The following is a 57,671-nucleotide window of genomic DNA, read 5'->3' as shown; positions in this document are numbered from 1 at the left end:
ACCAGAAGTATGATTATCCGCCGGAGACTATCTTAAGCCACACCTTTTTCTTGCGCCATCCGGAAGAGTTCTACCGTTTTTACCAGGATAAGATGCTGTGCGACACGGCAGAGCCCAATGCAGCCCACTTGAAGCTGGCAGAGCTGGAAAAAGCAGGAAAATTAAAGGCAGTCATTACCCAGAATATTGACAATCTGCACCAGATGGCCGGCAGCAAAAATGTTCTGGAGCTTCATGGAAGTGTATACCGCAATTACTGTATGAAATGCGGGAAATCTTATGATTTCAAATACATGAAGGCAGCAAAAGGGGTACCAAAATGTTCCTGCGGCGGAACGATCAAGCCGGATGTGGTTCTTTATGAGGAAGGGCTTGATAATGATACCATCAGTGGGGCGGTACGGGCGATTTCCCAGGCACAGGTACTTATTATAGGGGGAACTTCCCTGGCTGTTTATCCGGCAGCAGGACTGATCGACTATTTTTCCGGGGATCATCTGGTGGTGATCAACAAGTCCCCGACACCAAGAGACCGGTATGCGGATCTTCTGATCAAGGAACCTATTGGACAGGTGTTTTCCCAGATAAAAGTAAGAAAATAAGCAGAGCATACGGGCAGGTAAGCTGTAATGGCTTACCTGTCCGTGTCAAAGCAGAAATAAGGAGTTTATAGATATATGGCAGCGGTTGTTTATGAAGTTGGAGATATTGTTACATTAAAGAAAGGTCATCCCTGCGGGAGCAAAGAGTGGGAAATCTTAAGGGTAGGCGCAGATTTCCGCCTGAAATGCATGGGCTGCGGACACCAGATCATGGTGCCGCGTAAAATGGTGGAGAAAAATACAAAAAATCTTCAAAAAAAGGAAAAATAATGCTTTACAGCCCACAAAAAGTATGTTAGAATCAAAAATCGTGATATATAAAATATCCTTGCTCTTTGACAGGCAAAGGGCCAACAGACCATAAGGAGGTAAGACAAGCATGAACAAGTACGAGTTAGCATTAGTTGTTAGCGCAAAAGTTGAAGACGAAGTACGTGATGCAGTAGTTGAGAAAGCTAAAGGATACATCACTCGTTACAACGGCGTTATCACAGACGTTGAAGAATGGGGTAAGAAGAAATTAGCTTACGAGATTCAGAAAATGCATGAAGGCTTCTACTACTTTATTCAGTTTGAGGCAGACGCACAGTGTCCGGCAGAAGTAGAAAGACATGTACGTATCATGGACAACGTATTAAGATACTTAGTTGTCAGAAAAGACGCATAATCTTTTTGCATAATCGGATTTAGAAAGCACCATTAAGAGCCCGTTCACTTAGCATATTAAGAGAGGTAAGAAGAATGAACAAAGTAATTTTAATGGGACGCTTAACCAGAGATCCTGAGGTAAGATATTCCGCAGGAGAGAATGCACTGGCAATTGCCAGATACACATTAGCGGTAGACAGAAGATTCCGTCGTGACGGAGAGGCAAGTGCTGATTTCATTCAGTGTGTTTCTTTCGGACGTACAGCGGAGTTTGCTGAGAAGTATTTCCGCCAGGGACTGAAGATCGCCGTTTCAGGCCGTATTCAGACCGGAAGCTATACCAACCGCGATGGACAGAAAGTTTACACTACAGAGGTTGTGGTAGAGGATCAGGAGTTTGCTGAGAGCAAGGCTTCCAGCGACAGTTACGCTGCTTCCCATCCACGTACAAGTGCTCCGGAGGCATCCATGCCGAACCCGGGAACCGCTGCAGAGGGCTTTATGAACATTCCAGATGGCATTGACGAAGAACTGCCATTTAACTAGAGCCTGGCTCTAAAGACTGAATAAAACAGGAGGAAAACCAACATGGCTTACAATAATAGAAGCGAAAGACCAGATTCTCCAATGAAGAGAAGAGGCGGCCGCAGAAGAAAAAAAGTTTGCGTATTCTGTGGTAAAGAGAATAACGAAATCGATTACAAGGATGTAGCAAAATTAAGAAAATATGTTTCTGAGAGAGGAAAAATCCTTCCTAGAAGAATCACAGGAAACTGTGCAAAACATCAGAGAGCTCTGACTGTTGCTGTTAAGAGAGCACGTCATCTTGCTATGATGCCATACATCCAGGACTAATTTGAAAGTGCAAACCGTCATCCGCATGGGTGGCGGTTTTTCTATCTAATGGGTTGCTGTGAACGAAGTGAGCAGTAACATCTAATCTTCTATGGAAAATTCCTCAGAAATCTGTTATACTATAACGAAAAGGCGGATTTGGGGCCTGTGGTTATATAAATGTGCTGTCTGAGGTTTTGCAAGTGAGGATAAACTTATGAATAAAAAACTGAAATTCAAGGGATCCATGAAGCAGTTCATGAGGTGGCCGCTGTATCTGACCATACTTCTTGTATGGCTGGATATCCTTATTTTTATGATAAGTGTGAAAGCAGGAATCCTGGCTACATTGGGAATTGTGGTCTATGTTGTGGCAGCTCTTTTGCTCACACGTTGTCACAGACCGTTGATCCTCAATGATCTGATCGCATTTGCCAATCAATATGAATCTCTTGAGAAGCGTCTTCTGGATGATCTGGCTCTTCCATATGCCATTATGGATACCAACGGAAGAATGATCTGGTCCAATAAAGTATTTTCGGAGCTTACTGGGAAAGAGCAGCTTTATAACAAGCACATCAGCACAATTTTCCCGGAGATCACATCTGAGAGGCTTCCCGTTCCGGAGAAGCAGGAGATCGCAGAGATGAGCACCAGCTTTGGTGACCGGATCTATCGGGTTTCCATGCAGCTGATCACCATGAAGGATGTGGTAAACGAGGCACGTATTCTGGAAAATGTGGATACAGATATTAACCTTGTGGCAATGTTTTTTTATGATGAGACAGAGCTGCAGGAATACATTCAGAAGAATGAAGATGACAAGCTGGTAGTTGCACTGGCTTATCTGGATAACTATGAAGAGGCATTGGAAGGAGTAGAAGAGGTAAGACGATCCCTTCTGATCGCCCTGATCGACCGAAAGATCACCAAATATTTCTCCAATTTCGACGGACTTGTGCGTAAGCTGGAGAGAGACAAGTATTTCCTGATCATGAGACAGAGTTCTCTTGAAGCTCTGAAAGAACAGCGTTTTCACATTCTGGATGAGGTGAAAACAGTCAATATCGGAAACGAGATGGCAGTTACCTTAAGCATTGGTATCGGACTAAATGGTGCCAATTATCTTCAGAATTACGAATATTGCCGTATCGCCATTGAGATGGCGCTCGGCCGTGGCGGAGACCAGGTGGTGATCAAGAATGGAGATTCCATCACCTATTTTGGGGGAAAGTCCCAGCAGATGGAGAAGAATACCAGGGTAAAAGCCAGAGTAAAGGCGCAGGCATTGAAGGAGTTTATGAGCACCAAGGACCGAGTTGTGGTTATGGGACACAAGATCACAGACGTAGATGCCCTTGGAGCTGCAATCGGTATTTACCGGGCTGGCAAAACTCTTGGCAAGCCAGTGCACATTGTGGTGAATGATCCTACCACTTCCATCCGTCCGCTGATGGCTGGCTATATCAACAATCCGGATTATGAACCGTCTATGTTCGTGGATTGCAGCCAGGCCAAGGAGCTGGTAGACAACAATACCGTTGTGGTTGTCGTAGACACCAATAAACCAAGCTACACAGAGTGCCAGGATCTTCTGTATCTGACAAGGACCATTGTGGTTCTGGATCATCACAGAAGAGGAAGTGAGGTCATCCAGAATGCAGTTCTTTCTTATGTAGAGCCCTATGCGTCCTCTACATGTGAGATGGTTGCAGAGATCCTTCAGTATTTTGCTGAAGATCTCAGGCTTCGCAGTCTGGAGGCAGACTGTCTGTATGCAGGTATGGTGATCGATACCAATAACTTTACCACACGTTCTGGTGTGCGTACATTTGAGGCAGCTGCTTATCTTCGAAGAAATGGTGCGGATATTACAAGAGTCCGCAAAATGCTTCGGGATAACATTGATGCATATAAGGCGAGAGCGGAGGTTGTCCGCACTGCCCAGATTTACAGAAATTGTTTTGCAATCGGAAGATGCCCGAGTGAAGGCCTTGAGAGCCCTACTGTAGTAGGTGCGCAGGCGGCAAATGAGCTTCTGAACATTGCAGGCGTGAAGGCTTCTTTTGTTCTGACTCCATATAACAATGAAGTATATGTAAGTGCACGTGCCATTGATGAGGTCAATGTGCAGGTTATGATGGAGAGAATGGGCGGCGGCGGTCATCTGAACATTGCCGGAACCCAGGTAAAGGCTACAGAAGATGAGACAGAGCAGATGATCAAAGAAATCATAGATCAGTTATACCAGGAAGGAGAATTCAAAGAATGAAAGTAATTTTATTGGAAGATGTAAAATCCCTTGGAAAAAAAGGTGAAATCGTAAACGTCAGCGACGGATATGCAAGAAACATGATCCTGCCAAAGAAGCTGGGACTTGAGGCAACTCCAAAGAACTTAAATGATCTGAAGCTTCAGAAGGCAAATGAGGAGAAGGTAGCCCAGGAGAACTTAGAGGCTGCAAGAGCTTTTGCAAAGGATCTTGAGGATAAAGAAGTGATCCTTACCCTGAAAGTAGGAGAAGGCGGAAGAACATTCGGTTCCGTTTCCACAAAGGAGATTTCTGAAGCTGCCAGAAAACAGCTGAATCTTGACATTGAGAAGAAAAAACTGGTCCTTCCAAATCCAATCCGTAATCTTGGCGTGACAAATGTACCGGTTAAGCTTCATCCAAAGGTAACCGGAAGCCTGAAAGTATGGGTAAAAGAGGAAGCCTGAAGATCGTAAGCTACAAGAGAGGATGTTTGTCACTAAATGGAAGAAGCATTGATCAAGAGGATACTTCCTCACAGTATTGAGGCGGAGCAGTCCGTGATCGGTTCCATGATCCTGGACCGTGATGCGATTCTGGTAGCGTCAGAGATTCTTACAAGCGACGATTTCTATCAGAGCCAGTACGGTATCATTTTTGATGCCATGGTGGAATTGTGCAATGAAGGAAAACCGGTGGATCTGATCACTCTTCAGAACCGTCTGAAGGAGAAAGAGCTTCCGCCGGATATCAGCAGTATGGAATATGTGAGGGATCTGATCTCTGCAGTTCCGACCTCTGCAAATGTAAAATATTATGCCAATATTGTCAGCGAGAAGGCGGTCCTAAGACGTCTGATCAAGGTAAATGAGGAAGTGGAGAACGCCTGCTATCTGGAGAAAGAGGGCACCCAGATGATCCTGGAGGAAGCGGAGAAGAAGCTTTTTAATGTTCTTCAGCGCCGTTCCAGTGATGAGTTTGTGCCCATCCAGCAGGTTGTTTTAAACGCAGTCAATAATATTGAGAAGGCTTCCAAGATGAAGGGCACTGTAACGGGTATTCCTACTGGTTTTGTGGATCTGGATTACAAGACTTCCGGAATGCATGCTTCAGATCTTGTGCTGATCGCAGCACGTCCTTCCATGGGAAAAACCGCTTTTGTTCTGAACATTGCCCAGTATATGGCGTTCCGCAAGGATGTTACCGTCGCTATATTCAGTCTGGAGATGTCCAAGGAGCAGCTGGTAAACCGTCTCCTTGCAATGGAATCCCACGTAGACTCACAGAATATGCGAACCGGTAATCTGAAGGATGAGGACTGGACCAAGCTGGTTGAAGGCGCAGATATCATCGGCCGTTCCAATCTGATCATTGATGATACACCTGGTATTTCCATCTCTGAGCTTCGTTCCAAGTGCAGAAAATATAAGCTGGAGCACAATCTGGGAATCATTATGATCGACTATCTTCAGCTGATGAGTGGAAGCGGACATTCGGATTCCAGACAGCAGGAGATTTCTGATATTTCCCGTTCCTTAAAGGCACTTGCCCGTGAGATCAGCGTTCCGGTGATCGCTCTTTCCCAGCTTAGCCGAGCGGTTGAGCAGCGTCCGGATCACAGACCGATGCTTTCTGACCTTCGTGAGTCAGGAGCTATTGAGCAGGATGCGGATATGGTAATGTTCATTTATCGTGATGATTATTATCATAAGGATACAGAGAAGAAGGGAATTGCTGAGATCATTATCGCCAAACAGAGAAACGGCCCTATTGGTACCGTAGAACTTGTATGGCTGCCTCAGTATACACAGTTTGTAAATATGAAAAAATAGGAAAATGCTGAGAAATTCAGTCATTTCATGGAAAAGGCCGGCATGTTATGTCGACCTTTTTTTCTTGCATTTAAATGCCCCTTTGTTATAATAAAATCAGTGAATTTCATAAGGAGGGGTAGTATGGAAAAATGCTATACCGTGGCTGAGACGGTAAAGCTGACAGGGGTAAAGTCCTATGTTCTCCGTTACTGGGAGGACGAGCTTTCCATTCCTGTTGGCAGAAACGAGCTGGGGCACCGCTGCTACACTCAGGATGATATTCAATTGTTTTTGAACATTAAAGAACTGAAGAACAGAGGTCTGCAGCTGCGGGCCATACATGATCTGCTTCCCAAGCTTGTGAAAAAAGAAGCAGTGGAAGTGACTGCGCCAGGGGAACAGGACAAAATACAGCTGCTTGAATTGGAAAGGCTGGAAAAAGAGGAGAGGGAAAACAGGGGAGAGCTTCAGGAGGGAGTGCTGGAGCATGGGGAAACTGTGCAAGAAAAACCAGATCCGAAAATTCTGGAATTCCAGGAAATACTGGAGCGTCTCATCACCCAGGAGCTTCATGCGAAAAAAGAAGGGGAAGAGAGATGGCGGACGCTGGATGAAGCAATCCGGAGGCAGCAGATGGCAAGAAGAGAAGCGGCTGCAGCTTCGGAGAAGAAGAATAAGAAAAGAAAATAAGACAGGCTTTTGAGGGGCAAAATGAAGCGCGAAGAATGAGAGTCGTAAATTAGGAAAAGTATGGTAAAAAAAGGGGAGTCCCATAGGAACTCCCCTTCCATGCTATCAATCCCTTGTACGAGAAAATCAACCCTCGCTGATAGCGCCTGTAGGACAGGCATCAGCACAAGTTCCGCACTCCATGCAGGAATCTGCATCGATTACGTAATGCTCATCTCCCTGAGAAATAGCACCTGCTGGACACTCGCTCTCGCATGTTCCACAGCTTACACACTCATCAGAAATTACATATGCCATTGTTATATCCTCCTTTGATCTCTTTAATTCCCTAATGGGATATGACTCTATTCTAATATATATGACATAGGATATCAAGTACAAAATTATAAACAAAATTTTAGAATTGTGGTAGTTGCGTAAATGTGCATTTGGTATTATAATGGTGGAACGTGGAGAATCGTTTCTGTTTATAGAGAAAAACAGTTTAGATTTTTTCATGGATGTTCTAATTCAAAAAGGAGGAAACAGATCATGGCACAGGTGACAAAAGACATGCTGATCGGTCAGCTTCTTCAGTTAGATCCTAATATGGCTGGTATTCTTATGGCATCCGGTATGGGATGTGTAGGATGCCCATCCGCACAGATGGAATCTCTGGAGGAGGCTGCTATGGTACACGGAATTGATGCTGACGTTTTAATTCAGCAGCTGAACGATTATCTTGCAGGCCGTTAGTATATGAATACCCGTAAGGGGTTATATACGAAGTGATAAATAAAAGGGACTGGCAGTTTGCCAGTCCTTTTTATTTATCATGATAAGCGCGTCAAAATCCATGCCCTTATGAGAGCTTGGTAACTGCTGCGATAACGGGCAAAACTTGCAGAGCGTGTTTTGTCCTGCTTATTCCAATGTCAGATCTTCGCAAGCTGCTGCAGGGCTTTGCGTGAGATCAGTTCTCCGTGTTCTTTCAGATGTGCTTCGCCGGAAGACGTGAAAGCACGCCCATTTCCATATTCAGAGAGAATGTTGCAGACTTTATTGAATTCCTCTGCAGTGCAGGCAGACTGATGTACGATCAGCTGGTAAAGGGCATTTTCATCTTTATAAAGGGTATTGACACCATTATAGAAGCCGTCCAGTCCATGGGCTACTGCAATGACATCATCCAGAGCCTGGAAGGTATAAAGCCTTACCAGATCTACAGAAACCTTCCTTGTGTTGGAGGAAGAACTACTGGAAGCCTCTTCTTCGGAGCCTGCGGAAGAAACAGAAGCATCATCTCCGTCTTTCTTCTTCGCAGAATCCTTCTGACCGGATGCTTTCACAGTCTCTTCGTAGAGCTTCTGGAAAATATCAATAATATTGTCAGCTCCATCAAAATGGAGAGTCTCTGTTTTGGTTTTCTTATATGGTGAAAACTTGGAAAAACGGGTGTCAAGCTCTTCTGGATCTTCTACTTTCGTGACGATCAGGATCACACTTTCCCCGTTTACCGGAATTGCCTCGATCATCAGCGGGATGTTATCAGCTTCAAAGCCAAATTCAATCTGGGCCTGCTGCATCATTTCCCGGAAAAGCTTTTTCGCTTTATCTGTGCCATAGGCAAGCTCGCTGATGCGGATCTGGTGACTGTCGAGATCTTCTTTTGTAAGGGTACAGCGAATCTGGTTATCACTGATTTTTTCTATTTTCATATGATCACATCCTGTTCTTTGTGGAGTTATAATGTTATCTTATCTTGATTTCTCATTGTATAATATATGTTTCAAAAGTGCAATAGGAAAAAAACAGGTAATTTTCGCTCTAATTATTAAATTTTTCGAAACAGATTGGGAAAAAAGAATAAACTGGTCAAAAGCTCTTGCATAATGGAAAAGGAATCCGTATAATGAGGAGCAAGAAAAAGGAAACGGTCCTGTGACTCACAAGATTAAGAGCGCAACTGTTCACAAGTTCGTATTAAGTATTAACATTAACATCTGTTTTTTTCTAAAAACAGCGCTTATTTATCATACAGCGTATCAGCTGTGGCGTTGTTTATATTCCCTGAAGATGAAATGAATCCAAGCTCCGTCTCTTTTTTCTGTAAAATGATTCAGGTGTTTTCTGAATCCATAAAATGGGAAAGGAGGTTAGGACACGAAGCGTATATCACGATCAGGAAAGGAAGAATCCTGCAGATCGCTGGAAGGTGAACTCACCCAGTACGAAGAGCTTGGAATCACTCTTTATCTGGAGGGAAAGCCCAGTGATGCCAGAACCATTGCAAAAGCCTGTCAGATTGCAGATGGAGGAGGATATATGCGGGATTACACAGAAGATGGGCAGGGACATATTGCCCGTGTAGATTTCGATTTTGTGCTCGACGAGCAGTAAGAGGTAAGCCATGTAAAATGCCGGGAATGCTTCTGAAACAGCAGTTTCCCCCTACTCATGCTTTATAAGAAGACATTTCCGGCATTTACCAAAAGAAAGAAGGATTCAGCGGTGATATGCTGTGGCTGTTATAAATGGAGTGAACAGCGACAAAAATAGTAAAGAAGAATGTAAACAATTTGTAAAAAGTCGAATTATGTAATACAATCCCAAAATAAAGTGTGCTATAATAAATTGCGTCTGCGGTGAAAAGCCGGCAGGAAACTGTAGCGATGAAATTTGTACCGAGAGGATAAATTAATTTATGAAAAGAAGAATTAATCCGGTAGTGATAGTGGGCGTTCTGATTGCAGTAGTGGCATTGATCGGAATCATAACAACCCTGATCATGCGTCGTATCCCTACCAGGAAACAGATGGATTTAACGGAATATTATGGACAGACGGATGATTCCGAAGCTGTGATCATAATTGGAACACAGATTCTGGAAGAACGGGCAGTCATGTCTGGAGAACAGCCATACCTGCCTGTTGATGTGGTGGACAGCTATCTGAACCAGAGATATTACTGGGATGAAGAAGGTCAGCAGATTCTTTATGCCACACCTTCAGAACTGGTATATACGCCAGCTTCTTCTGAAGCAGGCGGGTATGTGTGGCTGAAGGACGGAACTGCATATCTGAGCCTTGATTTTATAAAGAAATATACAGATTTGGATACTTATGTGTACCAGCAGCCGAACCGTGTGGCAATTCAGAAAGATTTTTCTGATGTATCAGTTGTCACAGCAAATAAGGATACTTATGTACGTTACCGCGGTGGAATTAAGTCTGAAGTCCTTTCACGAGTAAATAAAGGAGACAATCTGATCCTTATGGAAGAACTTGAGAACTGGGATCAGGTGGCAACCTGGGATGGCTACATCGGTTATGTGGAGAAGAAGAGTGTAAGCGATGTCCAGACACTGAATATGGACCGGGCAGCAGTGGGAGAGTCTTATACGTACCTTACCATAGATGAGCCAGTGAATCTGGTATGGCACCAGGTAATGTCCACAGATGCCAATGCAGGACTTTCCGATTCTATCCAGAACATGACCGGAGTAAATGTGATTTCTCCTACCTGGTTCTATGTGACAGACAACAGCGGCAATATTATCAACAATGCCACTGCTGATTATGTAGCCACAGCCCATGACCGGGGCTTGAAGGTATGGGGACTGGTGGATAACTTTACTCAGGATATCAGCACCTATGAAGTATTGTCTAAGACAAGTTCCAGACAGAACCTGGTCACCCAGCTGGTGAATGCAGCGGTTGGGGCTGGAATTGATGGAATCAATGTGGACTTCGAGCAGCTCAGTGAAGATGTAGGCGTTCATTTCCTGGAGTTCCTCCGTGAGCTTTCGATAGAGTGCCATAAGAATAACCTGGTTCTTTCCGTAGACAATCCGGTTCCGGAAGATTTTACCAGTCATTATGACCGGGCAGAACAGGGAAAAGTGGTAGATTATGTAATTATTATGGGATATGATGAGCACTACGTAGGTTCCGAGGAGGCTGGTTCCGTGGCTTCTCTTCCATGGGTAGAGAAAGGAATCCAGGATACCATTGCAGAAGTTCCTGCAGAGCGTGTGATCAATGCAGTTCCATTTTATACAAGACTCTGGAAGACAGAGGCAGGCAGTCTTTCCAGTGAGGCCATTGGAATGGATACTGCACAGGAAGTGGTAACTACCAATAATGCCCAGGTATACTGGGACAGCGATGTAAGCCAGAATTATGGAAGCTTTGAGAAAGATGGATGTACCTATCAGATCTGGATCGAGGATTCCCAGTCCATTGCAGCCAAGGTACAGCTGGTGCAGAAGTATAATCTGGCAGGTGTTGCTGCATGGAAGCTTGGATTTGAGAACAGCGGTATCTGGCAGGTGATCACAGACAACCTGTCTGGCAGTACAGCAGAATAAAGAATGCTATTGTTTACAAAGTAAAGAATAGCCGAAAATTACGAATGATAAAAACACTCTTTGAAACATATATATGGTGTGAAGGGCGCTTGTTGATTCCTGTTTACTGAGGAGACAGGAACTAATAGGTTCAGGCAGTTTATATATGACAGGGGTGTTTTTTTCATTGAAAAGACATATAATGGAATTGCTGATGGGATGTCTTTTACTGGTATGCTTCTATTATCTTTCCAGAGAGGCAGCGGCCGTGTCTGTGGAGATGAACCAGAAGAAGGTAATTGTGGTGGATTGTGGACATGGCGGAATTGATCCAGGCATGATCGGCATAGACGGCCTGAAGGAGAAAGAGTTTAACCTTGCTATTGGTTTGAAGGTGAAGGAGGCTCTGGAGAAAAGAGACTTCCAGGTTGTGATGACAAGAGACACAGATACAGGTCTCTATGAGGAGGCTTCCAATAATAAAAAAGCCCAGGATATGCAGAAGAGGATCCTTCTGATACAGGAGGTGAAGCCGGTCCTCACAGTGAGTATTCATCAGAACAGCTATGAGGATTCCGGGGTAAAAGGTCCTCAGGTGTTTTATTACCGGGATTCTATGCAGGGAGAGGAACTGGCGAAGATCCTGCAGGAGAAATTAAATGAGTACCTTCAGGTAGAACGGCCAAGGGAAGCAAAAGGGAACACTACATATTATCTGTTGAGACGAAGTCCGGGAGTTTTGAATATTGTGGAATGTGGCTTTCTTACCAATCCGGAGGAGGCAGCCTTGTTATCTCAGGAGAAGTATCAGCAGAAAGTGGCCGAGGCTGTGGCTGACGGAGTGGCAGAATATGTAAATGGGATGAAATGAAATGCGGCAGCAAGGAAGAAAAAGAACAGCAGCTGGTAATGAGAAAACCTCTCATTTGATTAGAACTATATACTTTTCAGAAAGAACGGATTCTGCTATACTGGACTGGAAAAAATAAGTGAGGAAATACCATGTTAGGATATATTTATCTGATTTTAGCGGTGCTTTTGGGCAGGGAGATTACAAGACCGCTTTTACCAGAACAAAGAATAAAAGAAAAAGGAGTTACCCCCTGTTGGATCACATTTTTCGCTGCTTTCGGGTGCGGGATATTGGTTCTTACCTGGGCGGTATACATAGCTGCATGGCTGTTTAGCGTATGTGGAGGAATGGAGAAACCGCTTTTTGCAGCTAATCTTCTGGTGCTGGCGGCAGTGGGGCTTCTTCTGACCGGGATTTATTATAGAAGAAAATGTTCTTTTAAGAAAATAAAAGAGAATATTTCCCGAAATTTTCCGCCGCGGAAGGAAATCTTCTTTTTTCTGATCCTGTTTGCTGCGGTTATGTGGATCATGTTTTATGTATTTCACATCAGTGGGGGATATCTGTATTCCGGATTTACGGTATTTGGTGATTATGCGCCCCATACAGCCATGATGCGGTCTTTTTCACTGGGAAATAATTTCCCTACCCAGTATCCTCATTTTGGCGGTGCTGATGTGAAATATCATTTCATGTTCCAGTTTCTTACTGGAAATCTGGAATATCTGGGTATGCCAATTGATGTTGGATATAACCTTGTGAGCAGTCTGTCCCTCTGGGGCTTTTTCGCAATGCTGTATTCCCTGGCGAAGCGGTTTAGCAAAAGTATGGCAGCTGGTGTGTTGGCTGTGGTCTTTACGGTATTTCGAAGTGGAACGGCATTTTTCAGATTTGCCTTTGAGCATTTGGGGGCAGGTGATCTGTGGGAGACACTTTCACAGAATACCACTTTTATTGGCTATACCCCCAATGAGAACTGGGGACTTTGGAATTTTAATGTTTATCTGAACCAGAGGCATCTGGGCTTTGGGCTTCTGCTGGTGGCTGTTTTGCTGTGGATTTTTATGGAGTGGCTGGAAGAAGGCTGCGCACATGAAGAGAAGGGGATTTTGTGGTTGAGAAACCGCTTCTTTACCAGTGAAGCCTGGAAATGCAAAAGACCGGAGACTGCACTTCTGGCAGGGCTGCTTCTGGGACTCTGCTCCTTCTGGAATGGAGCGGCGGTAATTGCCGGCCTTTTGATCCTTGCAGGCTTTGCAGTGTTTTCAGATGGCAAGCTGGACTACCTGATTGTGGCGGTGGTAACGATCTTGTTCTCGGAAATCCAGTCGAAGATGTTCGTAAGTGGAAGCGTTGTTACCCCTTCTATTTATCTTGGGTTTCTGGCGGAAGAGAAGACTCTTTCGGGAGTGGCGTGGTATCTGTTTGAGATCAGCGGGCTGGTTTTCCTGGGCGTGCTGGTACTTGTATTTTTTATGAAGCGAATGGAAAGAGCAGCGGCAGTTAGTATGCTGTTTCCGACAATATTCGCGTTTCTCATTTCCCTTACACCAGATGTAAATGTAAATCATAAATATATTATGATCTCATATGCGTTTCTTACAATTTTCTGGGCGGATGCGGTGTGCAGACTGTTCAGAACCAGATATTTAATCGGAAAATTGATGGGAATCCTTCTGGCAATGAGCCTTACGGTTACAGGAATTTATGATTTTGTGGTAGTATTAAAGGACAATGATTCCGGACACAGAGTTGCTGTAAATCTGGAAAGCGGTCTTACAGCATGGCTTTCAGAGAATCTTGGAAAAAATGACCTTATCCTTACGCCGGAATATAGCATGAATGAGGTTACGATGTCTGGTGTAATGCTGTACCTTGGCTGGCCTTATTATGCATGGTCTGCCGGATATGATACGTATTACAGGGCAGAGCAGGCGGTGGTGATGTACACTACAGATAGTTCCCAGGTGCTGAAGGAAACAGTTGAGAAAGAACATATCACTTATATCCTTTATGAGGATGGGATGAAATTTGAGGAAAAAGAATGCCGTGAAGATGTGATCGCGGATACTTATCCTCTGGTTTATGAATCAGATGATGGGAGAATCAGAATTTATGGAACAGAACAATAAGAAAAAGCTGAACACGCAAATGATCATAAAAATCCTGTTAGCAGTGGTGCTGCTTGGATTGTCTGCTTTTCTGCTGAAAGGGGACGTCTGGACCTTTTGGACCTGGTGGCTGCTGGCAGGTGTGCTGGGATTTGCAGCTATGCCGGTTACAGGCAGGCTGTTCTGGCGTTTTGAGGACAAAGGCTGGATTTTTTCAAAGGTTCTGGCAATAGCAGCTACAGGATTTCTTACCTGGTTTCTGGTTTCTATTAAGCTGCTGCCATTTAATGCGCTCACATGTACAGCGGTATGTGTAATATGTGCGGTCATCTGTCTTTTCTTATTAAAAAAACAGTCCAGGGAGAAGATTGAGTGCTTTCCAGTAGAGCATATATCCTTGATCTACTGGGAGGAACTGCTGTTTTTTGCTGCCTTTCTAATGTGGACCTATCTGGCTGGCTTCCATCCGGCTGCATATGGCACTGAGAAATTTATGGATTATGGATTTATGGAGGCCATGATGAGAAGCACCACACTTCCGGCAAGGGATCTGTGGTATTCAGAAGGCCATATTAATTATTATTATGGCGGTCAGTATTTTGCGGTATTTCTTACCAAGCTTTCCCATACAAAGGTAGAGCTGACCTATAATCTTATGCGTACCTTTGTTGCCGGACTGGCTTTTGCCATGCCGTTTTCCCTGGTTTACCAGATGATGGCGGACCGCATGAAAGGGCAGGAAAAAGGTGAGAAAACAATCAGAAGGCTTCCATATGCAGCTGGTTTTACAGCTGGTCTTGCAGTCTCCATTGCTGGAAACATGCACTATGTAATTTATGCACAGATCATTCCATGGATCGAGAAGCTGACGGGGCAGGAGGTGAGCTCTTACTGGTTCCCTGATGCAACCCGTTATATCGGCTATAATCCATACCGTGAGGAAGATCGGACGATCCATGAATTTCCATGCTATTCTTTTGTACTTGGAGATCTCCATGCCCATGTAGTAAATATTATGTTTGTACTTCTTGTGATAGCACTTCTTTACGTGTGGCTAAGAGGCGTGCGCAAGAAGACGGTGCCAGTGGATGCATCCATGAAAGAGGGAAGCTTCTGGAAAGAGCAGCTTCTTATGCCCCATCTTTTGGTGGTAAGTGTGCTTCTTGGCATGTTCCAGTGGACAAACTTCTGGGATTTTGTAATTTATTATGTGGTAACTCTTGGAACGGTATTATTTGCCAACATTCTCAGATTCCAGGGAAAAATAAAGAAGACCATTGCCGTGACTTTTGTACAGATGGCAGAGATTTATCTGGTGGCATATCTTGTGATCCTGCCCTTTACCCTGCAGTTTGATACTATGGTGGACGGCGTTGGAATCGCAAAATATCATTCCTATTTTTATCAGCTGATGGTATTGTGGGGGCTTCCGGCAGTTCTTACGATCACCTTCATAATTGCCATTCTCTGTGAGAAATTAAGAGGGATGGAGCACAAGAGCCTGTATCGTCTTATGAAGGCAATCCGTACAGCGGATCTTTTTGCCATTATTACCGGGCTTTGTGCAATTGGGCTTGTAGCAATTCCAGAATTGGTCTATGTGCGCGATATTTACGAAAATGGAAATGCCAGGGCAAATACCATGTTCAAGCTTACCTATCAGGCCTATATTTTGTTTGCATTGACTATGGGATACGGAATTTACAGGCTATTGGTGGTATCCAGACAGAAGCTTGCTAAGATTATTTCTGCAATCTGTCTGTTTTTCCTGATCTGGACGGTAGGATATTTTGGAAAGAGTGTCACCTCCTGGTTTGGAAAAGTACTGGATCCGTCTGGCTATCAGGGACTTTATGCACTGGGCTATCTGGATACTGATTTTTCGGAGGATGCAAAGGCAATCCAGTGGCTGAAGGAGAATATAAAAGGTTCTCCTGTTGTTCTTGAGGCGAATGGGGACAGTTATACCGGCTTTGAGCGTGTGTCTGCATCCACCGGCCTGCCAACCATTCTTGGATGGTATGTTCATGAATGGCTGTGGAGAAATGACACAGATGATCTGAATCAGAAGAGTGGAGATATTACGGCAATCTATACTTCCCAGGATGAAGAACAGGTAAGAGCACTTTTAAAGGAATATGACGTTTCTTATATCTTTGTGGGTTCTAAGGAAATTGAGAAATATGAAGATTCTTTAAATAATACCCTGCTTCATAATCTTGGAGAAACCGTGTTTATGGATGAAGATTCCGGTACTTATATTGTAAAGGTGGATTGACATTAATTCAGAACTGGTGTTATAGTAAGGAATGCTGAAAAAAATAGAAATATACTGAAAATGAAAAGAAAAAGAAAGCTGGATTAAAATGAAAGCAGAAATTGTATCCATGACGGCAGAGGCCATTGATCAGGAAGCCCTTGCCCGAGGCGGAGAAATATTAAAAAAAGGAGGCCTGGTTGCATTTCCTACAGAGACTGTCTATGGTCTTGGCGGAAATGCGCTGGATCCTATGGCATCCAAAAAGATCTATGCTGCTAAGGGACGTCCTTCTGATAATCCGCTGATCGTGCACATTGCAGATATTAAGGCGCTTGCACCTATTGTAAAGAATGTGCCTGAGAAAGCGAAGATCCTGGCTGAGAAATTCTGGCCAGGTCCTCTTACCATGATCTTTGAAAAATCAGATTTAGTTCCATTAGAGACAACTGGCGGACTTAACAGTGTGGCGGTCCGTTTTCCAAGTGATCCCATTGCGGCGCAGCTGATCCTGGCAGCAGGCGGTTATGTGGCAGCACCAAGTGCCAACACTTCTGGAAGACCAAGCCCTACTACAGCACAGCATGTAGAGGAAGATTTAGGAGATGCCATTGATATGATCATTGATGGCGGCCCGGTTGGAATTGGCCTGGAATCTACCATTGTTGATTTTACAGAGGATGTTCCTGTGGTTTTAAGACCAGGATATATTTCCCTGGAAATGCTTCAGGAGGTCCTTGGAGATGTGCGTATGGACAAAGGCCTGATAAAGCCTGACAGTAAGGTACATCCTAAGGCTCCAGGAATGAAATACCGGCATTATGCACCGAAGGCCGACCTTGCGATCGTGGAAGGTCCGACGGAAGAGGTGATTCATGCCATCAACCAGTTTGTAAAGGAAGACCAGGCGAATGGTCTTCAGGCAGGTATTATTGCCACAGAAGAGACCATTTCCAAATATCCTCTTGGAACTGTGAAATGTATTGGAAGCAGGGAAGCTGAGGAGACCATTGCCCATAATCTTTATGAGGTACTGCGTGAATTTGACCAGTGCCAGGTAAGTAAGATTTATTCAGAAGCTTTTTATACACCTAAGATGGGACAGGCGATTATGAACCGGCTTTTAAAAGCAGCCGGACACAAAATCATTCAAGTAGGGAGAGAAGAAAAATGAGAGTAGCATTAGGTTGTGACCATGGCGGATTTGAACTGAAACAGGAGATTATCAAACATCTGGAAGAGAGAAATATTGAATACAAGGATTATGGCTGCCACAGCACCCAGTCAACCGATTATCCTATTTATGCCAAGAAGGTAGCACATGGTATTCTGGATGGAGAATGTGACCTTGGAATTCTGGTATGTGGAACCGGTATCGGTATCTCTATTACCGCAAATAAGATCAAAGGCATTCGTGCAGCAGTGTGCACCGACTGTTTTACTGCTGAGGCTACAAGACTTCACAATGATGCCAATATCCTGGCACTTGGCGGCCGTGTGGTAGGTCCTGGACTTGCCCTTAAGATTGTGGATACCTTCCTGGATACCCCATTTTCCAATGAGGAAAGACATATCCGCAGAATCGCTCAGATCGAGACCGAGTAGAAAGGAGTGCTTTCCTATGGAAAAAAATATGCAGATGGCGCCTGTAAGTGCAGCTGTAAATCTGAATCATAAAAGAGAGGGATATCTGACCTGGGATGAGTATTTTATGGGAGTTGCCATGCTTTCCGGAATGCGTTCCAAGGATCCCAATTCCCAGGTGGGGGCATGTATTGTCAGCGATGACAATAAAATCCTTTCCATGGGATATAATGGCTTTCCCAAGGGCTGTTCTGATGATGAGTTTCCCTGGGCAAGAGAAGGGGAGCCTCTGGACACCAAGTATCTGTATGTAACCCATAGTGAGCTGAATGCTATTTTGAATTATCGTGGAGGAAGCCTTGAAGGGGCGAAGATGTATGTAACGCTTTTCCCCTGCAATGAATGTGCCAAGGCGATCATCCAGGCTGGAATCAAGACTCTGGTCTATGATTGCGATAAATATGCAAGTACTCCGTCTGTTCTGGCATCCAAGAGAATGCTGGATTCAGCAGGCGTGCGTTACTATCAATATAAAAGAACCGGACGCGAGATTTCGCTGACAGTGTAAGAAGAGGTTAGTCGTGGAAAATACAAATGAAAATAAAGAAGGATTAATAAAACAGTCTGGCAATTGGAAGAAGACGCTTGGACTTGTTTTGAATATTGCATTATTAGTGCTGATTGATGGATTGATGATCTATACTTTTATCAGTGATGGAAATACTCTTTCCAGAAAAACCGCATTTAAGATATTACTGCTTCTCGTAGGCAATATCATGTTTCTTGTGCTTTTGTTCTGGGGAGAGAGAATAAGCAGCAAAATAAAAAATACAGCTGCTATGAGGATTGTGGATGTATTGCTTTTGCTGGCAACTCCTGTGATCGTATTCTGGTTTGTACAGATGATTACATGGCTGTCAGGTTACAAGAATAAAGCAGTAGAAACGATTCGTGGACTGTTTACCATGTCTTTGAATATGAATCAGCCGTATCTGGCTGTTAACCTGGCAGTTTATGCAGCATTTTTTGTTCTGCTGATTCTAATCTGCCGTAAGGTGAATCTTGCATCAGCTGCGCTGTGTTACTTGCTGGTGATCATGGCAATGGTAAACTATTTTGTAATGGAGTTTCGTGGGGAACCATTTTTACTTCTGGATGTTGTGGGAATGGGAACCGCTGCAGAAGTAGTTGGGGAATATAGTTTCAAAATCAAGCTTATGCTGGGAATCCCCCTGATTTATTCGTTGGTGTTCAGCCAGCTGGTTCTGAAATTCCAGAAGTTGGAGCTTGGTAAGAAGAGCAAAAAGAACACAGGGGTTCGTTTTGGTGTACTTGCAGCACTTATTTTAACACTTTGTGTTTCGATGAAGCCTCTTATGCAGGTTTTAGGACCAGTGCCGTTATGGAGGATTAACCGTATTTACAAACTGCAGGGGTATACATTGTCTCTGTTCAAGGAAATTCAGTATTTCTATATTGACCAGCCTGCGGGATATTCAGAAGAGAAAGTAGAAGAGTTAGCCCAGAAACTTGAAGCTGGGGAAAATATCGTGGCTGAAGTTATGGGAAATGATTCCAGTGATTCAGGTAAAGAAGCGGATACATCAGCAGATACTTCTTCAACGGTGACGCCTACTAATATCATTATGATTATGAACGAGAGTCTTGCGGACTTTGAAAATGTGGGAAAAATAAAGACGGATGTGGAGATTCTTCCATACATAAGAAGTCTTAATAAGAATGTAAAACATGGACAGCTTCATGTACCTACTTTTGGAGCTGGTACTGCCAGATCAGAATATGAGGCGCTTACTGGAAACAGTATGAGTTTCTTACCGTCAGGAAGTGTGCCATATCAGTTGTATGTGCGTGATCCGGAATACGGTATGGCTGATATTTTGAAAGACCAGGGCTACTATACAATTGCAATGCACCCCAATAAGGCTCATAACTGGAATCGTGCTGCAGTATACCCGGAAATGGAATTTGATGAATTTATCAGTCTTGAAAACTGGGGAGATGAGCATAGAGAGCTGCTTAGAAATTACGTCAGTGACAAGGCTACTTTTGAAAAGATCATCAGTCTCTATGAAGAAAAGAAACAGGATGAAAAGCTGTTTACGTTCTGTGTGACAATGCAGAATCATGGTGGATATACAGTGGGCGACAGAGCCGGCTTTGAACCTACTGTGAAGCTTAATTACGATAAGGAGTTCCCGCTGGCTGAAACATATTTATCATTAGCCAGAGAGTCTGATTCTGCCTTCAAAGAACTTTTGGAGTACTTTGAAAAAGTAGATGAACCTACTATGATCGTTATGTTTGGCGATCACTGGCCAAAGATTGAAGAAGAATTTATGGCCAAACTGTTAGGTGGTGACAGACAGGGACTTGATCTGGTTGCTGGTCAGCAGTCTTATACGACACCATATGTGATTTGGACCAACTATCCGTCTGAGACAGTAGAAGAGGATTTCAGTGCCAATTATCTTGGCAGCTATATGCTTCAGCTGGCTGGACTTGACATGCCGGAATACAATCAGTACCTTATGGATCTGAAGGAACAGCTTCCGATCATCGGAATTGGAGCTGTTTGCGATAAAGATGGAAACTGGTATGCAACGGATGATCTGCCAGCAGATTACAGTGAGCTGATGACGGACTACAATATCCTGGAATACAACAACCAGTTTGAGAAGAAAAATGTGCTGGAGAGTTTGTTCACACTGCACTAAACGGACATGTCGCCTACCGGCGACATCACCGTTTATGAAAGTCAGCTGTTCCGCGCCTGTGGCGCTCCCACAGCTGCCGACCGCATTCGTAATCGGTGAATGTTCCCTCCGCCAACAAACTAAGAACGCCAGAAGAAATTTTCCTTTAAAAGAATTTCTTCTGACGTTTTTTCTTCCCCTTTTTTGAATATCCATACTTGACATAAGAAAAATTTTCGCATAAAATAAACGAGTCAGACAGATAAATTCAGTAAATCAAATTTATATGGAAACGGCAATGAAGAGAATAGTACATGAGGAGCAATCTCAGAGAGAAATCCAGGCTGGAAGGCAATGCTGTGAGGATTTTGTGCGCGAGTCATGGAACCGGCCTCGGAGCTCCGTATGATTGAAGTACGGCGTATGTCCTACGTTATCGGGATAATTGAGTGAGCAGTGGAATAGAAATTTGAGGATAGATTTCCCTTGATCCGGTGCTAATCAGGGTGGTACCGCCGAAGCCTTTCGGTCCCTTTTTCAGGGATGGAAGGTCTTTTTTTATGTGATTTTCAGATTATACATAGAAGAAACCAGATTTCCCTGGTATGAAAATGAAAAAGTCCCAGACAACGGCCTCGAATCAGGAAGCTGAATGGGCAGAATGCATGCGTGAGCAGGGCACCAGAGCCTTTTTTAAACAAGCTCTGGTCTGGCTGCGAATGCGGAAGTTATTTTCCTGTATGGGAAATATTTGCAAAAATTGGAAAAAGGAGAAAAATCATGGCAAAAGAAAAGAAAATGGTAGAAGCCATCACTTCTATGGATGTGGATTTTGCACAGTGGTATACTGACGTTGTAAAAAAAGCAGAACTGTGCGGCTATACAAGTGTAAAAGGATGTATGGCGATCAAACCTGCAGGATATGCAATCTGGGAGAACATCCAGAAAGAGCTTGACCGCAGATTCAAAGAGACAGGCGTAGAGAACGTATACATGCCAATGTTCATTCCGGAATCCCTTCTGGACAAAGAAAAAGACCACGTAGAGGGATTCGCGCCGGAGGTTGCATGGGTAACACACGGCGGACTTGACCAGCTTCAGGAGCGTCTTTGCGTACGTCCCACTTCTGAGACTCTGTTCTGCGATTTCTATCAGAAAGAGATCCAGTCCCACAGAGACCTTCCGAAGGTATACAACCAGTGGTGTTCAGTAGTACGTTGGGAGAAAACAACCCGTCCATTCCTTCGTTCCCGTGAGTTCTTATGGCAGGAAGGCCACACCGCTCATGCAACTGCTGAGGAAGCAAAAGAGCGTACTATCCAGATGCTGAACCTGTATGCAGACTTCTGTGAGGAAGTCCTTGCAATCCCGGTTATCAAAGGCCAGAAGACAGAGAAAGAAAAATTTGCAGGTGCTGAGGCTACTTACACCATCGAGTCCCTGATGCATGACGGAAAGGCACTTCAGTCTGGAACCAGCCATAACTTTGGTGATGGATTTGCAAGAGCATTCGGCATCCAGTACACAGATAAGAACAACCAGCTCCAGTATGTACACCAGACATCCTGGGGAATGACAACCCGTATGATCGGTGCCCTGATCATGGTTCACGGAGATAACAGCGGACTTGTTCTTCCGCCAAGAATTGCTCCGGTACAGGCAGTTGTGATCCCAATCCAGCAGAGAAAAGAAGGGGTTCTGGAGAAAGCAGATGAACTGACACAGATCCTGAAAGCAGCTGGCATCCGCGTAAAAGCAGACGTTACAGACAAGAGCCCGGGATTCAAATTCGCAGAGCAGGAAATGCGTGGTATTCCGGTAAGAATCGAGTGCGGTCCGAAGGATATTGAGAACGGACAGGCTGTGATCTGCCGAAGAGATACCAGAGAGAAATACGTTGTGAAATTCGAAGAGCTTGCAGCTAAGGTTCAGGAAGTTCTGGACACTATGCAGAAAGAAATGCTGGAGCGCGCAAGAGCTCACAGAGATGCTCACACTTATGTGGCAACAAATTATGAAGAATTCAAGGAGACCATCAACACAAAACCTGGTTTTGTAAAGGCTATGTGGTGCGGTAACCGTGAGTGCGAGGATAAGATCAAAGAAGACGTTCAGGCAACATCCAGATGTATGCCGTTCGAACAGGAGCATTTAAGCGACGTATGTGTATGCTGCGGAAAACCTGCTAAGAAGATGGTATACTGGGGACGTGCATATTAAAGAGCAAAAGGGTTACGGTTTACTTCGCAGCCAGCAACACGTTTTGCAATGTGTAGTAAACAATGTTAGCGAATTGTAATGAAAAGGGGCAAAATTATTTTGCCCCGCTTTATTTTCTGGAAATGAGGCAGGTGATCACAATGGTATTTGAAATTCCGCAAAAAGTTGAAATAATCATAAATACTCTGGAAAAAGCGGGCTATGAAGCCTACGCAGTTGGGGGCTGTGTCCGGGATGCGCTTCTTGGAAGAACGCCGAATGACTGGGACATCACCACTTCAGCTAAGCCAGAGCAGGTGAAAGCCCTGTTTCGGAGAACGGTAGATACCGGTATCGCCCATGGAACTGTAACGGTTTTGCTGGACAAAGATGGATTCGAGGTTACCACCTACCGGGTGGATGGAGAGTACGAGGATGGTCGTCATCCAAAAGAGGTGACTTTCACCGCCAGCCTGGAGGAAGACCTGAAACGCCGTGATTTTACCATCAACGCCATGGCCTACAATCCGGGAAAAGGTCTTGTGGATCTTTTTGACGGCCAAAGGGATCTGGAAAACAAAGTGATCCGCTGTGTAGGCGATCCCCTGGAGCGTTTCACAGAGGATGCCCTGCGTATTATGCGTGCGGTCCGTTTTTCCGCCCAGCTGGGCTTTTCCCTGGAAGAAGAGACCAGAAAAGCCCTTTCCGTCCTGGCACCAAATCTGAAGCATGTAAGTGCAGAGCGGATCCAGGTGGAGCTTGTAAAACTGCTGGTATCCCCTCATCCCGATTATCTGCGGATCGCCTACGAAGCGGGAGTGACAAGGGAATTTCTGCCAGAATTTGACCGCTGTATGGAGACTCCCCAGAATACCCCTCACCATTGCTACAATGTGGGAGAGCACATTCTTCACAGTCTTTTATATGTGCGCGAAGATAAGGTGCTGCGTCTTACCATGCTCCTTCATGACATCGCCAAGCCTGTTGTGCGAAAAACAGATGAAAATGGCAGAGACCATTTCAAGACACATGCCCCTGTTGGGGAAAAAATGTCTAAGGAAATCCTTCGCCGCCTGAAATTCGACAACGACACCATTGGGAAGGTCAGCCGTCTGATCCGCTGGCATGACCTGCGCCCCACTCCGGCCCCGGCAGATGTACGTAAGGCTGTGAATATCATCGGCGAAGATCTTTTTCCCATGTGGATGGAAGTGCAGTATGCGGACAACAAGGCGAAAAGTGATTACCGCCAGGAAGAGAAAGTGGCCCGTCAGGAAGGCGTCCGAAAGACCTGGGAAGAAATCCTGGAAAAAGGAGAGTGCGTTTCCATGAAAGGGCTTGCTGCTACAGGAAGTGACCTGATCGCAGCTGGCATGAAGCCGGGAAAAGAAATGGGAACGGTGCTCCATAAGCTTCTGGATGCAGTTCTTGAAGATCCTGGATTAAATGAGAAAGAGAAGCTTCTTTCCATGGCCTTTTCGGAAAAATAACTGTCCATATTTGTGATGCACGTAAGCCGTGTCTCTTTTGGAAATCTTATATAGAATAACATATCCCTCCCGCTCATAAGATAGAAGGTATCTGAAAGCCGTTTTTATCTATGCATGACGGGGGGATTTTTATTGTATGATTATGGTCTTAGCACCCTGACCCAGTATGGGATGGAAGCGAAATCCTCATCCCGGACAAGGGGAGCATTGGTATGCCGTACCGATCAGGGACTTCTGATTCTGCGGGAATTTCACGGTTCTGAGAAAAAACTGCTGTTTCAGCAGGAACTGTTAAAAAAATTATCCCAGGAAGGCTGCCTGGTGGACACATTTCTGGAAAATCAGGAAGGATCTCTGGTTACCCGTGATAAGGACAACATTCCTTATACCCTCCAGAAATGGTATGAGGGACGTGAGTGCGACACGAAGTCCAGAGAGGATATTGCAAGAAGTGTCCAGACTCTGGCAAAAATACATAAGTCCATGAACATGCCTGTGGAGGCACCCTATGTGGTACGGCCTCTTACAGAGGAGTATGCAAGGCACAACCGGGAAATCCGGAAGATCCGCAAATTTATCCGGCAGAAAGGCGCCAGTGTCACTTTCGAAAAAGCTTTTCTTGGAAGTGTGCAGCGCTTTCTGGAAAAAGGGGAAAAAGCACTGGAAATGCTTTCCAGGTCGGATTATGAAAAGCTTCTGGACAAAGCCCGAAAAGAAGGGGCTTTGTGTCACGGGGAATACAATCAGCACAATGTGCTTCTTGGCAGAAATCAGACAGCTGTAACCAATTTTGGACATTTTGGATTTGATGTCCAGATCAGTGACCTGTACTGTTTTATGAGGAAAATCCTGGAAAAATATAACTGGGATGTTTCCCTGGCATTAAAAATGCTGGAACAATATCACAAAGTACGCCCTATTTCACCGGAAGAATGGGAAAATTTAAAAATCCGTTTTACCTACCCGGAAAAGTACTGGAAACTGGCAAATTACTACATTTCCCACAGGAAAGCATGGATTTCCGGCAAGAATACAGAAAAATTGGAAAAGGTGATCGGACAGCTGGAAATATGGGGAGATTTCCCGGAAAAATGCTTTGGAAAATACCCTTTCTGAAGCAAAAACCTTGACAATACAAGGCAAAAGGTATATATATAGATAGAAGAATCTTTAGAGGAGGAAACACCATGAATAAGACTGAATTAGTAGCAGCTATGGCGAAAGAAACCAATCTGTCCAAGAAGGACGTTGAAGCTGTTTTAAAATCATTCATCGACGTTGTATCAGAAGAACTGAAAAAAGGTGAGAAAGTTCAGTTAGTTGGCTTTGGTACATTCGAAGTCAGCGAGAGAGCTGCCAGAGAGGGAAGAAATCCTCAGACTGGTGAGACCATGAAGATCGAAGCTTCCAAGGCTCCGAAATTTAAAGCTGGTAAAGCTTTAAAAGATATGGTAAACGCATAATAGCGCAGGCTTTTGCAGGGAGGAACTTCTTAGTTCCTCCTTTTTTTACGCGGGTAACGAGTCGTAACAAAGATATAACCGTCAGGTAATATTTCATTTTAGGAGAGTGCTATGAGATTAGATAAGTTTTTGAAGGTATCCCGCCTGATCAAGAGAAGAACCGTAGCCAATGAAGCCTGCGATGCAGGCCGTGTGCTGGTAAACGACAAGCCAGCCAAGGCATCCGTACAGGTAAAGACAGGGGACACCATTGAGATCCAGTTTGGAAGCCGCAATGTGAAAGTGGAAGTGCTGGATGTGAAAGAAACAGTAAAGAAAGAAGAAGTTGAGAATCTTTATAAGTATATTTAAGCGTAAAATTAAGCATTTTGTGGTGTGCTGCTGTATCGTATTGCCTTTGGCCTATCACAAAACGTGTAGCTATGAATACAGTGAGCAGTAGTTATCGGAGCTGTAATTCTCAAGTTCTAATCAGATAAAAAATTTCATAGATTATCTGTGAACCCACATATTCGGGAGAGAGGGATTTGGAAGAAAAGATCAGGAACATTTCCCAAAAGCTGACCTTAGATAACAGAAAGGAAGCATTGCTCACAGGTGTGAAGGATGTGGTTTCTTTTGACGAGAAAGAAATCCTTCTTCAGACTTCTGAGGGAAGGCTGCAGATCAGAGGCAGCCAGCTTCATGTAAAAGGACTGGATCTGGAAAAAGGAGAAGCTGCTCTTGCCGGACATGTGGATTCTCTTGTCTATTTGTCAAAAGATTCCCCCAAAAAAGAAGAAACATTATTTACAAGGCTGTTCCGTTAAGCTATGAGCACCTATATCCATAACGAAATCTGGCTTTTTGCCCAGGCTATGATAGGAGGAGCCGGGCTTGTGATCTGTTACAGCCTGATCGGTGTCCTGAAACGGCTGCTCCTTGAAAATCCGGCAGCAGGGGGGATTTCGGATATTCTGTACTGGCTGGCAGCTGGCCTTCTGGTGTTTGCCAGAATCTACCAGATTAACCAGGGAATCCTGCGGAATTTTCTGTTTTTCGGAATTGCAGCAGGCGCATTTCTTACATATCTGACAATAAAACCAATATTGGATAAAATTTGCTATATTATCCTGGAGATTCCTGTCAGATTCATAAAAAAAATTTCAAAAAAATATATAAAGCGGTTGCTATTTTGGGGTAAACGTTGTAAAATTTTGGTTAGACAATCTGCAAATCAGTACAAAAATAGTACCAGAAATCATTTGCAGACGAGAAGAGGCAGGAAATTTGGGAAAATCAGGGAGAAAGCGAAGGAAAAAGAGAATAGGGTATAATCATCTCGGAATGTTCGGCATTTCTCTGATCGTTCTGATACTCATGCTGTCTCTTATGGCACAGAGCCGGGATCTTCAGGAATCCCTTGCAGGCTATGAGACCAGGGCGGAAGCATTAAGCCAGCAGATTGAGGATGAGAAGGCACGGACCGAGGAGATTGAGGCGCTGAAGGAATACATGCTCACAGATGAGTATGCAGAGGAGGCCGCCAGAGAGAAGCTGGGGCTTGTGAAGGAGAATGAGATCATTTTCCAGGAAGAGAAGTAACGAAGTTTGGAAGTTTCTGACGATATATTTTATTGGATGTTCGTCATTGTTTGACATATATTTTTATACCGATCCCCTATAATAAGCGTAAGGTGCTGCCGGAGGTGGTACGCAAGGGCAGCAGCCATAAGGCGTTACTGTTCGCAGGTAATATTCCGCGAGGTTTTTTTTGAGCAAAGCTCACAGAAAACCCGAGAATAGCGGCGCGAAATCATGCAGAGCATGATTTCTGTGCATCGCGAAGCGTGATACTGTAAACGTAGTGAACAGTATCCACAAGGCTGTACAGGGGAGGGGAGAATATGCAGGAATGGATAATTGCCATGCTCGTGATCAGTGTACTGCTGGTGGTGCGGGACATGGCAAAAACTTTTTTCAGGGGAAGAAGCTTTCTTAAGGCGGAGCAGTCGGCCGAAGAGAAAAATCCCCAGAAGGAGAAAGTAGAGCGCTATGCAGCGTCTTTCCGAAAATTAGCAGACAGCTTTTACGGACTGCCCTACCGAAAGGATTATTTAAGCAGCGGGCAGGTAGAGGGCATGATACGGGAGACCTGTGAGGAAGTGTGCGACCACTGTTACCAGCGGGAAATGTGCTGGGGAGCCAGGGCACAGGAAATGTACCAGGGAAGTGAGCGGCTGATCCGTTCCACGGAAGAAGGAAATCCAGACAAGATCCAGGAGACAAAAAGCGACTGGATGAGTGTATGCAGTCGTTTTTCCCAGTATTATGAGGTGCTGGGAAGTGCCTATATGCGGGAACGGCAGAAGCTCCTTTTTGATAACCGGATGATCGAAAGCCGCCTGGCTGTGGCGCAGCAGCTTCAGGAAATGTCCAGGATCATGGATATGGTTGCAGAAGATCTGTACGATATTTCCCCTGCAGATCCCCCTCTTATGACCGGATTGAAGAAGCTTCTGGGAAAGCGCCATATTGTGGTGAAGCAGGTCTGGGTGATGGACAAGGTAGAGGGCAGGCGGCAGATCTTTCTCACCATGCGGGCAAGAAGCGGACAGTGTATTTCCGTTAATGAGGTGGCACAGCTTTTGTCCCAGGAATTTGGGACTCCCATGGCAGCTGCCGGCGGGGGAAGACGGATCGTCAATGGAGAATACCACACCATTCATTTTGTGGAAGATGTAAGCTATCAGATCCTTTACGGAGTGGCCAAGCTGACCAAGGAGAGGGAAAAGGTTTCCGGGGACAATTATATCTGCAGGCAGGAGGATGCCGGGCGGTTTGTTATGTGCCTTTCCGATGGGATGGGCTCCGGGGTGGAAGCCTGCCAGGAGAGCGAGGAAGTGGTGGAGCTTCTGGAGCAGTTCCTGGAATCCGGTTTTTCCCAGGAAACAGCAGCGAAAATGGTAAATTCGGCTCTTGTGATGAAGGGGCAGGATGGGAATTTTTCCACTGTGGATATCTGTGCTGTGGATCTGTATACGGGAATCTGTAATTTCCTGAAGGCAGGCGCTTCGGCAACGTTTATCAAAAGGGATCACTGGGTGGAGGCGATTTCGTCGGAAAGCCTGGCAGCAGGACTGATGCAGCAGGTGGATTTCGAGACCTCTTCCAGGAAGCTGTATCACGGGGATTACCTGATCATGATGACAGACGGGGTTCTGGATGCGCTGCCGGCCATGCGTGAGGAAGAGACCATGAAGGAGATCATTATGGATATCCATGAGGAGACGCCTAAGGAGATGAGCCGGGGAATCCTGGAGCGGGTGCTGGGCTACAGCGACTACTGCGCCAGGGATGACATGACAGTGCTTGTGGCTGGCATGTGGAAGAAGTAGGATGGCTGTTTTCCCGGCATAGATATGCAGCCAGATGAGAATGTGAAAGAGATTGGGAGAAGGAATTCAGAGGCAGATGTAGTATGTATCAGAAAGTGAAAGCATATATAAAAGAACATGGCATGATAGAGGCTGGAGATGTGGTTTTTGCCGGAGTTTCCGGAGGCGGGGATTCTATGGCTATGCTGGCATTGTTAAAAAGGTATCAGACGGAGATGCCCTTTTCCCTGTGTGCAGTACATGTACACCATGGCATACGGGGGGAGGAAGCCGACCGGGATGAGCTTCTGGTAAAGGAGACCTGTGAGAAATGGGAGATTCCATTTCTGGCCTATCATTATCCAGTGCCGGAGCTTGCAAAGAAATGGAAAATGGGTTTGGAAGAGGCTGGAAGAAAAGTACGGCAGGATGGTTTTTCCAGGGCAGAAGCCGATTATTTCGGAAAAATAGAAGTGGCGGACCATCAGGATGAGCGAAATGGCGCTGCCGCCCGGCGGGGGAAATCGCGGATCCGCATTGCCCTTGCTCACAACGAAAATGACGTGGCGGAAACCCTGCTCCACAATCTTTGCAGGGGAACAGGACTGAAAGGGCTGGCTGCGATCCTGCCAGTGCGTGATGGGATCGTCCGTCCGGTTTTATGTTTAAATAAACAGGAAATTGTCAATTATCTAATAGAAGAGCAGATTCCATATGCCACAGACAGTACCAATCTTACAGACGATTATACAAGAAACAAGATCCGGCACCAGATCCTGCCTCTTCTGGAGGAACAGGTGAATTCATCCGCTGTCCGTCATATGGCGGAGACAGCCAGTCTGGTAAGCCAGGCGGAGGAGTACCTGTCACGCCAGGGGGCGCTTCTGGTGAAAAAGTACGGGGAGAACCGGGAACAGGGGATCTTTCTGTCGGAAGCGTTCTGGCGGGAAGAGCCTGCAGTAGCATCTTACGGGGTGCTGCAGGTGTTTGAAGAACTGGCAGGGAAACGCAAGGATTTCACAGCTGCCCATGTGAAAAGCGTGGAAAACCTTCTGAGGCTTCAGGTGGGGCGGAGGATCAACCTGCCCTATGGCCTGGCGGCCCTTAGAACTTACGGGGGGATTTTGCTTGGGGAGAGAGAACTGCTTGGAATGTCAGACCGAAATCCCAAAGGGGATGAGCCGGTTTCCCAGGATAATCCTTTTGAGTTGAAAATATTTTCCAATGAAGGCCAGAAGATTGAAGAAAAAACATATACGAAATGGCTGGATTATGATAAAATAGAACAGGAACTGTCCATCAGGACCAGACAGCCGGGAGATTTTCTCGTTGTAGACGAAAAGGGAAGCCGTAAGAAGCTGAACCGTTACTTCATAGATGAGAAGATCCCATCAGAAGAAAGAGACAGCATTCTGCTTCTGTGTGCCGGTTCTGAGGTTTTGTGGGTGGTGGGAGGCAGAATCAATGAGAATTATAAAATAACTCCCAGAACCAGGAGAATATTGGAAATACAATACCAAGGAGGAAAAGATAATCATGAGTGAAAAAATCAGAGTTTTACTGGATGAGGAAACTGTGGAGAAGCGTATCTGTGAAGTGGCAGCCCAGATCAGTGAAGCGTACAAGGGCAAAGAGATCCACATGATCTGCGTTCTTAAGGGCGGAGTATTTTTCATGTGCGAGCTGGCTAAGAGGATCACAGTACCGGTAACTCTTGATTTCATGTCTGTTTCCAGCTATGGAGATGACACCAAATCAAGCGGAGTTGTAAAGATCGTCAAGGATCTGGATCAGCCTCTTGAGGATAAAGAAGTTCTTGTTGTAGAGGATATTATTGACTCCGGAAGAACATTAAGCTATCTGCTGGATGTTCTGAAGAGACGTAATCCAAACAGCGTGAAGCTCTGCACATTACTGGACAAACCAGACCGCAGAGTGGTAGAGGGTGTTGACGTGGATTATTGCTGCTTCAATATTCCGGACGAGTTTGTTGTGGGCTATGGTCTTGACTATGCCCAGAAATACAGAAATCTGCCATACATCGGAGTGGTAGAGTTCGAATGAAAGGAGAATTATACAAGTGAATAAGCAGTCAGGCAGAATTGGCTTGTATCTTGTCCTGATCGTAGCTTTGATCGCAGGTTACCTGTATCTGAACAATCAGGTGTCTGTCCAGAGTGATTATACTTATGGACAGCTGGAGCAGGCCGTAGCAGACGGTAAGGTGACTAGTGCCACGATCCATCAGAACAGCGAGGTTCCAACAGGTTCTGTGATCGTGAACATAAGCGGCGAGGGACAGAAGCGTATTTATGTGGCAGATGTAAATGAGGCAGAGCAGCTTCTTCGTGAGAACGGGCTTGATCCTGCTGTGGAGGATGTGCCGAAGCAGAGCGTATTTCTGACCTCTGTTTTTCCGGTGCTTCTTACCTGTGGTCTTATCATCTTCCTCATGCTGATGATGAACCGTCAGATGTCAGGCGGTGGCGGCGGTACCAATGCCAAGATGATGAATTTTGGCAAAAGCAGGGCGAGAATGTCCATGCCGGATGATAAGAAGGTAACCTTCCAGAACGTAGCCGGTCTGGAGGAAGAGAAGGAGGAACTGAAGGAGGTTGTAGATTTCCTGAAGGATCCTCAGAAATATACCAAGGTTGGAGCCAGAATCCCGAAAGGTGTGATCCTTGTAGGCCCTCCAGGAACTGGTAAGACCCTTCTTGCCAAGGCAGTTGCCGGGGAAGCGGGAGTTCCGTTTTTTTCCATTTCCGGTTCTGATTTTGTGGAAATGTTTGTTGGTGTAGGTGCTTCCCGTGTGAGAGATCTTTTTGAAGAGGGCAAGCGTCACGCACCTTGTATCATTTTTATTGATGAGATCGACGCGGTTGCAAGACAGCGTGGAACAGGAATGGGCGGCGGCCATGATGAGAGAGAGCAGACTCTGAACCAGCTTCTTGTAGAGATGGATGGTTTCGGGGTAAATGAAGGAATCATCGTAATGGCAGCGACTAACCGTGTGGATATTCTGGATCCTGCGATCCTTCGTCCGGGACGTTTTGACCGTAAAGTTGGCGTTGGACGTCCGGATATCAAAGGCAGGGAGGAAATCCTCCACGTTCATGCCAAGGATAAACCTCTTGGAGAGGACGTGGATCTGAAGCAGATCGCCCAGACCACAGCTGGATTTACCGGTGCAGATCTGGAGAACCTGATGAATGAGGCTGCCATTGCAGCTGCAAGAAAAGGCCATGTATTTATCCGCCAGAAGGATATTAAGAATGCCTTTATCAAGGTTGGGATCGGTGCAGAGAAGAAGAGCAAGGTGATTTCCGAGAAAGAGAAACGGATCACTGCTTACCATGAGGCAGGTCATGCGCTCCTGTTCCATGTGCTGCCGGATATGGAGCCTGTTTACACCATTTCCATTATTCCCACTGGAATGGGAGCTGCCGGTTATACCATGCCTCTTCCGGAGAATGACGAAATGTTTAACACCAAGGGCAAAATGCTTCAGGATATTACCACACTTCTTGGAGGACGTGTGGCAGAGGAGCTGATCTTTGGGGACATTACAACAGGTGCATCCAATGATATCAAGCGCGCTACCAGTGAGGCCAGAGCTATGGTGACCAAGTATGGTATGTCTGATAAGATTGGTCTGATCTCCTACGGGGATGATGACGATGAGGTATTTATCGGCAGGGATCTGGCACATACCCGTGGTTACAGCGAGGATGTTGCCAAGGCAATCGACAGTGAGATCCACAGCATTATTGAGGAGTGTCACGACAATGCGAAGAAGATCATTTCTGAACATATGGACGTTCTTCACGGCTGTGCGAAGCTTCTTCTCGAGAAGGAAAAAGTACATCGGGACGAGTTCGAAGCACTTTTTACAATGGAAAAACAGGGTGAATCAAACGAGAGTATATAATATGCACAAAAAATAATAGTGATTTTTGTGAAGTTTGTGCACACTTTTTCGTGGACACATGGTACGATATACATCGTAAAAACCCCCCAATACATTATATAGTTTTTGCTACACCCCATAAGAAGAAATACCTTCTCCAAAAAAGACAGCTTTCATCGGCTGTCTTTTTTACGTTAAGGGGATAAGCCTTTAAAAGTACGCTTTTGTGTTGCTGTGCGAGCGGGACGCGGCGCGGACTCTTTAGTGAAATCGCCTTGAAGATGGGCGGAAGTTTGGAGGATAAGCCGAATTTTAACTGTTGTGGGAAGAATGGTTTTCAGTTAAAATAATATATAAGGCGTAATTTTTTAGAAAGAGGGATGTTATGGATCGTAATAATGCAGATGTAATGAAGAAAATGCAATATATATTGAATATGAGACCGGTTTTGAATACAGAGGCATTGTTCAGCGATGGTTCTGATTATTACCGCAGTCCGTCAAATCCCAAGGCAGGAGACAAAGTCCGGATCCGCTTCCGTACCAAGCGTAATAACGTGGATATGGTTTATCTGGTGTATGATGGCAAGCGCCAGCAGATGGAGCGTGTAGCGAAATCCAATGGATTCGATTATTATGAGACTTCTATTATGATGGGGGAGAAGATCATCCGCTATCATTTTGAGATCACATACGGATGGGTGACCTGTTATTATAATTATCAGGGTGTTTCCATGAACCCGGAGGAACGCCTGGAGTTTGAGATTTATCCGGATTATGACACACCACAGTGGGCGAAGGGTGCAGTTATGTACCAGATTTTTGTAGATCGTTTTTGTAATGGGGATCTGTCTAATGATGTGGAGGACCGGGAGTATTTTTATATTGGGGATATGACTTCCAGGGTGAGAGACTGGGGGAAAGTTCCGGCAGTTATGGGTGTCCGTGAGTTCTACGGCGGTGACCTGCAGGGAATTATGGATAAGCTGGATTATCTGCAGGACCTGGGAGTGGATGTTATTTATCTGAACCCGATTTTTGTTTCTCCGAGCAATCATAAGTACGATATTCAGGACTATGAGTATGTGGATCCTCATTACGGCAAAATCGTGGAGGATATGGAGGGCGGCCTCCTGAATGAGGGGGACCGTGAGAATGCCCATGCCCAGAAGTTTATTAAGCGTGTGACAGATAAACGGAATCTGGAGGCTAGTAATGAGCTGTTTGCCAAGCTGGTGGAGGAGATTCACAGAAGAGGCATGAAGGTGATCCTGGATGGTGTATTTAACCATTGTGGATCGTTTAACAAATGGATGGACAGGGAGCGGATTTATGAGAATCAGGAGGGGTATCCCAAGGGAGCTTATATTTCTGCGGACAGTCCGTATAGATATTACTTTAATTTTTATGATGAGAACCGCTGGCCGTATAACCCGACTTATGATGGCTGGTGGACCCATGATACCTTGCCGAAGCTGAATTACGAGGCTTCCAGGGATCTGTATGACAAGATCCTGGAGATTGGTAAGAAGTGGGTTTCTGCGCCATATAACGTAGATGGATGGAGACTGGATGTGGCGGCGGACCTTGGTCACAGCAATGAATTTAACCATCAGTTCTGGAAGGATTTCCGGAAGGCTGTGAAGGAGGCGAATCCTAATGCCATTATTCTGGCAGAGCATTATGGCAATCCGGAGAGCTGGCTGCAGGGGGATGAGTGGGATACGGTTATGAACTACGATGCCTTTATGGAGCCGCTGACCTGGTTCCTTACTGGTATGGAGAAGCACAGTGATGAGTGCAGGGATGACCTTTATGGAAATAGTGATGCGTTTATCGGGGCGATGAAGACGCATATGAGGGCGCTTCATATGTCTGCGCTTTATACTTCTATGAATGAGTTGTCGAATCATGATCATTCCAGGTTCCTGACAAGGACGAACCGTCGTGTGGGACGTATTTCCTATGCTGGGGCGGAGGCTGCTTCTCAGAATATCAATCCGGCAGTTATGCGTGAGGGGGTTGTAGTGCAGATGACATGGCCGGGGGCTCCGACGGTTTATTATGGAGATGAGGCTGGTGTCTGTGGATTTACGGATCCGGATAACAGGAGGACGTATCCTTGGGGGCATGAGGATCAGATGATGATCGCGTTCCATAGGGATATGATCAGGATCCATAAGGAGTATGAGTTCCTTAGTAATGGATCGCTGGTGTTCCTTTGGAATGATTATCAGGGACTTTGTTTTGGAAGATTTTCTCATGATGAGAGGATGATTGTGATTTTGAATAACCGGAATGAGGACCGGGAGGTGGAGATTGAGGTCTGGAAGACGGGGATCAGCAGGCTGAAGGATTCGGTGTTGAAGAGAATTATGTTGTCTTACAGGGACGGATATACCACTGAGGAATATGAGTATACAGCAAAGGCTGGTGTGATCAGGGTGCCGATGCCGGCGTTTGGGGCGATGGTGCTGTATCATAAGTGTGAGAATCCGACTGTTTTTGTGGAAGATTAAGGGACGCCGTGAGGAGGGGCCTATGGGCTCAAGGCGGAAGGAAAAATGAAAAGTTTGGTATCAGGGCGCTGCGCTGCTGATACGGGGAAACAGGAAATAAAAAACTCCCGAGCGGAATACTCAGGAGTAAATAAAATAGTGGATGGAGAAGGATTCGAACCGCTTTGGCGTATGACAGAAAAACTCCCGAGTATAAAATACTCAGGAGTTAATAAGTAGTGGATGGAGAAGGATTCGAACCGCTTTGGCGTATGACAGAAAAACTCCCGAGTATAAAATACTCAGGAGTTAATAAGTAGTGGATGGAGAAGGATTCGAACCTTCGAAGGCATCGCCAGCAGATTTACAGTCTGTCCCCTTTGGCCACTCGGGAATCCATCCGTGAACGAGATTTATTATATACAATCGAAGTCGGTTTTGCAAGATGTTTTTTCAGTTTTTTTGAGACTTTGTGTGCGAGGGGAATGAAAAAAAGAATCAATAACTCATTTTTTTTGCAAAGAGGTAGACGAATGGGGAAAAATCTGCTAAACTACAGACAATGGAAATAGTTAAGGTGTTTCCAAAGATAGGAGGAATTTTATCATGTATGAGTTAGTTAATGCAACAGAAATGCTGAAAAAAGCAAAAGCTGGACATTATGCAGTTGGTCAGTTCAATATCAACAACCTTGAGTGGACAAAGGCTATTCTGCTTACAGCACAGGAACTGAACTCCCCGGTTATCCTGGGTGTTTCTGAGGGAGCTGGTAAGTATATGGCTGGTTACAAGACCGTTGTTGGAATGGTTAAGGGTATGATGGAAGAGCAGAAGATCACTGTTCCGGTTGCACTTCACCTGGATCACGGCTCCTATGAAGGATGCCTGAAATGTGTTGAGGCTGGATTCTCATCCATTATGTTCGACGGTTCTCATTATCCGATCGAAGAGAACGTTGCTAAGACTAAAGAGCTGGTTAAGATCACAAGAGAGCACGGAATGTCCTTAGAGGCAGAGGTTGGCTCCATCGGTGGTGAGGAAGACGGCGTTATCGGTATGGGCGAGTGCGCAGATCCTAAGGAATGCAAGATGATCGCTGATCTTGGTATCGATTTCCTGGCAGCAGGTATCGGTAACATTCATGGTAAATATCCGGCTAACTGGAAGGGCTTAAGCTTTGAGACTCTGGATGCGATCCAGCAGCTTACAGGCGATATGCCGTTAGTTCTTCACGGTGGTACAGGTATTCCTACAGACATGATCAAGAAAGCAATCGACCTTGGAGTTTCCAAGATCAACGTTAACACAGAGTGCCAGCTTTCTTTCGCAGAAGCTACACGTAAATACATCGAGGAAGGCAAAGATCAGCAGGGTAAAGGATATGACCCACGTAAACTTCTTGCACCTGGCTTCGATGCAATCAAGGCTACTGTTAAAGAGAAAATGGAAATCTTCGGATCCGTTGGAAAAGCCTGAATATGATTTTCCTCCGCACATGCGGAAAGAGAGGGGACTGCAGTTTGCAGTCCTCTTTTGTGTATAAAGAAGGTTCACAGATCATCTGTGGACCTTTCTTTATATAGAAATAGCTGTATATAATAAATGAAGGGCAAGAACTGAGAATGTATATACAAATTGCGCCAATATATCCATATTCAAATTTTACTCTCTTAAAAAATGAACATGTTTCTTGATTTTTTATCATGGTTTTTTAACAGGAAAATCAGTATTATATAAACATCTTAAGAAACGGATCTCAAAGAAAAGGAGAAGAAAATTATGAAGATGAGAAAAATCACAGCAATGGGACTTAGCGCAATTATGGCAGCTTCTATGGTACCGGCATTACCGGTTATGGCTGATGACGCAGCCGGAAAGGTTTACTACTTAAACTTCAAACCAGAGCAGGATGAAGCATGGCAGAACCTGGCAGCTAAATATACAGAAGAGACTGGCGTTCCGGTAACAGTTGTTACAGCAGCTTCCGGACAGTATGAGACCACACTTCAGTCTGAGATGGCTAAGAGCGATGCTCCTACACTTTTCCAGGTAAACGGACCTGTAGGTCTTAAGAACTGGAAAGATTACTGCTATGATCTTTCAGGATCTGACATCTACTCCCAGTTAACATCTGATGCTTACACAGTAAAAGATGGCGACGCAGTTGACGGTATCGCATACGTAATCGAGTCCTATGGACTGATCACAAACAAGACATTACTGGAAAAAGCAGGCTACACAGTAGATGACATCAAGAGCTTTGATGATCTGAAAAAAGTAGCTGATGACATCCAGGCAAGAAAAGACGAGCTTGGCGTAAAAGGTGCTTTCACAAGCGCTGGTATGGACGGATCCTCTGACTGGAGATTCAAAACACACCTTGCAAACCTGCCAATCTACTATGAGTATCAGGCAGACGGCATTGATGATACAGATGCCATCAAGGGAACATACCTTGACAACTACAAGAATGTATTTGATCTTTACATTACAGATTCTACCTGCGATGGAGCAGAGCTTTCCGCTAAGACAGCAGATGACTCCCGTAACGAGTTCATCAACGGCGATGCAGTATTCTATCAGAACGGTTCCTGGGAATATGGCGAACTGTCCAAGACATACAGCGACGATGAGCTGGCTATGATCCCGATCTACTTCGGTGTTGACGATGAGAACGAAGGTCTTGCAACTGGTACAGAGAACTTCTGGTGTGTAAACAAAGAGGCTTCTGAGGAAGATATCCAGGCAACACTTGATTTCATGAACTGGTGTGTAACTTCTGACGAGGGAACAAAAGCTATGGCAGAAGACATGGGCTTCACAATTCCTTTCAAAACAGCAGAAGAGTCCCAGAACGTATTTGTAAAACAGGATGCTGAGTACACAGCTGCTGGTCTTACACCTGTATCATGGAACTTCACAACAATGCCATCTGAAGAGTGGAAAAACGGCGTTGGTACTGCTCTTACCTTATATGCAGCAGGATCTGGTTCCTGGGATGATGTAGTATCCGCATTCGTTGACGGATGGGCAACTGAGAAAGCTCTTTCAGAATAATTGCAATAAGTAATAAATTTCTTTCCAACAGCATATAATATGGCAGGGAGAAATCCAAGGTCATAATATAGAATGGTGAACAGGGTGGGGAGGCGAAACATGGCCTCCCCATTTTAATGGAAAAATGATGTAATGTTTTGGGTGGCGGATAACCTTCCGCAAAGGTGTCGTAACAGGAAAAGGAGGAGTGAAAAATGGTAGGAAAATCTCTGAAAAAATGGTGGCCGGTATTTGTTCTGCCAACATTGGCAGCATTTATCATCGGTTTCTTATGGCCGTTTATCTGGGGTATTTATCTTTCATTTTGTAAATTTACAACAGTAAAAGACGTAGTCTGGGTTGGACTTTCCAACTACAAGAAAATTTTTATCGGCGGTGATTTCAGTCATGCATTCTGGCTGACCGTTGTATTCGCATTTGTTTCCAGTATTCTGATCAACGTGCTGGCCTTTGCCATTGCACTGGCTCTCACAAAGGGCTTCAAAGGAACAAACGTGTTCCGTACTGTATTTTTCATGCCGAACCTGATCGGCGGTATTGTACTTGGTTATATCTGGCAGACACTGTTAAATGGTCTGCTTTCCATGTGGGGACAGCCACTTCTGAAACTGTCTGCAACAAATGGTTTTATTGGAATGATCATCCTGCTGTTATGGCAGCAGATCGGATATATGATGATCATTTACGTAGCTGGTCTTAATAACGTATCTCCTGATCTTATTGAGGCTGCACAGATCGATGGCGCGACAGCAACACAGATCCTGTTTAAGATCAAAATCCCGATGATCATGCCATCTGTTACAATTTGTACATTCCTTACTCTTACAAACGGATTCAAGATGTTCGATCAGAACCTTTCCCTTACAGGCGGAGATCCTGGAAAACAGTCACAGTTACTGGCTCTGAACATTTACGATACATTTTACGGACGAAGCGGCCCTGCATGGAAGGGTATCGGCCAGGCAAAAGCAGTTGTATTCTTTGTACTGGTTGTTGTGATCGCCCTGATCCAGCTTCGTGCAACATCATCTAAGGAGGTGCAGGCATAATGGCAGATAAGAAAAAAAGTATTATCCCAACCATAATCCTTTCCATTATTTCAATTATCTGGATCTATCCAATCGTTATGATCCTGTTTAACTCCCTGAAAGTGGAGTCTGCCATCACTACATCTGGTGTGTTCCAGCTTCCTACAGCTGAGACCTGGAACGGCATCCAGAACTTTATCGACAGCGTGACACAGATGGATTTCCTAAAATCCTTCTGGTACAGCCTTGTAATTTCTGTAATGTCCGTTATCTTGATCCTGCTTTGCTGTTCCATGTGCGCATGGTACATTGTCCGTGTAAACGGTTTACTTTCCAAAGTACTGTATTACCTTTGCGTATTCAGTATGGTTGTTCCTTTCCAGATGGTTATGTTTACCCTGGCAAAAACAGCCGATACTTTAAAACTGAACAACCCGTACACCATCTGCATTGTTTATCTTGGATTTGGTGCCGGACTTGCAGTATTTATGTTCACCGGATTTGTAAAAGGAAGCCCGATGGAAATCGAGGAAGCTGCCATGATCGACGGCTGCAGCCCTCTGCAGGTTTATTTTAAGATCCTGATCCCGATCCTGAAACCAACCATTATCTCCACTGCAATCCTGGAGCTGATGTGGGTATGGAACGATTACCTTCTTCCGACTCTGGTTCTGGATATCAAAAATTACAAAACCATTCCAATGGCAATCCAGTATTTCCGCGGAAGCTACGGTCATGTACAGATGGGACCGATGATGGCAAGTATTATGATCGACATTATCCCGATCATTGTTGTATATCTGGTTTGCCAGAAATACATCATCGAGGGTGTTGTTGCCGGTGCGGTTAAGGGTTGATCCCTTTGGATAAAAGGACGGTTTTTTCATGAGATTTTTGGGAAGAATTCCCTTTTCAATATGACACCTGAATGTTAAAATAAAGATAGTTCTTTGCAGGGATGCGAGGGGCTATCTTTATCTTTATATAAGGTTCCAGATGCGCCGGGACGGAAGTTTGAGACAGGATGATGGGGCATGGGAGAATTGATTTTTCAATAAACGGATATAAATGGTATATAAATTAATGTCCGGAGCTTTTGAAATGAAATATAATAAAAGATCGGAGTACTGAATATGTACAAAGTTTTGATAACAGATGACGAGAAAATAGAGCGCGAGGGAATCAAATTCCTTTTGTCCCAGGAAGAAGGAGAATATGAGATCCACGAGGCCTCTAACGGCAAACAGGCTCTGAATGTGCTGCGCGGTGAGGCAATCGACTTTCTTTTAACAGATATAAAGATGCCTCATATGGACGGCCTTGAGCTGGCAAAAAAGGCCAGGGAGGAGAACCCCAGTCTTCCCATTGTGATCTTCAGTGGATACAGTGACTTCGCTTTTGCCCAGGAAGCTATGCGCTATGGGGTGAAGGATTATGTGCTCAAACCGGTAGACCCGGATACCTTCCACACCACTATTGGGAAAGTGAAGGCCGAGATCCAGAGTGTCCAGTCCCAGAAGCAGAAGGCGGAGAAGGAGAAGAATTTTCTTCTTCAGTATTTCCTTCAGACCTACCTGTATTCCGGTAATGAAGAGGTGCTGAAAAAGGCAGGGGAGATCCTGGATCAGTCCAGCTGGGAGCAGTGGCACTGTGCCATTCTCATTGAAGCGGACAAGGCATTTTTTGACAATGTGCCAGATAATATTGACGAGGAACTGATGCAGGGACTGCACCGGAATTTCTTTTACCTGAACCTGAATACCAGACAGTCGGTGCTGTTTTTCTCAGATGTATACTGTGATTATCAGCTGGTTGCCAAGCATCTGTATGATCTTCTGAAGCAGAAGTACTCTGCAAGCTTTCATCTGGCTGTGAGCAGCCGGTTCGAAGGGCATGAGGCTTTGCCGGAGATCATGTCCCAGCTGGAGCAGACTATGGAGGAGAAATTTTATCATCCAGATGTACATGTGTTTAACAACGAGGCAGATGACAGCCAGCCTGTGAATGCGGAGACACAGGATTCCCGCCTGATGGAGAAGATTTCTGAGGATATTTCCCGCAAGGATGTGGAGCAGCTGAAGAAGCATTTTGAGTGTCTGGTGAAGAAATATGAGAACGATACCCGTTTCTCTGCCATGTATGTGAAATTTGTTTTTTCCAATGTGATCCAGGAGCTTTTCCAGGAAAATCAGTTCTCTGAGGAGCGGAAGCTGGACCATGAGGTGGAGCGGCTTTATAGCTGTACGGATCTGAAGCAGATCCTGGCCATCACCCAGGAGAATATTAAGGAGTACGAGGAGTTCCTGGAACGTTCCATGAGCGGTTCCAGAGACGAGGTGGCTTCTGTAAAGAATTATATTTATCAGCATTATGCGGAGGATTTAAGTCTTGAAACCTTGGCGGAGAAGGTGTACCTGTCCTCCGGTTATCTCAGCTTTATTTTCAAAAAAGAGACTGGCATGAACCTGAACCGTTTCATCCGTGTGGTCCGCATGGAGAAGGCGAAGGAGCTTTTGTGCAGCTCCAATATGAAGGTGGCACAGGTCAGTGAACAGGTAGGAATCCCGAACGTTTCTTACTTCTGCAGAAGTTTCAGGGAATATTACGGAAGCAGCCCGGAGTCCTACCGGAAAGGAACCGGTGAAGAGGATGAGAATACCGGCAGCCATAAAGAATAAATTTAAGAATATGAAATATCGTCACAAGCTGACCATTCTTCTTGTGACAGCCAGCCTGGTTCCCATGATCCTGCTTGTGTGGTACAGTCACGGCCGCATGAGCAGTCTGCTCCGGGAAAAAGAAATGGAGGATATGTCTTCCATCCTGGAGCAGACCGGAGAGGGAATCGACAGTCAGATCGAGGTTTTTTCCAGTCTTTTGAATTATCTCACTTATTCCCCGGATATTGAGGACCTGATCGCAGAGAAAAATATGGATAATTATTACGCTTATAAGAAGTATACGGAAGTAGCGGATCCTCTTTTGTCTGTGCCAAAGTCCTATCATGATGCCATTACACAGATCCAGCTGTTTGCGGACAGTATTAAGGTTCGCCATGAGTATACACTTGTGCCTTTGGCTGAGGTGGATAAGGAGTGGTGGTATGACGAACTGGCGGAGGATGTGTCTGTACAGTGGGTGGTAGATAAGGAAAAGCCGGAAATTGCAGCTGTAAGACGGATCTACGACGGCAAAGAGCAGACCGCGGTTCTTTGTATTACACTGGATTATAATAAGATCTTCCAGCCTTTTGAGAATATTATTTCCGCGGAGTCTGGGGGAATGATCCTGGATAAAGAGGGAAATGTGCTGTTTCAGAAGGAACTGCTGGGAGAAAAAGATGGAAAGAATTCGGATTCTGTTAATGAAGTGGAAAACTCTGTTGCCAAGAAGAGCGTGACGGAGAATGGATATGTGGTTTCGAAGGAACTTTTGGAATCCGGGCAGAAGGATTATGCGTTTGTAAACCGGGAGAATACAGTCTGTGGCTGGAGCTTTTATCTGTATAAGCTGCAGTCAACAGTAGACAGCTCTGTGGCAGGAATCCTGGTCAGTGAGATCCCGCTGATCGTGGCTTGTGTTGCCATTATCCTGGCACTGGGACTTTCTTTTTCCAGGCTTTTTACCAGAAAGATCGAGGAGCTTACCGAGAACATGAACCAGGTGAACCAGGGCAGCCGTGTGGTTACGGTGGACAGCGATGCCGGGGATGAAATCGGTCTTCTGGTGCGTAGCTTCCGAAGGATGATGGATGAGATCAACCGTCTGATCCATGAGGTTTATGAGAATAAGATCGCGCTGAAGGAGTTTGAACTGAAGGCGCTGACTGCCCAGATCAACCCTCATTTCCTGTATAATTCCCTGTCTGTTATCAACTGGATGGCCATTCGGAGCAACCAGAGGGAAATCAGTAAGGTTACGTTGTCCTTATCCATGTTTTACCGGACTGCTTTAAGTAAGGGACAGGACATGGTTACCGTGGACAACTGTATTCAGAATATTAGGGCGTACCTGGATATCCAGCTGGTGATGCATGACAATGATTTTCAGGTGATCTGGGAAATTGATCCGGAGGTGAAAGGGGATATTGTGCCTAAACTGCTGCTGCAGCCTGTTGTGGAGAATGCCCTGGAGCATGGACTGGACATGAAAGAAGAGGGAGAGAAGATCCTGAAACTGTTCTTTGTAAAGGATGGTGAGGATGTGCTTCTTGCAGTGGAAGACAATGGACCGGGAATGGAGCAGGAAGAGGCTGATAAGCTGGTAACCTATAAGGCTTCCGGATATGGCCTTAAGAATGTCAATGACAGAATGCAGCTCCTTTATGGGGAGAAATATGGAATCAGGGTATTTAGTAAAATTGATCAGGGCACCAGGGTTGAAATGAGAATCCCGAGAGAAAAGGCGGATGAGGAGACCGTGGCAGCTGGAGAATTTTCTGCGAAAAAGTTTTTGCAGGAGCCGGAAGGGGACAGTAAGGACGGAACCGGGAAGGATGGTGGAAAAAGTGAAGAACAAAAATAGAATACTGGCACTGGGACTGGCTTTTTCTATGGTGGTTTCGGCTGGCGCGCTGACTGGCTGCGGCTGCGCGGATAAAAGTCTGGGAAAAGAGAATGTCAGTGTGGAAAGTGAAATTCCTGGAGGCGAAGAGTCGGAAGAATTAAATAGCGGTTCCGGGAAAGAATCAGATGTGGCTGGCGGAGAGAAAGAAAACGGGAATGCTGCAAAGAACAGTACAAAAAACGGTACAGAAACGGACAATTCCCAAGCAGATGATCCCGCAGACAGCGGACAGTGGAAAAAGGCTTCCACTACTCCATACGGCAAGTATCCGGAATTGGTGACTTATACTTTAGGGCAGATCAGCGGTGCCAATAACTCCAATCTCCCAGAGGGAAACACTTATGAGGACAACGCCTACACCCGGTATCTGAAAGAGATCCTGAATGTGCAGAATAAAAATACCTATATGGAGCGGGAGGACCGTTACAACGATTATGTGAATGTGCTGGTGAACGATCACACTTTGCCGGATGTACTGGTGGTTTCGGACAGGGAGACTTTGAATACGCTTGTGGAAAATGATCTGGTGGAGGATCTGACGGATGTTTACGCAAATTGTACGTCCCCAAGGATCAAGGCCATGTATAACAGTTATGGTCCCCAGCTTCTGGGGGCGGGAACCTTTGATGGCAGACTGATGGCACTTCCGGAGGCTGTGATCGACCATGGCCCCTGCCTTTTGTGGATGCGAAAGGACTGGATGGACCAGCTGGGACTTTCTGAGCCGGAGACACTGGAAGAGGCTATGGATATCATCCAGGCCTTTCAGGAGAACCGGATGGGAGCTGAAGAGGGGGAAGATCCTGTAGGACTTGTGTGTGATACCAATTTTGTGTCTACTACCAGTCAGAATTATTCGGTGGAGCCTGTTTTTGAGAAATTTTATTCTTATCCAAGAAGATGGATCAAGGATGAAAATGGGGAGATTGTTTACGGTTCTCTGACAGAGGAAACCAGGTCGGCAGTTGCTTACTTGCGGGAACTGTATGAAAGGGGAATCCTGGATCAGAATTTTGCCCTGCGAGCACAGAATAATCTCCGTGACCTGGTGGTGGAAGGAAAATGCGGGGCGTTTTTCGGGCTTTGGTGGGCGCCGAACAATCCGCTTATGGACGAGATCGAGAATGATCCGGAAGCAGACTGGGAGCCTTATTATCTCACAGCTGACTATCAGGAGAAGGATAATGTGTATGCTTCTTTTCGGGATAACAAGTATGTGGTGGTGCGAAAGGGCTACGAGCATCCGGAAATCGTGATGAAGATCATCAGTGTGCTGTTTGACTACAGCCGTTTTGATGATGTGGAGAATGCGGACGAGATCAACAGTTATTTTGCGCTGAATGTAGATCCCACAGCCAGACCGCTGGTAATTAATGTGGACTATAATGAGGCAATTTATAATGTGACCAAGGATATCCGAAGGGTGATGTCTGGCAAACAGAAGGAGAGCAATTTAAGTGCTTTGGAGAAGTCTTACTACGACGCCTGCATGAAGTACGTGAGTGGGGAAAATGTAACCGCAGAGGACTGGGCTGCGTACAAGTCCAGGGTTTCTGCAGTGGGCGTGCTGGTAGATGGTCACTATAATCCTGTGCGGCGCCAGTATCTGGTGGATTCCGACGGGGAGATCCCTAATATGCTGGCAACTTTGGAGAAGAATGCTTTTATCCAGATGATCATGGGGGAGCAGCCTATGGATTACTTTGATACCTTTGTAGAAGAGTGGTATGAGCAGGGGGGACAGGAGCTGACTCAGAAGATCAGAGAGGAGAATTCGTGATTTTATGTTTGAGGAATTATTGAAAAGTTGTACCTTATGTCCCCGGAAGTGTAAAGTGAACCGTCTGGAGGGAGGACGCGGATATTGTGGCATGGACAGCACCATAAGGGCTGCCCGTGCCGCTCTTCATATGTGGGAGGAGCCTTGTATTTCCGGGAAAAAAGGATCTGGAGCTGTATTTTTCTCCGGCTGCGGCCTTCGGTGCTGCTTCTGCCAGAACCGGGACATTGCTATTGGGGATTCTGGAAAAGAGATCACAGTGGAGCGGCTTGCTGAAATTTTTCTGGAATTGCAGAAAAAGGGGGCAGCAAATTTGAATCTGGTTACCGGGGCACATTATGTACCGCAGATCATTTGTGCGTTGGAACTGGCCAGGGGAAAAGGATTGGGGCTTCCGGTGGTGTATAATTCCAGTGGCTATGAGAATGTGGAGACAATCCGTATGCTGGAAGGGTATGTGGATGTATATCTGCCGGATCTGAAGTATATGGAGCCTGAGCTGGCAGCTGCTTTTTCCCATGCAGAGGATTATCCGCAGGTGGCACAGGCTGCAATTGCGGAAATGGTACGCCAGACCGGGCCCTGCCAGTTTGGGGAGGACGGGTATATCCGCCGTGGAACCATTGTCCGCCACCTGATTTTGCCAGGCCACACGAAGAATTCCATTGCGGTGTTGAAATATCTGCACCAGACTTACGGGGAGAATATTTTTATCAGCGTCATGAACCAGTTCACTCCTGTCTGGAAAAATGAAAAGTACCCGGAACTGAACCGGAAAGTAACCCGGCGGGAGTATGAAAAAGTCCTGAACGCCGCCATAGAGCTCGGAATCGAAAACGGCTACTTCCAGGAAGGGGAGACCGCGAAGGAGAGCTTTATACCGGCGTTTGATTATGAAGGAGTATAGCGCCGCCTTGCAATTGCTAGGCAGCGCTATACTGTGTAGGGCTATCTTGTTTCTAGTGCACAGCTTGCAGTGCATGGATTATCAAAGCTTGGATTGAAGGCGTAGAAGTTCTTGGAATCCAACTGTTCCTGGATGGAACGGAGGGCTTCACCGAAACGCTGGAAGTGTACGACTTCCCTTGCACGCAGGAAGCGGATCGGATCAGCAACTTCGGGGATATTCCGTACTACGCGGAGGATATTGTCATAAGTGGAGCGTGCCTTCTGTTCGGCAGCAAGGTCTTCAAATAAATCTGTGATCGGATCCCCCTTACTCTGGAATTCGCATGCATTAAAAGGAACTCCCCCTGCTGCCTGTGGCCACACGCCGACTGTATGGTCAATATAATATGGTCCAAGCCCGGAATTTTCGATTTCCTCCATGGTGAGGTCACGGGTAAGCTGGTGAACCATAGTGGAAACCATTTCCAAATGTGAAAGTTCTTCGGTGGCTATATCTGTTAATACAGCGGTAGAGGTGCGGTTAGGCATTGTATAACGCTGTGAGATATAACGCATAGCTGCTCCGACCTCCCCGTCGGGACCGCCATATTGACTTAAAATGAACTGTGCCAGCTTCGCATTGGGTGTTGTGATATTGATGGGATACTGCAATCTTTTTTCATAATTCCACATAGACTGTCACGCTCCTTCCCTTTCCCATGGGAATGGCTGCTGGGACCATTTCCATAATTTTTCGCTGCTTATTGCTGCATCATCGATGGTCAGCGGACCATACTTCTTTGCATATTCAGCCATCAGCTTATTGCGGCGGTCTGAAACCTCAGCAAAATAGCGCAATGCTTTTTCATCCTCTGGGTGAGTATCCAGATATAGGATCATATCGTTGACCGCGAAACTCACCTCATTGATCTGCTGTAAGAGACAGCATCTTGGAGACATCTGATTCCTCATCATCTGCGCACACCTCTCTTTCCACAGAATGGTTTGCAAAGCTGTGGGAAAATAGTGCCCACAGACAGGGCATAGTCAAGGTCATAGGCGGAAGTGAACTGCTGATATGGCACATAGGCCATGGCTGGCGTCAGGTGTTTCAAATGTTCATACATATTATCTGTGTTTGACGAAGTTGATTTGGAACAAGGGCAGTTCTGTGTTTTGGAAATTGCAGAATTACAGGAAGAATTCCCAGGTATGGAATTTCTGTATGGTTGGGCACATTCAGAAGTCTCACGGGGCATTTCATTGCAAGAGATCTCGCGCCGCATTTGCGCTGGTGAGGCGGGAGCGGAATTCATCATCCCGCAGGTTCTATTATAAGGGCGGCAGCCCGAACGGTTCATCTGATAATTTTCCATAAACAGATCCTTTCAGGTTTTATTAAAGCGTTCTTTTTATTTTATGTAAAAACATATAAATGTGTTTATAGAAGTATTGGTACAAAAGACCGTAACAGGTCTTATGTTGGAACCTTAACCTATGTTTTCGGAGAACATTGGGTTCTGTTTTCTTTATTTTTGCTTTTTAACATTGTGGACTGGATTACGGGCTGGATGAAGGCTCGCCTGACACACAGGGAAAACTCCAAGGCCGGCTGGAAGGGCGTTCTGAAAAAGCTGGCGTATTGGATCATGATCGCGGTGGCTTTTGGGGCATCTGCGGTATTTGTGGAAGTGGGAAAAACACTTGGAATTGATCTTGGAATTACCGCTTTATTAGGTTTCTTTGTTCTGGCATCTCTGGTGGTAAATGAAATACGATCTATCTGCGAAAATCTGGTGGAGATGGGAGTGGATGTCCCAAGGATCCTGATCCGCGGTCTGGAAGTAGCAGATAAAGCAATTAATAAAGAAAGCGAAGAGGATGATGACAACCACGACGGGGGTGTGCAAATGGCTGCAGGCAGCAGGGCATGAAGCAACTCTTTGCATTGCTCCGGAAGGAAAGCTGCATTCTCTGAATGAAGAAATTGCTTATTTCATTGGGGAAGAGCACAAGCAGAACTATGACCTGTCTGTGCAGCTTCATTTGAATGCCTTTAATGGGAAAGCCTACGGCTGTGAAGCATTTTCCTACAATGCAGAAGGGCTTCCGGCAGCAAAGAGAATCAGCGCAAAGCTTGGTACTGTCTGGTATAACAGAGGCGCCAAAGCCAGTCCTGGCCTGTATTGGACCAGAAAGACAAAGGCGAAATCCGTTCTGGTGGAATCCTTTTTCTGTGATTCCGCAGAGGGGAGAATACAGTACAAAAAAAGCTGCAAACAAGGTTATAAAGCAGCTGAAGACAGCTGGGTTTGATGGAATAGTGAAGAAGCTGTGATTCCCACCCTGTAGAGAAATTTGGGGGCATGCCTAGAGCCTGTTTGAAAAATCATTCCCGCAATCTGTACGCCCCACTTTGCGGTATATTTCACCCGAATTCGGTTGCCATAGCCCGCTACGGCGCCCTCATCCGGGCAAAATCTCCCACAAATTGTGACACACATCTTACGGAAAGCATTTTTTAAACATGCTCTGGCAGTGAAACCGCTGGAGATACTTTTTCTTCAGTTCAAGGTTTCGGTTTCAGCAAATACACATGCACAAAATAAATCAGTGCCGGTATCAGAAAGGTAAGATTCATACCACCTGCCAGGAATGAGGGAATGGTATCACCCGCCAGGGTAAATCCAAGAAAAAGGTATAATGCTCCAGTAAAAGCGCTTGCAACCCAGCTTCCCCAGCCAAGCCATCCAAAAAGTCCGGCGAGAATCAGGGCAAGCTCCCGGTAATACTGCATATAGGCATCAGAAGAAAATGGAAAAACGTTTCTTAAAAGATAACAGCCAAAGATAATTCCCAGAATATTCATCAGCCTCATTGCCTCAAAAATCAGGCTGGTGCTCTTTAACATAGAGCAGTTGTCCCATAATTTCACATCCAGCTTGTTGGCCGCACTGATAGCGGCCTTGGTAAAAGTGCCGTTGGTCATAACAATACATCGGTCACAGTCGTAATATTTGCCGCCGGCATAGACCTCCTGTACCGCCTTATTTCCTACCGGATAAGAATAATATTTACATTGGACTGCATATTTGGAAAATCTTTTATAGGCAATGATGTCAACGCCCTGATCGCCGCTTTTCTTGGTGACTTCTACATGGTGAAAGCCTTTCCGCCGCAGCATTCTGGCGCATTTGTATTCAAATTTATGTCCGTTCATCTGGTAAAATCCTTTATGTAGATTTGGTCTTTCGTTCTTTTTCACAAAAATAGTAAAAACTGTTTCACGATTTTTTCAAAAGTATTTCACACTTTTATCACATTTGTTTCGTATATTATTACCTGTAGAAAGCACCAAGTCTTTCTTAATTTAATATTTTTCTTTTTCATACGCGCCGGTGCGAAAGCACCGGCCTCCTTCCATTTCTGGGGAATTTTATCCGTATTAAAACGATGTAACGAAAACTATATTTTTTTCAGTACAAGGATATTGTACTACAGAAAAATCAAAAAGTAAACACCTGTTCGAATTCTATAAATCAATATATAAAAGAATCTGCCAGGTGCATAACACATCCTGACAGATTTGATTTACGTGGGCAGAGACTGCAAAATATATCTATTTATAACATTTTCCGCGCAACGGCTTCTGCTGTAGCTGACCTTGCAGCAGCAGTAGCCTCGGGATTTCTTCGACAGAAACCATAGAACAGACAATCAATCAGCAGCATCTGTCCCACCTTTGCAGGAATAGAACCAGACTGCAGAGGCCCTTCATTATATCCGCAAAGCAGCACCACATCCGCAAACTCTGCTGCTCTTGAATTGGGAAAATGGGTGATCAGGATCACCGGAACCTGGTGTTCATGGGCAATTTGCAAAGTATCTTCCATATCCTTGGTAGAACCTGAGTAAGAGAAAACAAGCAGCACATCTTTAGATGTAGCCAGTGCGGTGGTCATGATCTGCATATGGGAATCTGTTACCTGAACGAAGCGGGAAGAGGCAGTGGAAAAACGAGCCCAGGCCTCCATAGCCATTACCATACTTCCGCCATGTCCGAAACAGTAAACACGGTCTGCTTTTACAAGCAGATCCACTGCACGGTTAATGGCATTTTCATCCAGCAACTCAAGAGTCTCGTTTAAAGAAAGAATGCTGGCCTTGTGGATTTTCTGGAAAATAGTGTTTAGACTGTCCTCAGAGGTGACACCTTGTGGGGAATCGGTCATTTCTCCCATGTCAGTTACCCGGTCTGTCTTAGCCAGTGCCAGCTTAAAATCATTGTATCCGGCCAGTCCAAGCCCATGGCAGAAACGGGTGATGGAAGCCTCGGAGACACCGCTTTTTTCTGCAAGGGTGGAAATCGAATAATACTGCGCTTCTCCTGTGTGTGCAAAAACATAGTCAGCCAGCTTCTTCCCGGAACGTGTCAGGGAATGGTACTGGGCGGTGATAGATTCTAAAATATTACCAGTCAAAATCAGAACTCCTTTCCTATCATCTTGTCAAGACACTGGGCACCCAGCATGCCAGCCTGGTTCCCAAGTTCCGCCTTTTTGATCTTTAGTCCGCGGAAACTGGACATTACGGAAGGCATCAGTTTCTTCTCAATCTGTGCCGGAATGTAAGGCTGTTCCATAATGCCGCCTCCAAGAATGATACAGGAAGGATTCAGCATATGTACAATAGAAACCAGTCCGTATACGATCTCATTGATCCATGAATCTACGATACCACAAATTTCTTTTTCGTCAATGCGGGAAAAAAGAATTTTTCCATTTGTAATAGCAGGGTCATATTCCGAGGCTCTGGCAATCAGTGCAGTAGTGGACGCGTATTTCTCATAACAGCCGGAATACATGTCCGTATCAGGCCTGCGGTCTTCAGGGTGAATGATCAGGGCGCCCAGTTCCCCTGCGGAAAAAGAGCTTCCCCTGTAAATGGTACCGTCTGTAAAAATGGCACCGCCAACACCCGTTCCATAAGTAAGACAGACAAAATTCTTTTCGCCCCTGCCGGCACCGTAAACAGCCTCACCAATAGCTGCGGCATTTACATCATTTTCCACAGATACCGGAACGTGGAAAGCATTTTCCATAATATCCTTCACGAGAGTTCCTGTGTATCCGGGAATGTTGTGGTTGGCATAGATAATGCTTCCGGTCACCGGATTCACCTGTCCAGCCGTACTGATCCCGATTCTGGAAAAATCATAAGTATCTTTATAAGAACCGATGATCTCTTTCGCCAGTGACATCACATAAGCACCGCCTTTGGCGGCACTGGTAGGGGTTTCACGGATTGCAGAAAGACTGCCGTTTTCGGCAATGGCAGATTTGATCGCCGTGCCGCCAATATCAAGAACCATTGTTTTCATAATCTGCGTCCTCTTTTCTGAGTCTTTTTTCTATTATAACTGTAGCAAAGGAGCTGACACTTTTCAACACTAAAATGTAAAATATTTTCAAAATAAAAATAAAATGAAAATTATTTTAAAAATGTATTAACAATCAGCACAAAAGAAGATATAATATAGCCATAATCATTAGCGAGATTTCACAAACCCGGGACGAAATTTTACGCAAGAAGTGTAATGGATGCAGACAGAATCTGCGGGGGCAGAACCTGTCAATGGGGGCACACCTTACACGAAAAAGCAAAATGATAGTTGCTGTTCACGAAGTAAACAGTAACAGCTGAATCCTCTGTCCGTGAGACAGAACGATTCATCCAGACAGGATAACTAAATAAGTAATAAGCAAAAACGATCAATTATATTTGAGAAGGTAAGGTAAGAAAGAGAGGGTTTACCAGCACTGGACCAAAATCACAGAAGCAGCAGACCTTCCTTTCTTTATTTACAATATTCCACAGCTTACAGGTTTTAATCTTTCCATGAATCTGTTTAACAGAATGTTGGAAAAGAAGGCGGCAGAACTTCAGGAGATTGTTACTCCATTGATCTATCGTCTTTGCAGTTTCCCATCCATGCACGGTGCTGTAAAGGGAATCATTACATTAGACGGCTGTCCTATGGGAGATCCGAGACTTCCGGTCCTTCCAGTATCTACAGAAGATCCGAAGCTGATTGAACTTTATCACGATATCCGAAAGGCAGTGGAAGACACAAAGGAGTGGTAGCAGGATGAAAAAACATATTGTATACTTTGGTGATTCCAATACACATGGCTACTGTGCTATGAATGATGGCAGATTTGATGAGAATGAAAGATGGACCTGTCTTTTGCAGAAAAAGCTGGAATAGAAAACTTCAGTAAACCCTGAAATCCCGGCGCACGAAATTGTGTCGGGATTTTCCATAGTTATGTGCCCATTTACTGTAAGAAAATGACTATTTCCAAAAGCATACAGTAGTGTTATAATAGCACTGTTTACAATGTTAGGGGCAGACTCACCTTTTTGTGTCTGTGACCTGACATTTTCCTATTATTTATACATTTTGGAGGAGTTATGCAAATTATAATTGTTGGGTGCGGCAAAGTTGGACGTACCCTTGCAGAGCAGCTTCAGGAAGAGGACACTGCCACACAATCGCCCGTGTGCGTAATCCGATCTACAGCAAGGAGATTGGATTTATCAAGGAGCGTCTGGGTGTGACCATGATCATCAACCCAGAGCTGGCTGCGGCACAGGAGATTTCCAAATTGCTGCGTTTCCCATCTGCCATCAAGATCGACACCTTTGCCAGAGGCAAGGTAGAGCTTCTGAAATTTAAAGTAATGCCGGAATTTGATCTGGATGGAAAGAGCATTCAGCAGATCACCGAGCATTTCCGCTGCGACATTCTTTTCTGTGCCATTGAGGGAAAAGATTTTACCACTATTCCAGGCGGTACCAATATGCTCCGCAACGGAGACGTGGTATCGATTCTTGCCACCCCGCAGAATGCAGCTGCTTTCTTTAAAAAGATCGGCCTGAAGACCCATCAGGTAAAGAACACTGTGATCGTAGGCGGCGGCACCATTTCCTATTATCTTGCCAAGGCCCTGCTTGCCATGAAGATCAAAGTCAAGGTCATTGAGAAGGATAAGAACCGCTGCGAATTCTTAAGCGAAGAGCTTGCAGATGCCACTATTATCAATGGTGACGGCACAGACCGTTCCCTTCTTTTAGAAGAGGGGCTGGAGAGCGCGGAGTCCTTTGTAACTTTGACCAATATGGACGAGGAGAACATTTTCCTCTCCCTTTTTGCAAAGACCATTTCAAATGCCAAGCTGGTTGCCAAGGTAAACAGACTTGCCTATGACGACATTATTGACAGCCTGGACATTGGAAGCGTGATTTACCCGAAATACATTACTGCGGATTATATTTTGCAGTATGTGAGAGCAACCCAGAATTCCATTGGAAGCAATGTGGAGACGCTGTATCACATTCTGGATGGCAAGGCTGAGGCATTGGAATTTAAGATCTGCGATAATTCATCTATTGTGGGAAAAACACTGTCCGAGCTGAATCTGAAGAAGAATCTTCTGGTTGGATGTCTTTACCGGGAGGGCAATGTCCGTATTCCACGTGGACATGATACCCTGGAGATCGGTGACAGAGTTGTAATTGTTACCACAAACAAAGGTCTTCGTGATATCAACGATATACTTGAGAAGTAAAGGAGTCCGGACATGAATTATTCCATGATATCTTATATTCTTGGCTGGATCTTTAATTTTGAAGTGGCGTTTATGATCCTGCCCGGGATCACAGCGATCATTTACCGGGAAAAAAACGGCCTGGCATTTCTGATCACCATGCTGATCTGCCTGGCAATTGGAATTCCGCTTACCAGAAAGAAAAGAACAAATAAAGTATTTCATGCCAAAGAAGGAGCGGTTACCGTTGCCTTAAGCTGGCTGGTGCTCAGTGTGGCAGGTGCCCTTCCTTTTATTATTTCGGGAAGTATTCCACACCCTGTGGATGCGATCTTTGAGACTGTTTCTGGTTTTACCACAACAGGAGCCAGTATGTTAAATGATGTGGAAGCACTTTCCCATTGCATGCTGATGTGGAGAAGCTTTACCCACTGGATCGGCGGCATGGGAGTCCTGGTGTTTATTCTCTGCCTGCTGCCTCTTACCGGCGGCTATCATATGAACCTGATGAAAGCGGAGAGCCCAGGACCATCTGTAAGCAAGCTGGTGCCGAAGGTACAGTCCACAGCCAAGATTTTGTATACCATTTATATTATGCTTACTGTTGTAGAGATCATTTTCCTTCTTATTGGAAGAATGCCTCTCTTTGATACTCTTTGCCTCAGCTTTGGTACTGCTGGTACCGGTGGTTTTGGTATCAAGAATGACAGTATTGCTGGATATAGCACCTATAACCAGGTGGTGATCACCGTATTTATGATCCTCTTCGGAGTGAATTTCAATGCCTATTACCTGCTTCTGACGAAGAAGGTCATGCAGGCAGCGAAGAACGAAGAGGTGCGTTACTATCTGGGAATCATTGGCCTGGCAATCGTAGCCATTGCCATCAACACAAGAGGGATGTTCACCAGCTTTGGAAGAGCCTTCCAGCAGGCTGCATTCCAGGTTGGCTCCATTATTACCACTACTGGATATGCCACCACAGATTTCAATGTGTGGCCGGTATTTTCCAAGACAATCCTGGTCATCCTTATGTTTGTGGGAGCCTGCGCGGGAAGTACAGGCGGCGGCATCAAGGTATCCCGTCTTCTGATCCTTTGCAAATCCGCCCGTAAGGAGCTGCAGCTTTATCTGCACCCCAATGCAGTCAAGAAGATCAAGATGGACGATAAGGCTATCCCACACGAGGTAGTGAGAGCCACCAACATGTTCCTGTTTGTGTATATTATGATCTTTGTAACCTCCCTGCTGATCATCAGTCTGGACAATCTGGATATGATTTCCAATTTTACTGCGATCACAGCGACTTTGAATAATATCGGACCAGGACTTGGAGCTGTTGGTCCTACAGGAAATTTTGATACCTATTCTTATGTATCGAAGATCGTAATGATTTTTGACATGCTGGCAGGAAGACTTGAGGTATTCCCGCTGCTGCTTTTATTTAAGAGAGATACCTGGAGAAAGTTTTGATTTATTTATCCATAGTATATGGTTCATCTGCCGGATATCCGCCTGCCGCTTTCTGCATTCCGCGGGGGAGCGCATCTTTGGAGGTACGCCAGTCCGCGTCCTTGTTGCGGTAATCAAATTTGTCACAGAACCAGTCCAGATCATCGGAAAGCCTTTGCATATTCTGTTCCATCATTGGGAAAAGGATATTGTAAAAGGCTTTTTTCTCTTTCTCGGATAAGGCGGTTTCTGCAGTTTCCACCAGATCCCCGAAATGAGGAATGCAAAAGCCTTTGCAGTTCTGGAAAAGAGGGAGAAACTCCTGATTTTTCTTAAAAAGTTCGAAAAAGGTGTCCAGATATCTTGCGTAGGTATCTTTATAAAAATTGCAGATATAGCAGGTATCTTCCTGTTCTTTTACCCAGGCACCAAGAGATGTTTTCGGCGCATTTGCATCTGTGTTTCCCTTTTTGAATCTGGAAAAAACAGAAGCCTTGGACGGAGCAAACATTTTGATCTGTTCATGCAGCTCTTTGGTTTTGCACTGGAAATGGGTTTTCAGAATCAGTCCGGTGCCAAGGCGGTTGCCATAGTCATACATTTTCTTATAATGGGTGCGGCAAAATCCCATCTTGTCTGTTTCAGCCCGCACATCGTCTTCCATATAGGAAGCGCCTGCGCCAAGAACAAAATCCATAGCATGCTGTTCCAGTTGACGCTCCACGAAACAGAAGGGGCATTCGTCACCTGCTTTAAAAGCATCCATCAAGGGAATTGTGTACAGTTTTTCTTTCATGTGGTAAGATCTCCTTAAAAATATAAGATGTATAGTTTTATAGTAGGGGAAAGGATGTGTTTTGTAAAGCTTTGTTTTAAGAAAAAACTCATGGGAATCTGTGCTTGGCGAGATGTATGGAGGATAAATAAAAAAGACAAATCGAACATATGGTTGCATATGCCGGATGAGAATGTTATACTAAGAATAACAGAGTATGTTTGCTTATTTTAGGAAAGCTTTTGGAGAAGAAAGACTTCAGGCATATAGAGAAAAAGAGTTTGAAAGAGAAAGACACAGGGAGGAACCGGTAAATGGAAATTCTGGAAAATTTGAATCAATCACAGACAGAAGCGGTAACCGCTACAGAGGGCTGTATACGGGTGATCGCCGGGGCCGGTTCCGGTAAGACCAGGGCCTTGTCCCACAGATTTGCATTTCTGGTCAATGAGATCGGAATCCTGCCTGGAAATATTTTGTGTGTCACTTTTACCAATAAGTCCGCCAATGAAATGCGCCAGAGGATCCATAATCTGACCGGTGATAATGACACCGGATACATCAATACCTTCCACGGCTTCTGCGTTTCCGTTCTTCAGGAAGAGAGCTATGCTGTCCAGTATCCCAAGACGTTCCTGGTGCTGGACAATTCCGACATCGATTCCATGCTGAAGATCATTTATGAGGAACGTGGCCTCACTCTTCGCAACATGACTTTTTCCAGCGCGCGGGACATGATCGAGATCCGTAAGCTGAAGAAAGAGCCGGAATATTACAATGATATGATCACCATGTCCATCGACCAGATCCATGAGAAATATTTGCAGGCTACAGAGGCAAGTGACATTATTTTCTATGGCTATCTCTATCAGGAGAAGAAATGCTTTGGACTGGATTATAACGATCTTATCAAAT

Annotated in this window: 55 protein-coding genes, 1 tRNA gene and 2 pseudogenes (2 of these 58 cut by a window edge); 48 read left to right on the top strand and 10 right to left on the bottom strand. The window is 45.2% G+C overall.

Features of this window, described 5'->3' with window-relative positions; translation table 11 throughout:
* The 9 genes from ACTQ50_RS07260 to ACTQ50_RS07220 all read left to right on the top strand — a co-directional run.
* On the top strand, positions 1-602 hold the 3' portion of the coding sequence (locus tag ACTQ50_RS07260) for an NAD-dependent protein deacylase (protein ID WP_441483619.1). 127 nt of this gene lie to the left of the window's left edge; the window shows 602 of its 729 coding nt (coding positions 128-729); its start codon lies beyond the left edge, outside the window; it ends in the stop codon at positions 600-602.
* Positions 603-677: 75 nt separating this feature from the next.
* Positions 678-872: a DUF951 domain-containing protein gene (locus ACTQ50_RS07255; RefSeq protein ID WP_173715669.1), complete on the top strand. Its 195-nt coding sequence runs from the start codon at positions 678-680 to the stop codon at positions 870-872.
* 109 nt (positions 873-981) lie between these two features.
* Positions 982-1,269 carry a 30S ribosomal protein S6 gene (gene rpsF, locus ACTQ50_RS07250; protein WP_117851485.1) on the top strand — a complete coding sequence of 96 codons (288 nt, stop codon included), beginning with the start codon at positions 982-984 and terminating at the stop codon, positions 1,267-1,269.
* A 74-nt stretch (positions 1,270-1,343) separates the two neighbouring features.
* Complete coding sequence (locus ACTQ50_RS07245; protein WP_441483618.1) at positions 1,344-1,796, top strand: single-stranded DNA-binding protein; 453 nt, start codon at positions 1,344-1,346, stop codon at positions 1,794-1,796.
* A gap of 42 nt (positions 1,797-1,838) precedes the next feature.
* Positions 1,839-2,105 (top strand): 30S ribosomal protein S18, encoded by a 267-nt coding sequence (gene rpsR, locus ACTQ50_RS07240; RefSeq protein ID WP_118583682.1) that lies wholly within the window; start codon positions 1,839-1,841, stop codon positions 2,103-2,105.
* Between the two features lie 196 nt (positions 2,106-2,301).
* Positions 2,302-4,356, top strand: coding sequence for a DHH family phosphoesterase (locus ACTQ50_RS07235; RefSeq protein WP_441483617.1), 2,055 nt, complete (start codon positions 2,302-2,304; stop codon positions 4,354-4,356).
* Positions 4,353-4,802 (top strand): 50S ribosomal protein L9, encoded by a 450-nt coding sequence (rplI, locus tag ACTQ50_RS07230; protein ID WP_226819244.1) that lies wholly within the window; start codon positions 4,353-4,355, stop codon positions 4,800-4,802. The genes ACTQ50_RS07235 and rplI overlap by 4 nt, the downstream gene beginning before the upstream one ends.
* A gap of 36 nt (positions 4,803-4,838) precedes the next feature.
* On the top strand, positions 4,839-6,167 hold the full coding sequence (gene dnaB, locus ACTQ50_RS07225) for a replicative DNA helicase (protein WP_295278108.1): 1,329 nt from the start codon (positions 4,839-4,841) through the stop codon (positions 6,165-6,167).
* Positions 6,168-6,290: 123 nt separating this feature from the next.
* Positions 6,291-6,839, top strand: coding sequence for a helix-turn-helix domain-containing protein (locus tag ACTQ50_RS07220; protein WP_441483616.1), 549 nt, complete (start codon positions 6,291-6,293; stop codon positions 6,837-6,839).
* 126 nt (positions 6,840-6,965) lie between these two features.
* On the opposite strand, the gene ACTQ50_RS07215 is transcribed toward ACTQ50_RS07220, so the two are convergent.
* Positions 6,966-7,136 (bottom strand): DUF362 domain-containing protein, encoded by a 171-nt coding sequence (locus ACTQ50_RS07215; RefSeq protein WP_441483615.1) that lies wholly within the window; start codon positions 7,134-7,136, stop codon positions 6,966-6,968.
* A gap of 234 nt (positions 7,137-7,370) precedes the next feature.
* On the opposite strand from ACTQ50_RS07215, the gene ACTQ50_RS07210 reads away from it, so the two are divergent.
* Positions 7,371-7,574 (top strand): DUF1858 domain-containing protein, encoded by a 204-nt coding sequence (locus ACTQ50_RS07210; RefSeq protein WP_117851487.1) that lies wholly within the window; start codon positions 7,371-7,373, stop codon positions 7,572-7,574.
* A gap of 179 nt (positions 7,575-7,753) precedes the next feature.
* Here the strand turns inward: ACTQ50_RS07210 and ACTQ50_RS07205 are convergent, their stop codons facing one another.
* Entirely contained in the window at positions 7,754-8,536 is a 783-nt protein-coding gene (locus ACTQ50_RS07205; protein WP_441483614.1) for an adaptor protein MecA, read from the bottom strand.
* A gap of 986 nt (positions 8,537-9,522) precedes the next feature.
* Between ACTQ50_RS07205 and ACTQ50_RS07200 the strand changes: the two genes are divergently transcribed.
* The 21 genes from ACTQ50_RS07200 (at position 9,523) to ACTQ50_RS07100 (ending at position 35,621) form a co-directional block, all read left to right on the top strand.
* Positions 9,523-11,187, top strand: coding sequence for a glycosyl hydrolase family 18 protein (locus ACTQ50_RS07200; RefSeq protein ID WP_441483613.1), 1,665 nt, complete (start codon positions 9,523-9,525; stop codon positions 11,185-11,187).
* A 166-nt stretch (positions 11,188-11,353) separates the two neighbouring features.
* Positions 11,354-12,037: an N-acetylmuramoyl-L-alanine amidase gene (locus ACTQ50_RS07195; RefSeq protein WP_441483612.1), complete on the top strand. Its 684-nt coding sequence runs from the start codon at positions 11,354-11,356 to the stop codon at positions 12,035-12,037.
* A 131-nt stretch (positions 12,038-12,168) separates the two neighbouring features.
* Complete coding sequence (locus ACTQ50_RS07190) at positions 12,169-14,151, top strand: hypothetical protein (RefSeq protein WP_441483611.1); 1,983 nt, start codon at positions 12,169-12,171, stop codon at positions 14,149-14,151.
* Positions 14,135-16,408, top strand: coding sequence for a DUF2298 domain-containing protein (locus tag ACTQ50_RS07185; protein WP_441483610.1), 2,274 nt, complete (start codon positions 14,135-14,137; stop codon positions 16,406-16,408). Before ACTQ50_RS07190 ends, ACTQ50_RS07185 begins: the two co-directional genes overlap by 17 nt.
* 88 nt (positions 16,409-16,496) lie before the next feature.
* Positions 16,497-17,561: an L-threonylcarbamoyladenylate synthase gene (locus tag ACTQ50_RS07180; RefSeq protein ID WP_441483609.1), complete on the top strand. Its 1,065-nt coding sequence runs from the start codon at positions 16,497-16,499 to the stop codon at positions 17,559-17,561.
* Positions 17,558-17,992, top strand: coding sequence for a ribose 5-phosphate isomerase B (gene rpiB / locus ACTQ50_RS07175; RefSeq protein ID WP_441483608.1), 435 nt, complete (start codon positions 17,558-17,560; stop codon positions 17,990-17,992). Before ACTQ50_RS07180 ends, rpiB begins: the two co-directional genes overlap by 4 nt.
* A gap of 16 nt (positions 17,993-18,008) precedes the next feature.
* A complete protein-coding gene (locus ACTQ50_RS07170) occupies positions 18,009-18,539 on the top strand; it encodes a deoxycytidylate deaminase (protein WP_330633950.1) in 531 nt (176 codons plus the stop codon).
* 13 nt (positions 18,540-18,552) lie between these two features.
* Positions 18,553-20,706 (top strand): LTA synthase family protein, encoded by a 2,154-nt coding sequence (locus tag ACTQ50_RS07165; protein WP_441483607.1) that lies wholly within the window; start codon positions 18,553-18,555, stop codon positions 20,704-20,706.
* A gap of 759 nt (positions 20,707-21,465) precedes the next feature.
* Positions 21,466-22,905 carry a proline--tRNA ligase gene (gene proS / locus ACTQ50_RS07160; protein ID WP_226819229.1) on the top strand — a complete coding sequence of 480 codons (1,440 nt, stop codon included), beginning with the start codon at positions 21,466-21,468 and terminating at the stop codon, positions 22,903-22,905.
* 140 nt (positions 22,906-23,045) lie between these two features.
* Positions 23,046-24,374: a CCA tRNA nucleotidyltransferase gene (locus tag ACTQ50_RS07155; RefSeq protein WP_441483606.1), complete on the top strand. Its 1,329-nt coding sequence runs from the start codon at positions 23,046-23,048 to the stop codon at positions 24,372-24,374.
* Positions 24,375-24,506: 132 nt separating this feature from the next.
* Positions 24,507-25,490, top strand: coding sequence for a CotS family spore coat protein (locus tag ACTQ50_RS07150; RefSeq protein WP_441483605.1), 984 nt, complete (start codon positions 24,507-24,509; stop codon positions 25,488-25,490).
* A gap of 71 nt (positions 25,491-25,561) precedes the next feature.
* The gene (locus ACTQ50_RS07145) at positions 25,562-25,837 is read left to right on the top strand and encodes an HU family DNA-binding protein (protein ID WP_117851504.1); all 276 of its coding nucleotides are present in this window, start codon (positions 25,562-25,564) and stop codon (positions 25,835-25,837) included.
* 111 nt (positions 25,838-25,948) lie between these two features.
* Positions 25,949-26,188 (top strand): RNA-binding S4 domain-containing protein, encoded by a 240-nt coding sequence (locus ACTQ50_RS07140; RefSeq protein WP_226819221.1) that lies wholly within the window; start codon positions 25,949-25,951, stop codon positions 26,186-26,188.
* 176 nt (positions 26,189-26,364) lie between these two features.
* Complete coding sequence (gene yabP, locus ACTQ50_RS07135; protein ID WP_441483604.1) at positions 26,365-26,646, top strand: sporulation protein YabP; 282 nt, start codon at positions 26,365-26,367, stop codon at positions 26,644-26,646.
* A gap of 3 nt (positions 26,647-26,649) precedes the next feature.
* Entirely contained in the window at positions 26,650-27,153 is a 504-nt protein-coding gene (yabQ, locus tag ACTQ50_RS07130; RefSeq protein WP_441483603.1) for a spore cortex biosynthesis protein YabQ, read from the top strand.
* A 10-nt stretch (positions 27,154-27,163) separates the two neighbouring features.
* The gene (locus ACTQ50_RS07125; RefSeq protein WP_441483602.1) at positions 27,164-27,421 is read left to right on the top strand and encodes an FtsB family cell division protein; all 258 of its coding nucleotides are present in this window, start codon (positions 27,164-27,166) and stop codon (positions 27,419-27,421) included.
* Positions 27,422-27,723: 302 nt separating this feature from the next.
* On the top strand, positions 27,724-29,214 hold the full coding sequence (locus ACTQ50_RS07120) for a SpoIIE family protein phosphatase (protein ID WP_441483601.1): 1,491 nt from the start codon (positions 27,724-27,726) through the stop codon (positions 29,212-29,214).
* A gap of 83 nt (positions 29,215-29,297) precedes the next feature.
* Entirely contained in the window at positions 29,298-30,737 is a 1,440-nt protein-coding gene (gene tilS / locus ACTQ50_RS07115) for a tRNA lysidine(34) synthetase TilS (RefSeq protein ID WP_441483600.1), read from the top strand.
* Positions 30,730-31,257: a hypoxanthine phosphoribosyltransferase gene (hpt, locus tag ACTQ50_RS07110; RefSeq protein ID WP_021926454.1), complete on the top strand. Its 528-nt coding sequence runs from the start codon at positions 30,730-30,732 to the stop codon at positions 31,255-31,257. The genes tilS and hpt overlap by 8 nt, the downstream gene beginning before the upstream one ends.
* 16 nt (positions 31,258-31,273) lie before the next feature.
* Positions 31,274-33,124: an ATP-dependent zinc metalloprotease FtsH gene (gene ftsH, locus ACTQ50_RS07105; RefSeq protein ID WP_441483599.1), complete on the top strand. Its 1,851-nt coding sequence runs from the start codon at positions 31,274-31,276 to the stop codon at positions 33,122-33,124.
* A 364-nt stretch (positions 33,125-33,488) separates the two neighbouring features.
* Positions 33,489-35,621, top strand: a complete 2,133-nt coding sequence (locus ACTQ50_RS07100) for a glycoside hydrolase family 13 protein (RefSeq protein WP_441483598.1) — start codon at positions 33,489-33,491, stop codon at positions 35,619-35,621.
* 299 nt (positions 35,622-35,920) lie between these two features.
* Here ACTQ50_RS07100 and ACTQ50_RS07095 read toward each other — a convergent pair.
* Positions 35,921-36,002 (bottom strand) — tRNA-Tyr (locus tag ACTQ50_RS07095).
* A gap of 204 nt (positions 36,003-36,206) precedes the next feature.
* On the opposite strand from ACTQ50_RS07095, the gene fba reads away from it, so the two are divergent.
* The 8 genes from fba (at position 36,207) to ACTQ50_RS07055 (ending at position 46,938) form a co-directional block, all read left to right on the top strand.
* On the top strand, positions 36,207-37,076 hold the full coding sequence (fba, locus tag ACTQ50_RS07090) for a class II fructose-1,6-bisphosphate aldolase (RefSeq protein WP_118581582.1): 870 nt from the start codon (positions 36,207-36,209) through the stop codon (positions 37,074-37,076).
* Between the two features lie 303 nt (positions 37,077-37,379).
* On the top strand, positions 37,380-38,657 hold the full coding sequence (locus ACTQ50_RS07085; RefSeq protein WP_441483597.1) for an ABC transporter substrate-binding protein: 1,278 nt from the start codon (positions 37,380-37,382) through the stop codon (positions 38,655-38,657).
* A 194-nt stretch (positions 38,658-38,851) separates the two neighbouring features.
* Positions 38,852-39,706 (top strand): carbohydrate ABC transporter permease, encoded by an 855-nt coding sequence (locus ACTQ50_RS07080; protein WP_441483596.1) that lies wholly within the window; start codon positions 38,852-38,854, stop codon positions 39,704-39,706.
* The gene (locus ACTQ50_RS07075; protein ID WP_441483595.1) at positions 39,706-40,542 is read left to right on the top strand and encodes a carbohydrate ABC transporter permease; all 837 of its coding nucleotides are present in this window, start codon (positions 39,706-39,708) and stop codon (positions 40,540-40,542) included. The genes ACTQ50_RS07080 and ACTQ50_RS07075 overlap by 1 nt, the downstream gene beginning before the upstream one ends.
* Before the next feature lie 276 nt (positions 40,543-40,818).
* Positions 40,819-42,363, top strand: coding sequence for a response regulator transcription factor (locus tag ACTQ50_RS07070; protein WP_441483594.1), 1,545 nt, complete (start codon positions 40,819-40,821; stop codon positions 42,361-42,363).
* On the top strand, positions 42,335-44,209 hold the full coding sequence (locus ACTQ50_RS07065) for a cache domain-containing sensor histidine kinase (RefSeq protein ID WP_441483593.1): 1,875 nt from the start codon (positions 42,335-42,337) through the stop codon (positions 44,207-44,209). The genes ACTQ50_RS07070 and ACTQ50_RS07065 overlap by 29 nt, the downstream gene beginning before the upstream one ends.
* Complete coding sequence (locus ACTQ50_RS07060) at positions 44,193-46,031, top strand: extracellular solute-binding protein (protein WP_441483592.1); 1,839 nt, start codon at positions 44,193-44,195, stop codon at positions 46,029-46,031. The genes ACTQ50_RS07065 and ACTQ50_RS07060 overlap by 17 nt, the downstream gene beginning before the upstream one ends.
* 4 nt (positions 46,032-46,035) lie before the next feature.
* Positions 46,036-46,938, top strand: coding sequence for a radical SAM protein (locus ACTQ50_RS07055; RefSeq protein ID WP_441483591.1), 903 nt, complete (start codon positions 46,036-46,038; stop codon positions 46,936-46,938).
* Between the two features lie 41 nt (positions 46,939-46,979).
* Here the strand turns inward: ACTQ50_RS07055 and ACTQ50_RS07050 are convergent, their stop codons facing one another.
* The 3 genes from ACTQ50_RS07050 to ACTQ50_RS07040 are packed head-to-tail and all read right to left on the bottom strand — an operon-like array spanning position 46,980 to position 48,013.
* Positions 46,980-47,612 (bottom strand): manganese catalase family protein, encoded by a 633-nt coding sequence (locus ACTQ50_RS07050; RefSeq protein ID WP_441483590.1) that lies wholly within the window; start codon positions 47,610-47,612, stop codon positions 46,980-46,982.
* A 6-nt stretch (positions 47,613-47,618) separates the two neighbouring features.
* A complete protein-coding gene (locus ACTQ50_RS07045; RefSeq protein WP_441483589.1) occupies positions 47,619-47,894 on the bottom strand; it encodes a spore coat protein CotJB in 276 nt (91 codons plus the stop codon).
* On the bottom strand, positions 47,891-48,013 hold the full coding sequence (locus ACTQ50_RS07040; protein WP_441483641.1) for a spore coat associated protein CotJA: 123 nt from the start codon (positions 48,011-48,013) through the stop codon (positions 47,891-47,893). The genes ACTQ50_RS07045 and ACTQ50_RS07040 overlap by 4 nt, the downstream gene beginning before the upstream one ends.
* A 216-nt stretch (positions 48,014-48,229) precedes the next feature.
* On the opposite strand from ACTQ50_RS07040, the gene ACTQ50_RS07035 reads away from it, so the two are divergent.
* The 3 genes from ACTQ50_RS07035 to ACTQ50_RS07025 are packed head-to-tail and all read left to right on the top strand — an operon-like array spanning position 48,230 to position 49,444.
* Positions 48,230-48,853 (top strand): phage holin family protein, encoded by a 624-nt coding sequence (locus ACTQ50_RS07035; protein ID WP_441483640.1) that lies wholly within the window; start codon positions 48,230-48,232, stop codon positions 48,851-48,853.
* A complete protein-coding gene (locus ACTQ50_RS07030) occupies positions 48,801-49,235 on the top strand; it encodes an N-acetylmuramoyl-L-alanine amidase (protein ID WP_441483588.1) in 435 nt (144 codons plus the stop codon). The genes ACTQ50_RS07035 and ACTQ50_RS07030 overlap by 53 nt, the downstream gene beginning before the upstream one ends.
* 50 nt (positions 49,236-49,285) lie before the next feature.
* Positions 49,286-49,444, top strand: a complete 159-nt coding sequence (locus ACTQ50_RS07025; protein ID WP_441483587.1) for a DUF6783 domain-containing protein — start codon at positions 49,286-49,288, stop codon at positions 49,442-49,444.
* A gap of 44 nt (positions 49,445-49,488) precedes the next feature.
* Here the strand turns inward: ACTQ50_RS07025 and ACTQ50_RS07020 are convergent, their stop codons facing one another.
* The 3 genes from ACTQ50_RS07020 to ACTQ50_RS07010 form a co-directional block, all read right to left on the bottom strand.
* Positions 49,489-50,139 carry a restriction endonuclease gene (locus ACTQ50_RS07020; protein ID WP_441483586.1) on the bottom strand — a complete coding sequence of 217 codons (651 nt, stop codon included), beginning with the start codon at positions 50,137-50,139 and terminating at the stop codon, positions 49,489-49,491.
* A gap of 403 nt (positions 50,140-50,542) precedes the next feature.
* Positions 50,543-51,400 carry a MurR/RpiR family transcriptional regulator gene (locus ACTQ50_RS07015; RefSeq protein ID WP_441483585.1) on the bottom strand — a complete coding sequence of 286 codons (858 nt, stop codon included), beginning with the start codon at positions 51,398-51,400 and terminating at the stop codon, positions 50,543-50,545.
* 2 nt (positions 51,401-51,402) lie between these two features.
* Positions 51,403-52,299: an ROK family protein gene (locus ACTQ50_RS07010; RefSeq protein ID WP_441483584.1), complete on the bottom strand. Its 897-nt coding sequence runs from the start codon at positions 52,297-52,299 to the stop codon at positions 51,403-51,405.
* Between the two features lie 431 nt (positions 52,300-52,730).
* Between ACTQ50_RS07010 and ACTQ50_RS07005 the strand changes: the two are divergent.
* The 5 genes and pseudogenes from ACTQ50_RS07005 to ACTQ50_RS06985 form a co-directional block, all read left to right on the top strand.
* Positions 52,731-53,063, top strand: a pseudogene (locus ACTQ50_RS07005) (dihydrodipicolinate synthase family protein); the annotation flags it as partial.
* Between the two features lie 4 nt (positions 53,064-53,067).
* Positions 53,068-53,181, top strand: a pseudogene (locus tag ACTQ50_RS07000) (lipolytic enzyme, G-D-S-L); the annotation flags it as partial.
* Between the two features lie 212 nt (positions 53,182-53,393).
* Positions 53,394-53,540 (top strand): NAD-binding protein, encoded by a 147-nt coding sequence (locus ACTQ50_RS06995; protein WP_441483583.1) that lies wholly within the window; start codon positions 53,394-53,396, stop codon positions 53,538-53,540.
* Positions 53,483-54,550, top strand: a complete 1,068-nt coding sequence (trkA, locus tag ACTQ50_RS06990; protein ID WP_441483582.1) for a Trk system potassium transporter TrkA — start codon at positions 53,483-53,485, stop codon at positions 54,548-54,550. Before ACTQ50_RS06995 ends, trkA begins: the two co-directional genes overlap by 58 nt.
* A gap of 12 nt (positions 54,551-54,562) precedes the next feature.
* Positions 54,563-56,002, top strand: coding sequence for a TrkH family potassium uptake protein (locus ACTQ50_RS06985; protein ID WP_441483581.1), 1,440 nt, complete (start codon positions 54,563-54,565; stop codon positions 56,000-56,002).
* 1 nt (position 56,003) lies between these two features.
* Here the strand turns inward: ACTQ50_RS06985 and ACTQ50_RS06980 are convergent, their stop codons facing one another.
* Complete coding sequence (locus tag ACTQ50_RS06980) at positions 56,004-56,777, bottom strand: DUF6062 family protein (protein WP_441483580.1); 774 nt, start codon at positions 56,775-56,777, stop codon at positions 56,004-56,006.
* A 293-nt stretch (positions 56,778-57,070) separates the two neighbouring features.
* Between ACTQ50_RS06980 and ACTQ50_RS06975 the strand changes: the two genes are divergently transcribed.
* Positions 57,071-57,671 carry the 5' portion of an ATP-dependent helicase gene (locus tag ACTQ50_RS06975; RefSeq protein WP_441483579.1) on the top strand. It continues 1,550 nt past the right edge of the window, so only the first 601 of its 2,151 coding nucleotides appear in the window; the start codon lies at positions 57,071-57,073; the stop codon falls past the right edge of the window.

The sequence above is a fragment of the Blautia sp. Sow4_E7 genome (assembly GCF_052116245.1).
In the GTDB taxonomy this organism is placed as follows: Bacteria; Bacillota; Clostridia; order Lachnospirales; family Lachnospiraceae; genus Blautia_A.
This window is presented reverse-complemented; position numbering and strand designations above follow the sequence as displayed.

Bases quoted from the DNA above. Each gene is read 5' to 3' on its own strand.
- ACTQ50_RS07255 (WP_173715669.1), top strand. From the start codon at position 678: ATGGCAGCGGTTGTTTATGAAGTTGGAGATATTGTTACATTAAAGAAA.
- rpsF (WP_117851485.1), top strand. From the start codon at position 982: ATGAACAAGTACGAGTTAGCATTAGTTGTTAGCGCAAAAGTTGAAGAC.
- ACTQ50_RS07245 (WP_441483618.1), top strand. From the start codon at position 1,344: ATGAACAAAGTAATTTTAATGGGACGCTTAACCAGAGATCCTGAGGTA.
- rpsR (WP_118583682.1), top strand. From the start codon at position 1,839: ATGGCTTACAATAATAGAAGCGAAAGACCAGATTCTCCAATGAAGAGA.
- ACTQ50_RS07235 (WP_441483617.1), top strand. From the start codon at position 2,302: ATGAATAAAAAACTGAAATTCAAGGGATCCATGAAGCAGTTCATGAGG.
- rplI (WP_226819244.1), top strand. From the start codon at position 4,353: ATGAAAGTAATTTTATTGGAAGATGTAAAATCCCTTGGAAAAAAAGGT.
- dnaB (WP_295278108.1), top strand. From the start codon at position 4,839: ATGGAAGAAGCATTGATCAAGAGGATACTTCCTCACAGTATTGAGGCG.
- ACTQ50_RS07220 (WP_441483616.1), top strand. From the start codon at position 6,291: ATGGAAAAATGCTATACCGTGGCTGAGACGGTAAAGCTGACAGGGGTA.
- ACTQ50_RS07215 (WP_441483615.1), bottom strand. From the start codon at position 7,136: ATGGCATATGTAATTTCTGATGAGTGTGTAAGCTGTGGAACATGCGAG.
- ACTQ50_RS07210 (WP_117851487.1), top strand. From the start codon at position 7,371: ATGGCACAGGTGACAAAAGACATGCTGATCGGTCAGCTTCTTCAGTTA.
- ACTQ50_RS07205 (WP_441483614.1), bottom strand. From the start codon at position 8,536: ATGAAAATAGAAAAAATCAGTGATAACCAGATTCGCTGTACCCTTACA.
- ACTQ50_RS07200 (WP_441483613.1), top strand. From the start codon at position 9,523: ATGAAAAGAAGAATTAATCCGGTAGTGATAGTGGGCGTTCTGATTGCA.
- ACTQ50_RS07190 (WP_441483611.1), top strand. From the start codon at position 12,169: ATGTTAGGATATATTTATCTGATTTTAGCGGTGCTTTTGGGCAGGGAG.
- ACTQ50_RS07185 (WP_441483610.1), top strand. From the start codon at position 14,135: ATGGAACAGAACAATAAGAAAAAGCTGAACACGCAAATGATCATAAAA.
- ACTQ50_RS07180 (WP_441483609.1), top strand. From the start codon at position 16,497: ATGAAAGCAGAAATTGTATCCATGACGGCAGAGGCCATTGATCAGGAA.
- rpiB (WP_441483608.1), top strand. From the start codon at position 17,558: ATGAGAGTAGCATTAGGTTGTGACCATGGCGGATTTGAACTGAAACAG.
- ACTQ50_RS07170 (WP_330633950.1), top strand. From the start codon at position 18,009: ATGGAAAAAAATATGCAGATGGCGCCTGTAAGTGCAGCTGTAAATCTG.
- proS (WP_226819229.1), top strand. From the start codon at position 21,466: ATGGCAAAAGAAAAGAAAATGGTAGAAGCCATCACTTCTATGGATGTG.
- ACTQ50_RS07155 (WP_441483606.1), top strand. From the start codon at position 23,046: ATGGTATTTGAAATTCCGCAAAAAGTTGAAATAATCATAAATACTCTG.
- ACTQ50_RS07145 (WP_117851504.1), top strand. From the start codon at position 25,562: ATGAATAAGACTGAATTAGTAGCAGCTATGGCGAAAGAAACCAATCTG.
- ACTQ50_RS07140 (WP_226819221.1), top strand. From the start codon at position 25,949: ATGAGATTAGATAAGTTTTTGAAGGTATCCCGCCTGATCAAGAGAAGA.
- yabQ (WP_441483603.1), top strand. From the start codon at position 26,650: ATGAGCACCTATATCCATAACGAAATCTGGCTTTTTGCCCAGGCTATG.
- ACTQ50_RS07125 (WP_441483602.1), top strand. From the start codon at position 27,164: ATGTTCGGCATTTCTCTGATCGTTCTGATACTCATGCTGTCTCTTATG.
- ACTQ50_RS07120 (WP_441483601.1), top strand. From the start codon at position 27,724: ATGCAGGAATGGATAATTGCCATGCTCGTGATCAGTGTACTGCTGGTG.
- tilS (WP_441483600.1), top strand. From the start codon at position 29,298: ATGTATCAGAAAGTGAAAGCATATATAAAAGAACATGGCATGATAGAG.
- hpt (WP_021926454.1), top strand. From the start codon at position 30,730: ATGAGTGAAAAAATCAGAGTTTTACTGGATGAGGAAACTGTGGAGAAG.
- ACTQ50_RS07100 (WP_441483598.1), top strand. From the start codon at position 33,489: ATGGATCGTAATAATGCAGATGTAATGAAGAAAATGCAATATATATTG.
- fba (WP_118581582.1), top strand. From the start codon at position 36,207: ATGTATGAGTTAGTTAATGCAACAGAAATGCTGAAAAAAGCAAAAGCT.
- ACTQ50_RS07085 (WP_441483597.1), top strand. From the start codon at position 37,380: ATGAAGATGAGAAAAATCACAGCAATGGGACTTAGCGCAATTATGGCA.
- ACTQ50_RS07080 (WP_441483596.1), top strand. From the start codon at position 38,852: ATGGTAGGAAAATCTCTGAAAAAATGGTGGCCGGTATTTGTTCTGCCA.
- ACTQ50_RS07075 (WP_441483595.1), top strand. From the start codon at position 39,706: ATGGCAGATAAGAAAAAAAGTATTATCCCAACCATAATCCTTTCCATT.
- ACTQ50_RS07070 (WP_441483594.1), top strand. From the start codon at position 40,819: ATGTACAAAGTTTTGATAACAGATGACGAGAAAATAGAGCGCGAGGGA.
- ACTQ50_RS07065 (WP_441483593.1), top strand. From the start codon at position 42,335: ATGAGAATACCGGCAGCCATAAAGAATAAATTTAAGAATATGAAATAT.
- ACTQ50_RS07055 (WP_441483591.1), top strand. From the start codon at position 46,036: ATGTTTGAGGAATTATTGAAAAGTTGTACCTTATGTCCCCGGAAGTGT.
- ACTQ50_RS07050 (WP_441483590.1), bottom strand. From the start codon at position 47,612: ATGTGGAATTATGAAAAAAGATTGCAGTATCCCATCAATATCACAACA.
- ACTQ50_RS07045 (WP_441483589.1), bottom strand. From the start codon at position 47,894: ATGATGAGGAATCAGATGTCTCCAAGATGCTGTCTCTTACAGCAGATC.
- ACTQ50_RS07040 (WP_441483641.1), bottom strand. From the start codon at position 48,013: ATGGCCTATGTGCCATATCAGCAGTTCACTTCCGCCTATGACCTTGAC.
- ACTQ50_RS07030 (WP_441483588.1), top strand. From the start codon at position 48,801: ATGATGACAACCACGACGGGGGTGTGCAAATGGCTGCAGGCAGCAGGG.
- ACTQ50_RS07025 (WP_441483587.1), top strand. From the start codon at position 49,286: ATGCCTAGAGCCTGTTTGAAAAATCATTCCCGCAATCTGTACGCCCCA.
- ACTQ50_RS07020 (WP_441483586.1), bottom strand. From the start codon at position 50,139: ATGAACGGACATAAATTTGAATACAAATGCGCCAGAATGCTGCGGCGG.
- ACTQ50_RS07010 (WP_441483584.1), bottom strand. From the start codon at position 52,299: ATGAAAACAATGGTTCTTGATATTGGCGGCACGGCGATCAAATCTGCC.
- ACTQ50_RS06995 (WP_441483583.1), top strand. From the start codon at position 53,394: ATGCAAATTATAATTGTTGGGTGCGGCAAAGTTGGACGTACCCTTGCA.
- ACTQ50_RS06985 (WP_441483581.1), top strand. From the start codon at position 54,563: ATGAATTATTCCATGATATCTTATATTCTTGGCTGGATCTTTAATTTT.
- ACTQ50_RS06980 (WP_441483580.1), bottom strand. From the start codon at position 56,777: ATGAAAGAAAAACTGTACACAATTCCCTTGATGGATGCTTTTAAAGCA.